Origin of the sequence: Pontibacterium sinense, from assembly GCF_015209595.1 — a bacterium.
In the GTDB taxonomy this organism is placed as follows: domain Bacteria; phylum Pseudomonadota; class Gammaproteobacteria; order Pseudomonadales; family Balneatricaceae; genus Pontibacterium; species Pontibacterium sinense.
The window spans coordinates 1-57,671 of record NZ_JADEYS010000002.1; the positions used below are offsets into that span (position 1 = coordinate 1).

The following is a 57,671-nucleotide window of genomic DNA, read 5'->3' on the forward strand; positions in this document are numbered from 1 at the left end:
GGGTACAGCCTCACCTGACCGGGGAGCTCTATCTAATCAAACAGAGCAGATGGAGAGATACAAGGTTGGGTTGAGCAGCGCGATACCCACCATCAAATCCCGGTACTAGATATTCTTCAGCACCAAGCTGGCACCAATGACGATCAGCAGGAAAAATGCAAAGCGGCGCATGTTGGTGTTGCTTAACGGCGGCGGATAACGTTTTCCGACCCAGGTGAACAGCGTCACCATCGGGATGCAGAAGACCGAGAAGATCAGCATATCCATCGTCAATCCACCTTGTGCACCGACCATACCGGTACGGGCCACAGCGCTGAGTAAAAAGATGCTCACCAAGCACAGGCGAATTGTTTTCAGGTCAAACGGCTGCCGATAAAACAGGTAGACCAGAGGCGGTCCGGCCATGCTGAACAACCCCGCCATAACACCCGCTGCTGCGCCAGACCCAGCGAACATTGCGGTTGAAGAGGGCGCTTTCAAGGGCTCCGGTTTTAGCATAATCATCAGGCCCGCCCCAATAATTGTCACGCCTAGCAGGAGTTGAAGGATGTGATTGAACTCTTCGCTCATGTAATCCAATAAAAGCAGACCCAGCATAATTGCCGGGAACATACCTGCACACGTCAGGCCGACACGCTTCAGATCCAGCGTCTTTGTGTTGCCTTTTATTGCGACAAGGCCGTTGATAAAGGTGACGGCACTAATAATGACCGAAGTGAAGGCAATCGGAACCAGATCAAAGGTGGTTACGGCTCCCATCACTATCATGCCCAGTGCGAAACCGGTCACGGTCTGCACGTAGGTGGCGAAAGCAATAATGGCTATAAAAGGCAACAGGGTCATCAGTTCCATCAGTGGGGTATCAACCTCTCTGGGCATTAAAAATAAGTATGGAAGAAAAGAAAAAGATCAGTCGGTGACGGGCTCTGGGCGGAGCTTTGACCGATGGGTCGCAAGTGTAAAGAAGCATACCATGGCTTTGATGATCCAGATTAGACCTTAGAGTGGGTCCAGGTTGGCCCCATCTGGGTGCTGGCTCCATATGTGCTAGCGGTCTGGTCGTTGTTCAGAATCGACCCTCTACTTAGCATGGGTATAGGAGCCAGAACTTCGTCAAACGCAAATGCGTTAGGCGGCAACTGGCTAATTTTCGGTTTGGTGGATGAAGTGGATGCCGGGAACGTGTCCACGGAAGCTTATTCACTTTGGAGAAGGCAATGTCTGTGACAAACACTTCAGATAATAAAAATGAAGCAGACCTAAAAAGTTCGACCGCAGCACCCAAACGGCAGCTGCCGATGAAACAGCTCGTCGCCGGTGGTGTGTTTCTGGCGCTTGCGTTGCTGATCAGCCAGATGGTGCCAAGTATTGAAATTGCTTGGGTCAGCGCTATTTTGCTACTGACTATTTATCTTTTTGCCTTCGAAATCGTGGGTGTTGATGTCGCTGCGGCGACCATTATGGTGCTGCTGGGCCTGACAGGACTGTTCGCACCCATAATGGGGTTAAGCGAAGGGCTGGTGCCAAATTCTGAACTGTTTAACGGCTTCTCCAGTAACGCGGTGATTTCGATCATCGCGGTGATGATCATCGGTGCCGGTCTGGATAAGACGGGATTGATGGGCAAAGTCGCTAACTGGATTCTGAAAGTGGGTGGTACAACAGAAACTCGTATTATTCCAATTATCTCCAGTACCGTTGGTTTTATCTCCTGCTTCATGCAGAACGTAGGTGCTGCGGCGCTGTTTTTACCGGTGGTGAGTCGTATATCTGGCCGTACCGGTTTGCCTTTATCGCGTTTGCTGATGCCAATGGGCTTCTGCGCGATTCTGGGTGGCACGATGACTATGATCGGGTCCAGCCCGCTGATCTTGCTGAATGACCTTATTCTAACCTCGAATCAGACATTGCCTGCAGACCAGCAGATGGATACCTGGTCTCTGTTCTCTGTGACGCCGGTGGGTATCTGTTTGGTGATCACGGGTATTTTGTATTTCGTGATTGCGGGTCGATTTGTACTGCCTACTACGAAGGGTGAAGATACCAGTACGAATACCATGGACTACTTCAAAGAGATCTACGGTCTCGACTGTGACGTGATGGAAGTGATGGTATCGCCTGACTCCTCGCTGGTGGGTCAGACACTGGAAGACTTTGAAACCGAAAACAGTGTACGTGTCACCGCTGTGCAGCTGGCCAACGGTAAGCAGCGTATCGGTAACGGTGGTTTAGCGCGTACCGTCGCGGTGGAAGAAAACTCTGTGCTGGCGGTGATCGGTGAAGCCGGTGCACTGGAGTCTTTTGCTAATAGATATGATTTGCAGCGCCGCCCGGATATGGAAACCTTTTCGGAAGCGTTGTCGTCGGGTAAGTCTGGTATTGCCGAATTGGTTGTTCCGCCGGGTTCTCAGCTGATCGGTAAGTCTGCATTAGAACTGCGTTTACGCAATGTCTATGGTTTAACGCTGATGGCGTTGCACCGTTCAGGTGAAACATCCCATGCCGGACAGGGCGTCCGTGCTATCGAGTTTGAGCCGGGTGATACCCTGGTGTGCCACACCTCATGGGAATCTCTGGCGCGCCTGGAACGTGATCGTAACCTGGTCGTGATGACGCAGAGTTACCCGAAAGAAGAATTACGTCCGCACAAAGTTAACTGGGCGTTGGGTTTCTTTGTAATCGCGTTGACTATGGTGTTGTTCACGGATATTCGTCTGTCTGTTGCTCTGATGACCGGGGCAATGGGTATGATTCTGAGTGGTGTGCTAAGCATTGATGAAGCCTACGAGGCGGTCAGCTGGAAGACTGTGTTCCTGCTGGCGAGCTTGATCCCGCTGGGTATGGCCGTTGAAAGTACAGGCACAGCGGCGTGGATTGCGGATCAAACTCTGAGTTTGCTCGAGGGTATGCCGATCTGGGGTATTCAGGCGGCAGTAGCGGTTTTGGCGACGTTCTTTACCTTAGTGATGTCCAATGTTGGCGCAACAGTATTGTTGGTACCTTTGGCGGTGAATATTGCCATTGGGGCGGGCGCTGATCCTGCTGTGTTTGCACTGACTGTCGCGTTGGCAACATCTAACTCCTTCCTGATCCCAACTCATCAGGTAAACGCTTTGATCATGGGGCCTGCGGGTTACCGGGTGCCAGACTTCATCCGTGCGGGTGGCATCATGACCATTCTGTTCCTGGTTGTATTAATCGTGATGATGAATCTGGTCTTCTGATAACCGGATTCAGTATTCAAGCCCTGTAGCGGCGTTGCTGTTACAGGGTTCTTCGCTTTCCTTCCTCGCTGTTTCTTTTCAAGCAATATACGCCTGCAAAATAATTTTCTCCTTTTCAGACTCATTTCAGCTGTGTGGCTTAAGTTTTTAGTAGAGGCACCGTAAACACGGTGATTCAAGGGCCTGGAAGAGGTATGTGTCATGGATACTCAGCTGCAATCAAACCGTTTAGTACGGGAAAATGGCCAGTTCTCAGGAACTGGGGGCGTGAGTGAGCAAAATCAGCATCAGGGTTTTATCCCCGCGTTTATGGATAAGTTGAGCGGCGATATCGTACTGTCCCGTTTTAGAAATGGGATGCTGGCACCTATTCACACACTTGATGGATTACCTGAGTGTTGGGTGACAGCCCGCGATGTATCTGGACACGTCACTGAGATTAAAAGCTCAGTGATCTCGGGGTTCTTTCGTTTAGGGCGTTTCTTTACCCGTGAAGAAGCGGCGGCGTTGGTTCGTATTTGATCACTCGCATCAGCTTTCCTCTTTGACAGTGCTTTCCAGCAATCAGCGTGTTGGAACGATCACCCTATAGCAACATTGGTTCATCACCGGGGCACAAAACACCTAAAACTGATCCTTGTCATGAAGGTGTCTTGTGGACCTAGCACATCTACGAACGGGCACTTAGGCTTAAATAATAAGTCTGAATAAATAGGCCGGGTAGGGTGATTCATGGTGATGCAAAAAACCAGCGAACTGATATGGCAGGATGCACAACATCAGCAACTGTTTCGTCTGATTGATCAGATAAAAGAAAGCCGTGTGGATAACAGTGTGTTTAAGAAACTAAACGATTACGCTGAGTATCATTTCATGCTGGAAGAGCAATATATGCTCGAATTGGATTATCCTGATCGGGATGCTCATAAGGACGCGCACAACAAGTTTCGTCGTGAGCTGGCCACAATGCTGGAAGAGCATCAAAGTTATGATGAAGATCTGCGCAAAAGCCTGTCGCTGTTTCTGCGTGAATGGCTCATGCGTCACGTGTTAGGCACAGACAAAAAGCTTGAACGCTTCATCATGGAATCGAACAGTAAATAGCGTTTGTTCTTATGTCAGCTATAGAGTTGAGTAAATGCCCGCCACAATATGGCCATGCTGGAGCCGAGTGAGAGCAGAGCAATCAACGGTTTCAGGTAGCTGCTTTTAAAACGACTATCCAACAGAATCGATACCAGAAAACCAAGCACCACGCCCGGTATCATCTGGAGTGTGAGCGTGACTTGCTCTGCTGTAAAGTGACCTGACCACGCGAGCACACTCAGCGACATCAACGTCCCGATCAAGAAATACAATCCAAGTTCCGCGCGTGCCTGTTGGGGTTCACTGTTTTGATAGACCAGTGCAATGGGTGGTCCGCCAACGGATGTTGTTGTGCCCATCACGCCGGAGAAGAATCCTGCAACCATCAGGTTGCGTGGGGATTGATGTAGTTTGATATGACGATAGGTCAGTCCTACCGACAGCATAATCAGCAGTGCGAAACCAATCATCAGTAACGACTGAGGCAGCAATGTCAGTAGGGTAATGCCGATGAGCACACCGGGAAGGCGTCCATATAAGGCTAGACGGGTGTTGCCGAATTGCAGCTTCTGGCGATAGCGGAAAGTGTTCAGCACACAGAGTGTACAACCCAGCGAGAGAATCGGAGCGGGTAAAAATGTACTGTCGATCAGGACCAAAACGGGTGCTGCGATAACTGCGATGCCGATCCCCGTTAAGCTTTGCAAGATAGCGCCGAGTGTGACTGCTATAAGTGCCGTGGTAAATAAAATCGGGTCAGAAATCATCATGCAAGGCGCGTGTAGGGAGAGGGGGCGGCATTATCATAAACCCTTGTTACCCCGCCAAGTAAGTAATTCTCATAACGCTATGAGGAATATTTATCCTGCCAGTAAAGTGATCACGACCAGGTCGTTATTTTCTTGTCCAATCGCGACATATTTTTCGTGAAATTTGACTATTTTGGCCCTTCTTTTTAGAGAAAAATACCGCCCAAAAAAGATTTTTAAAATGGATTGCTTTCAGCCTTGATCTAAAATAGCATCGCTTGAAATTGATGACTTGATCCAACCGGGCGTGAACGAATGAACTAATAGCCTGGACAAGAGCACCATACATTTAGACTAGCCGATACGCTTCTGCCGAATGCTTCCCGAGGGAACTGATCGGTTGTCGCCGTCGGCTTTTGTCGTTCTTGGAGCACCGAGAAATGGCTAAAAGCCATCCGGTGGACTTAACTAAATTACCAGTCTGGCTATATCTTAAGCGCTTTAACTCACTCAGCCTTGAGAATCCGACGTCTTAACCCATAGAGTTTGCCGCCGTGACCGCGACGTTCTTTTCACTCATTTCATTGTTTGTCAGTTGCTTTATTCTCCTTCTGGGGAACGGGCTGATGAACGTGCTGTTACCCGTGCGCATGGGGCTGGACGGGGTCAGCACGGATTGGATCGGTCTGGTGCAGTCGCTCTACTACGTTGGCCTGTTGTTAGGGGCGATTTACAGTAAAAACCTGATTATGCGTGCGGGTCATATTCGTATGTTCGCGGGCTGCGTGTCGCTGGGTGGCGTCAGCATGCTGATCTGCAGTTTGTTTGCAGATGCTGCGGTATGGGGCGGGATGCGTTTTGTGCTTGGCTTCTGCAACGCGTGTGCCTTTACGGCCATGGAAAGCTGGCTGAGTGACGCGTCAACGAAAGATACGCGTGGCAAGGTTCTCGCTGTATACAATGCGGTCGTTTTAGCAGGTCTGTTTATCGGGCAGTTCTTTATGAACATAGCATCGCCTGAGACCACAACGTTATTTGTCTTTGCCGGGGTTTTGCTGAGTTTGTCGGTTATCCCCGTTGTGATGAGCCGTCACAAAGGACCTGTTGTCGAAGATGCCAGTTCGATGTCTCTGCGGGCACTCTTTAAGATCTCACCGCTGGGCGTAGTGAGTTGTCTGATCTCCGGCCTGATCTACTCGGCGGCGTTTAACCTGTTACCCGTGTTTGCGAAAGAGTACGACATCGTTGATTTCCAGCTTTCACTGTATATGGGGGCGGCAATTCTTGGGGCGTTCCTGCTGCAATTCCCGGTAGGGTATCTTTCGGATCGTTTCGACCGTCGAACGGTGTTGTTATGTCTGTTGGCATTGTCCGCCGCGAGTTGTATCGCGGTGAACGTGTTGGCGCTGATGGGGATGACCTGGGCTGTCTTTCTGGCGACAGCGATCACCTGTGGCATCATCGCCTGTACCTATCCGATCAGTATCTCAGAGGCGTTTGATAAGTTGCGTCAGAATGAGATGGTGGCCGCAATGGGCAGTATGATTCTGGCGTTTTCTGTCGGCGGAGTACTCGGGCCTTATACCGCTTCATTGGCGATGCAGGCGTTCGGCAATAACGCATTGTTCTATTTCCTGGCGGTGATTCAGGCTCTTTTGGCGATGTTTGTGTTGTATCGCATGCAGGTGCGAGAAGCATTGCCGGTGGAAGATCAGGAGAACTTCGTCATGCAGGGGGCGGGTATGTCTGCTGCCGTCGATCTTGATCCACGTACTAAATATATTGAGTCTGAAACACCGTTGAGTGCTGAAGCAGAAACAGTGATCAGTGTTGCACTGCATAACCCTGCTGCGGCTGTGAAAATGGCACAGGCGATTACCTTGAGTGATCCTTCTAAGGGTGTCGAGTTGGCGGGAGTCGTTGCGGAGGTCGAGGGTGTTGATGTCTTTGACCTGTATGAAGTCATGAAACAGGTGATCCCATCTCAGATCCTGAATGTGACCAATGCCATTGTCACTACGCGCCCTGAGCTGGCCACTGAGTTGGTGGCGAAATTGGCTGAGTGGTATCCCGATCAGGTGGTGAGCATTGCGCAGGAAATTGGTCGCACCTTCCCTGAGCGTCGTATGGAGATGGCACGTGCAGCGGCAGAAGCGGCCCCGGAAACGGCGATTGAGGTTGCTGAGTACTATGCTCAGGTGTTTGCGGATGAACGTGAAGCTCTGCGTCCGGCAGATCGTGCCGATGATACCAGTGAAGAAGATGCGGTGAATGTCGTATCTGAGCTATGGGATGTAGCACCTGATCAGGCGCTGGATATGGCGGCTACCATGGTCGATGCGGTGCCAGAAACAGCGGTATCGGTTGCCGAAGAGTATATGGCTAGTGACCTGATTGAGGCCGCATTGGAAGTCAGTCATAACGCTGAAAAATCTTCGGGTAGTTCTTTGGAGCAGTTGGAAAATGCCTATCAGCAACAGGTGGATCTGGTATCGCGACTGGCTGAGGTAGCACCCGAACAGGCGGTTGATGTTGCTGTTGCGGTGGTAGAAGCAGAACCGGAAAGTGCATCTGAAGTGGCGGCTGAATTGGCGGGTAGTATCTCTGCATCCGAAGATGAAGTCGCCGCGGAAGAAGCGGAACAGACTGATGCAGAGCCGGAATACGAAGAGATGGTGGAGCTGGCGTCGCGGTTGGCAGAAGCTGCGCCAGAGCAGGCGGTTGATGTTGCTGTTGCGGTGGTAGAAGCAGAGCCAGAAAGTGCAGCAGCTGTCGCAGCAGAGATTGCCAGTGGCTTTGGGGATTCAGAACAAGAGAGTGAAGACATTGACGTTGCTGATAAGGCATCGGATGTGACGGCGAGTGAGATGGATGATTCAGACGTTGCCAGTTATGAATCGTCCGTTGAGCTGGTGTCCCGTTTGGTTGAGGTGGCACCGGAGCAAGCGATGGATGTTGCTGTTGCGGTGGTCGAAGCTGATCCTGACAGTGCTGCTGACGTTGCTGCGGAGATGGCGGGTAACATTGCAGAGTCTGAATATGACACTGCTGAGGAAACCGATACTCACGTCGAAACAGATTTGGATGTGGCCTCCGATACAGTAGACGATACGCCAGAGCATGAAGCGGCGGTCGAACTGGTTCAGCGATTGTCTGAGGCAGCACCAGACAACGCTATGGATGTTGCGGTGGCGGTTGTTGAAAGCATTCCTGAAGCGGCATCTGATGTAGTTGATGCCATCAGCGCAGGGGATGAGGCAAAAGATGAGGAGTGGATGAACTCAGTGGACAACAAGCCTGAATCTTGAAGTGGTACCTGTGTAGCGGCATCGCCGTATTGACGTGAAAGAACAATCTGGTCTAACCCATGGGTTAGGGCCGGCGAGCCAGGATAATGGGAAGAGGGTAACGCTTGAACACGGATTACATGAAGGGCTTTTTACTCACCGCATTGGGTGTATTAGTACTGAGCTTTGATGCGTTACTGATTCGGCTGATCAATTCTGAATCGTTTGATCTGCTATTCTGGCGAGGGTTGTTGCTCAGTGTCGCCGTATTTTTCTGGTGCCGCTATCGCAAGCCTGAACAAGCACTCTTCAGTTGGGATGTTGCGTTTATTCGCTCCGCCTTATTGTTCGCAGTGAGTGCTATCTGTTTTGTCTCGGCGATTACGCTGACATCTGTGGCAAATGTGCTGGTGATCATCAGTGCGCAACCCTTATTTGCTGCGGTAATGGCCAGGATCTTTCTGCGTGAAAAATCTTCGCTGGTGACATGGATCGCGATTATCATCTCTATGCTGGGAATCAGCTGGGTGCTGGCGGGATCATGGCAAAGTCCCAATTTGGCAGGTGATTTGATTGCGCTGGTGTGTGGTTTGGCGCTGTCAGCTAAGTTTGTGAATGATCGTGCAAACTCAAAACGTGATATGACACCGGCGCTCATCCTCTCTGGTCTGATCATCGCAATCATCAGCGCAACCTTTGGTTCACCATTTAGCCTGCAAGGTCCAGAATGGGGGTGGATGTTGTTGCTGTGTCTCGGCATCGTGCCGCTGGCGTTTATTCTGATTACCCTAGGCCCGATGAGAATCCCCGCCGCAGAGGTGAGTATGCTGATGTTACTGGAAACAGCGATGGGCCCACTATGGACATGGCTTTGGTTGGATGAAGTACCTGGCGTTCAGGCGTTGCAGGGGGGAGCGGTGGTTATTGGTACGTTGCTGGTGCATGGCTTTATTCAGTGGCGTCGGAATCAGCGAAAATTTCCAACCGTATAGTTGAAGAGCGGTGTTTGTGATCATGAACACTCTGGTTATATCTACGGTCAGCGAGGGCTAACCGCTTACTGATAATAATAAGGATGAACGATATTTCACCCAATGATGCAGATCCTGTCGGCATTCCCGTAGTCCAAGCAAAACGAATGCGTTGGTTGTTGATTCTGGCAACGGGGTTGTTTTTGGTGGGGATTTGTTTGCCGATGATTACAGTCAGCAAATTTATCGTGGTGAGTAACTCCTTCTCCGTCATGTCTGGTGTGCTTGAGCTTCTCAGCAATGGTCACATATTACTATTCTCCGTCGTTGCAGCTTTTAGCATTGTGCTGCCGATTCTGAAAATAGGCGTATTGTTTAAGCTACTGGGTGCTGAATCATTCCAAACTCCGAAGATAAAACGTTATCTGCATCTGATGCATGAATACGGACGCTGGGCGATGTTAGACGTTATGGTTGTCGCCGTGTTGATCGTGACGGTCAAGCTCGATGCCATCGCTAGTATTGAAGTACATGGCGGGCTGTATGTCTTTGGTGCTTCTGTCTTACTGATTATGTTGATCACCAACAAGATCGTGCGGCTGACTAGCCACGAGGGTGTTTAGGGCTCTTTAAATTAAGGGCGTTATGCGTGCTGATAGTTGCCTATGCTCTGTTTTGGGTATTCATCAGATCTTAGATGCAACCCACATAACTAAACATACGGTCTATTGCTAAGGAAACCACAATGATCTTGGAAGTCGCTATTCTCGATGTGAAGGCAGGGGATGAGGCTGCGTTTGAAGTGGCATTTTCGAATGCACAGGCGATCATCGCCAGTATGCCGGGTTATGTCTCCCATGACTTGAAGCGCTGTCTCGAAAAACCGAACCGCTATATTTTGTTGGTTAACTGGCTAACGTTGGAGGACCATACGGAAGGTTTTCGTGGTTCTCCGGAATATCTTGAGTGGCGAGCACTTCTGCATCACTTTTATGATCCGTTTCCAGATGTTGAACATTATGAAATTGTGGACAGTCTTGCGGTATAGTAGCCCCCATTCTTATTGCTGAGCTTAGTTAGGCCTTTGGACTGCTTTATGTTTCTTCTCCGATTGATGTTTGTCGCTTCTCTGTTTCCGTTATACGCATCGGCGGGTTCACTCTCGGGTGTGAATGCGGGAGTGACACCTTATGCTTGCACGGACACAGGGGCGCAATATCTGTTGGCATATGACTCGCATCCGAAGCGACAGGGCTGGGGTGCGTTTGGTGGTGGACCGAAAGGAGATGAAACAGCCAGGCAAACCGCGTTGCGTGAGCTGTATGAAGAAACGAACTGTGTGTTTGATAAGGAAACGCTACGAACACTTAAGCTGAAAGGGCCAAGTAAGTCCGGACGTTTTTACAGCTACGTTGCGGAAGTCCCGTTCTTCCTGCTGACAGATATTTCTGCCCCACGTACCTGCCGTGATGTCGAACGGTCACAGTGGATATGGATCCCTCATGAATCTTTGATTGAGGGCCTGAACCGTGCCGATTCGAGTCCCGTTATCGTCATCCCGGGCCAACAGGAATTTCGATTTCCGCTTTGGCGTGGCGCGGCAAAATCGCTACGTAATTCGCTGGCTGATGGTTTCCTGACGGTTGGTGATCCGTGTCCAAGATCGGATTTCTGACCCCTTCGTCTGCTGATTAAACGGTTTATCTAATGGGACAAGCTCGGCGGAAAGTCTGTGGTTTGAGGACGGGTTTATCAGTGTGAATTACTCAGGATCGCGTTGATTAGAGCGATCCTGAGAAAGATCTGGCCGAATTTTTGGTTCAGCCTCAGGTTCAGGTTAAGCAGAAAAATCCGATTAAGCTGAACCTGATAGAGGGCATCAGGCCGCGACAACGGCGTGTTGGCTGCTACGACTGAAGGCAGTCAGTACCGCCTGCAGCGTGGCAGCTGAGGTATCGGCTGCAACCGCAACGGCGAAGTGTTGTTCGCCGTCGAGTTTGACGCCCACACAAGCCCGCGCTTTGGCATCGGTGCCTTTGGAAACGGCAAACTCATCAAAGTGGGTGACTTCAATCTGACAATCAAATTGACCCGTCAGCGCTGTGCAGAGTGCCCCAACAGCACCGGAGCAGGTACCTTGCAGTTTATGACCTGCTACGCGGACTTCTGCCTGAATCTGGTCGCCTTCATTGTGCAGGTCATAACCATCCAATACCCACGTATCCGCTACCGTTTCAAAGTTGTCTTCGTACAGCGCCTTGATCTCAGCAGGTGAGATTTCACGGCCGGTCACTTCGGTGGCTTTTTGTACTACTTTACTCAGCTCAGCGTGCATCCATTTTGGCAGTTCGATGCCATAGTCTCGTTCCAGAACCAGCGCTACACCGCCTTTACCACTCTGGCTATTGATACGGACCACTGCGTCGTATTCCCGGCCAATATCCAATGGATCGATTGGCAGGTACGCCACGTCCCAGTGCTGAAGCTCATGGGTATCGTGGTACGCCATCGATTTGCGGATCGCGTCCTGATGGCTGCCAGAGAATGCGGTGTATACCAATTCACCAGCCCAGGGGTGACGTGCAGGTACCGGCAGTTCACTGCAATACTCAACGGTCTCGATGATCTCTGAGATGTTAGAGAAATCCAGTTTAGGGTCGACACCTTGAGAGTAAAGGTTCATCCCCATGGTGATGATATCCATATTACCGGTACGTTCACCGTTACCCATCAATGTACCTTCAACCCGGTCAGCGCCGGCCATCACCGCCAGCTCTGCGGCAGCGACTGCGCAGCCACGGTCGTTGTGGGTGTGCAGGCTGATACGCACATGTTCACGTTGTTTCAGGTTACGGCAGAAGTACTCGACCTGATCAGCAAAGATGTTCGGCGTGGACATCTCGACGGTTGATGGCAGGTTAATCACCACCTTCTGGCCGTTTTCTGGCTGCCATTCGGCGATCACTTTGTCACAGACTTCCACGGCATAATCCATCTCGGTGCCGGTGAAACTCTCCGGTGAATACTGGAAACTCCAGTCGGTATCCGGGTGCTGCGACGCATACTGTTTTAACCATTTTGCACCTTGCACCGCGATATTGGAGATGCCGTCGCGGTCTAAACCAAACACCTGATCACGCTGAACGGTGGAGGTGGAGTTGTAGACGTGAACAATCGCCTGCTTTACACCTTTCAGAGATTCAAAGGTACGCTGGATCAACTCCTCACGTGCCTGAACCAATACCTGAATCGTGACATCGTCAGGGATCATCTCCTCGTCGATCAACTTACGCATGAATTCGTAATCGGGCAATGAGGCCGAAGGGAAACCTACTTCGATCTCTTTAAAACCCAATTTCACCAGCAACTGGAACAAGCGGGCTTTTTTCTCAACCGACATCGGGTTGATCAGCGCCTGATTGCCATCGCGTAGATCAACGCTGCACCAGTCGGGAGCCTGAGTGATCTGCTTGTCCGGCCAAGTGCGGTCTGTCAGACGAAGCGCTGGAAAGGGACTGTATTTACGATGGTCAAACATAAAACTATTCCTGAGTTTAGGTGTTGCTGGGATGTTAAATATATCGGTGGTTCATGCCATAAAGCCCCGCATTTTGGCAGAAACGGGGCTTCAGGTTTTCAGTGCACTTTTGGCGCTTGGGCTTGGTTCGATAAACCTGGAAAGTGACGGGTGATACCAGCTTGTGGCTGTTAAACCGCCGGTGACCGATAAGCCGCCGGGTATCTTCTTTCCGTGTAATGCTGGTGTTTCTGTCGAAGCAGCCAACGAGAGATAGTTTAGGCAAAGTGCTGCGCAATTAATCCGCTAAATTCAATGAATTAACGCTATTTGCGCAATAAGTTTAAAGCTATTAATATTTTATATCTAATATTATTGCGTAAAGATAAAAAATCATGAAATCTAATGTCGATTTGGATCGTTTTGATATCAAAATATTGCACGAATTACAGCGTGATGGTGGTGTATCGAACCAAGACTTGGCAGAGAGAGTAGGACTGACCGCCGCGCCGTGTTCAAGGCGGGTCAAACAGCTTGAAGAGAGCGGTGTGATTGGCGAGCGGGTGGTCAGGATCAACGAGCGGGCAGTCAACCTCAACCTGATTGCTATCTTGCATATCAGCATGGATAAACATATCCCGGAGCGCTTTGAAGAGTTTGAGCGTGAGATTAGTAACATGCCAGAAGTGATGGAATGTTTGCTGATCACCGGTCATGAGGCGGACTACCAGCTTAAGATTGCTGTGCCGGATATGGACAGCTATCACAACGTGTTGTTGGGAACGATCACGCGTATTAAGGGTGTGTCCGGCGTAAAGTCGTCATTTGTTATGCGTAAGATCGTCGATAGTTGTGCCGTACCGCTGAAATACATTACCCGCAGGTAATTCCTGGCGAACGGTTGGTGTAGATCAGGCCTTCACATCCTTGTGCTTGGGCTGTGTTTGCAGAGGTAATATGGGACTGAATATCTGCGTGTGGGTTACTGGGTAAAACGTGCCTCCCGAACACCAGCACTTTCAAAGAACAGGCTGGACAGTGTGAGCTGGTACATATGCATGGCGGTCACCAATGACTGCACATCGTCGATGGTAATCGCATTGTAAAGGCTGGCGCGTAAGCCTGTGCCGCGAGGATGTAATTCAATGGTGTTGATACCACGTCCTTTACAGTACATGGCAAAGGCTTCGTCGCTGATGCTGTTCCCCGTGCTGAAGACTACATTCATGAGCGAGCGATCTGACTCATTGACATGGGTGCGAAACAGACGGGAGTCGTCAATCGCGTCATAGATTAGTTTGGCTTTCTGTCGATTGATCTCTTCCATGCTACTCAAACCGCCGATCTGTTCTTCAAGCCATTTCAGCATCAGGTTGGTCACGTAGATCGAGAAAAGGGGAGGCGTGTGATAGCTGGAACCCGCTGTGATATGAGACATATAGTCCAGATAAGCCGGTAAGTTGTTGTTGAGAATCGCACGTTTACGTACGGCCACAACCGTGACTCCCGCTAAACCAATATTCTTCTGCGCATGAGCGTAGAGGCAGTTCACATTTTCCAAAGGAATGTCGCGGCTGAGGAAGTCAGATGATGCATCCAGTAGCAACGGCGTAGGGGAATCAGGCAGCTGATGCCACTGGGTACCCATAACGGTGTTGTTGGTACACAGGTGCAGGTAGCGTGCATCGGCGCGGCTGTTAAGGGTGTCTATCGACGGCAGTGCTTGGTAATGCTGGTTTTCACCGCTAGCGATGATGCTGACGTTACGCGCACAATGGCGAGCTTCACTGATCGCTTGTTGTGACCAGTAACCGCTGTCGACGTAATCAACTTTGTCGAACTCTTTTGAAAGATTCAGCGGAGCCATGACGAATTGCTGTGAAGCGCCACCTTGCAGTAAGAGCAGATCCCAGGCGTCATCTAACCGAAGGGACTTGCGTAACCGTTCGACCGTATCATCAATCAGATCTCTGGCGAGGATACTCTTATGGCTTAGCTCCATAATGCTTTTGCCACTGTTGCTGTAGTTGAACATCTCGTCCTGAATCTGGTTCAGTACCGCTGTGGGCAATGGGCCCTGTCCGTCGGAATAGCTGTGAGTAGGGGTCATGGCGAATTCCTTTTTATTCTTATGACTTCACGCTGATGGATCTGAACGAATGCAAAGCAGATCGTGTGTAGAGTTTGATTTACAGACTAAAAACTAAATGTGAGGTAAATGTGAGGTTGCTCAAGTCAGGCTATTTCTGGCGGGAATCAGGCGGTATATTGGCCTTCGTTGAAACGGAAATAAGGTAGATGCAGTCGATGAAACAAGGTGTGTTGCTGCGGCAGTTTTTTGTTTGGATCTTATTGGCGAACCTGCTGAGTATTGGCTTTATGACTGTTGTGGGTAAACATGCACTTGATCGCAGTGCGCGTGAGACAGTAGGTGACAGTCAGGTCGACAGGCTGGCATCTCTTGCGCGGGTGCTGGCGCGCCATTATGTGTACGCTGACAGTTGGCAACCTGTCATCGATAATCGTCGCCTTTGGCGGACTCTGGCTTCGCCATTAGCGCTACTTCCGAATCCCGATGGCAGCTTGCCCGATGACCGTGATATGCGTCGCAATCACAGCTACCTCCATCCTATGCTCACATCTGAAAGTTATGGTGGCCGCCCGTCACTGATTGAAAAAGACCGGGTTGTTGATCCGTCAGCGGATGCGGAGCGTCAGAATATTTTGCCGCCTCCGCGTCGGCGTTTACCTTCACTGGATGAGTTAGCGGGTTCGTTATTACTCTACGATACCGAAGGTAACTTACTACGCGGAAATCCCAAGCATGAACGCATCACCTCGGTAGAAATACCTATTCGGGTGAGGGGTGAAATCGTGGGGGTTTTGAAGCGTCCGCGTCCGCTCAGAGAGATCCAGAAGATCAAGTTCAGTGTTTGGAATAGCGCGACTGAAACACTGGCTTGGGGATTCTTTATCACGGTCATTTTCTCTCTGATGTTTGCCTATATTGTGAGCAAAAACCTGACGCGGCCCTTAATACAAATATCGTCGGCGTTACGCAAACTGGCATCGGGTGATTTTACCGCTCGGGTTCCTGCCTTAAAAAACATGGCCTACAAACCGGTCAGTGATGATGTGAATTTTCTGGGTCATGCATTGGGTGAAAGTAAGGAAACCCGTCAACGCTGGATCAGTGATATATCGCATGAGCTGCGTACACCTGTAAGCATATTGAACGCTGAGATAGAGTCAGCAGAAGCGGGAATTCAAGGATCATCGGAAGATATGCTGGAATCGATGCGTGAAGAGATTACACAGCTCAATACTCTGATTTGTGATCTGAAAACCTTGAGTCACTCGGATTTAGGTGGCCTGAATTTTGACCGTAAAGAGATCAATGTGAATCGCTGGCTGCAGCAGTACGCAGGCAAAGTACGGAGTGCGACTGATAAACATCATCTGCAGCTTGAGAGTGCCTGTGCTGAATTTTCACAGAATGTGACTTTGTTTGCAGACGAAAATCGCTTACGTCAGGTGTTTGATAACCTGCTACAGAACTCGCTGCGCTATACCGATGCGGGTGGTCACGTCAGGTTAAGCGTGCGCCATATTGACCGCTCTCTGATCATTGTATGGGAGGACTCCGAACCTGCGGTACCGGAAGCGTCTTTGCCGAAATTGTTTGATCGTTTGTATCGGGTAGAACAGTCCCGGAGTCGGGCAACCGGAGGCTCTGGATTAGGTTTGTCGATCTGTAAGAGTATTATCGATGCTCAGGAAGGTACAATAGTTGCGCGCCATTCCGATTTGGGGGGGCTGGCGATTGAGATCACGCTCCCGCTTGATCAGGTGAAATAAAACGGAACATGACGTATGACGGATAATACGCCCACGATATTGATCGCAGAGGATGAACACAAACTGGCTAGGCTGTTGACCAACTATCTGCACGCTAAAGGCTACCGGTGTCACCACGTTGATCGCGGTGATCTCGTAGAGCCCTGGTTGCAAGACAATCATGCGGATCTGTTGCTGTTGGACATTATGATGCCTGGTAAAGAGGGGTTTGATGTGTGCCGGGATCTACGCAAAATCTCTTCCATTCCGATTATCATACTGACGGCGCGCGTAGAGCAGGTTGATGAGTTGCAGGGGCTTGATCTTGGGGCGGATGATTACATCTGCAAGCCGTTTGAAATGGCCAGTGTTGTGGCACGTATTCGCGCCACCTTACGCCGTAGCCAGCAGTTAACACCTACTCAAATGAGTCAGGAGTTTATCGAACTGGTAAGTGATTCTGCGAAACTTAGAATCAACAACCACGAGATTCAGCTGACCGCAGCCGAGTTTCGCTTGCTGGACGTTTTGCATAGCAACACAGGGCGTATCTTTAGCCGTGATCAGCTGTTGGATCGAATCCATGATGATCACCGAGTCGTTTCTGATCGAACCATCGATACGTTAGTTAAATCAGTCCGTAAGAAAATCAACGCAGTCTACTCCGAGCAGGTATTGATCCATTCCGTTTACGCGATGGGGTATAAGTTTGATTTCTGAAGAGGTTAAGTGCCTGGAAAGGAGTGGAGACGGTCTTTATTGAGTAACCTGAGGGGCGTGGCTGAGGTTTTCCATTCGATATACTTTCTGGCAGTAGCAAAGACACTCAAATCGCGGCACTCTGGATTGATAACGGTGCATTCAGTTACATTACCGCCTGCAAAAACAATGGATTGAGATTCTTGATGACTTTATCCTGACGCTATTTGCGACATCGAAACCAGAATTTTGGACCGCGCTATAAATGAGATCAATCCTCTACCTGTTAGGTGCGTTAGCATCATTTTCTACTGTTGAAGCTGCTCACGAGCGCGACTCGGACTGTACCAGTAACGTGTATCTCGTTGATAAAAGAGAACACAAATCGGACACCTGGACGCGCTTTGAGAAAACGCCGGACAGTGTGCCGGCTGTGATGGCGCAGATCTTTAAGGAAATTGGCACCGTCCCCATTGATGCTTCCGATGCGTATATCAGCAGTTTCTTTACCGCTGCGCCAGAGATTCAGGCCACGGATGAGAAGAAAAAAACGTTTGTTTGGCATCAGAGTGCGGGTAAGAACGAAGTGCACCTGAATCTGACCAAGGAGAACGGCTGTATAAAGCAGTTTGTTCTGTCCTACCGCAATCCAGCCTCTAAAAGCCGGAAGACAATCGAAAGCCTCATTCAAAACAACCTGATTCCCGAGCCGGGATTAGCGGCCTTTGCAAAGGATGATGAGCGCATTTGTCAGCTTCAACAGATTAAACATCAGCGTATTACTTACAGCGTTAATGGAAAGCCACGCTATATCACAGAAGAAAAACTGCCTGCATTTGCTGCGTTCACATTGCGAAGTTTTTTACATACCAGCCTGCATGGGGCTCAGAGAACGTTATATGAGTTAGGAGCGCCAGAACGGGTGAGACGAAATCTTGTGTGGAATGTCAAAGACGGTCACGGAAAACCCTATTTCATAGAGGTCGCTCAGGAGCAATCTTGTGACAAAACGATGAGCATCAATTGGAAAAACCACTATGGCGTCAAGTATCGTTTAGAGCGAGAGAATACCTTCGTAAATCCAGAGCCCTAATGAAATAAATGATTCCATCGGGTCGGGGTTAAGCGAATCAGTTGTTTTAAGTCCGACCATTTTATCGTCACATTGTTTTCTTCTCTTCAATTTTAGCCTCCAAATTTCCTTAAAAATCAGACGCTCGACAATGTATCGTTGCTTTCTTCATAGAAAGCTGGTCTGTAACCCTTTCTATCAACTATGTTTAAATCAGGTATTTTTTATCTTGGCATTTAGGTTGTATGGGGCGCTTGGTTTGGGTGGGCGTTTCTGTCACTTGAAGTGCAAGCTGGATTGAAAAATTAGGCTGCAATCAATGGATGAGATTGTCTATGGAGTATTCCGACGATTTTTTACGAGCTGTTCTGGATAGTGTGGATGTCGGTGTTGCTGTCATTGAGGGTGACGGGACGATTTTTTTCGTGAACGATCGATGGATTACTTTTGGTCAACGGAATGGTGTACCGGATACGGTGCAATGGCTAGGTGTTAACTACCTTACGGTTTGCGAAGAAGCAGCTGAAACGGGAGACTGCCTGGCGTTGGAGGCTGTACAGGGCATAAAACAAGTACTGAATTCTGGGCGACACTCATTTTCCTTAGAGTATCCTTGCCATAGTGACGAAGAGAAACGCTGGTTTATGATGCGTGTGTCATGTCTCGTGAGTGATGGAAAACGCTTTTGTGTTTTGTCACACCAGAACATCACAGAGCGTAAACTTGCTGAAGAGAAGGTTCTGAACTTATCCCGGCAAGATGGGCTAACCGGTTTGTATAACCGGCGGTACTTTGATGAATTTTATAAGCAAGAGTGGAATCGTTGTTTACGCCAATCCTTACCCATTACGCTGGTGTTGTTGGATATTGACCACTTTAAATCAGTGAATGACATCTACGGACACCAAATGGGTGATCAACATCTTCGGTCAGTTGCGCAGTGTGCAAATAGTTTTGCTAAAAGGTCGAGTGATATTTGTGCCCGTTACGGGGGGGAAGAGTTCGCCTTGGTATTGGGAAATACAACCGCGGAAGAAGCTGCTGTGTTGGCTACCAGGCTGGTTTTAGCGGTAGAGACTTTGGATATTCCCAATGAAACATCGCCAGTTAGTCCGGTCTTAACCATCAGTGCAGGGGTGGTGACCAGAGTACCTGACACATCAATACAAAAAGAAAGCTTGATTGAAGAGGCGGACAGGCTGCTGTATTTGGCTAAGAAAAAAGGCCGTAATCAGCTCTGCACCGCCAACATCGGATCAGTTCAGCGGAAGGCCGAAGAGACCCTTATTTAAAGTTCAATAGTTCGACATCAAAAATGAGCGTTGACCCCGGTGTAATGACGCCAGCAGAGCCATTGCCGTAAGCCAGTTCGCTAGGGATGTACAGTCGGGTTTTCTCACCTACAACCATCAACTGTAAGCCTTCAGTCCAGCCTTTAATGACCTGATTCAGGCCGAACTCAATCGGCTCACCACGTTCAACTGAGCTATCAAAGACGGTGCCGTCAATCAGCGTGCCGTGATAGTGCACTTTAACCTTTGAGGATGCTACTGGGTGTTCGCTGCCGGTGCCTTCCTGAAGTACCTTGTATTGCAATCCTGATGCGGTGGTTTTTACGTCGGGATCATTTTTATTGTCCGCTAGAAATTTTTCTCCGCTTGCTTTGTTTTCCGCCGAATGACGTTTGTTCGTTTGGCTGGTTTTGTACACAAAAAACACGATCACGATAAGTAGGAGAGGAAGAATAATCTCTAACATAACAGCGCCTTAGGTTGAATGAACGAAGCATCTAATAATGCGCGTAGGTCGGCTGCCTTGCAATGGTGGATCGTACGTTCGCATGGAATTAGTTCGCTGATTAGTGAGCGTTACTGGCTCTGAATTTTCATATTTGAAAAACAATTCAAAAAAGATGCAATCGAATCGAACATCCAAACGTCTCTTTTATTGAGTGGCCTGAATCCACTTCAACAATAATGCTTTGAGGAGAGACCCAACAATGAATAGCAAAACGTTGATTACCGCGACGATCATTAGCCTGAGTGCCGTTGCCACTTCCGCATATGCTGTGCCTGATGCGCCTAAGAACTGGGAAAAATGTGCGGGTATTGCAAAAGCGGGTATGAATGATTGTGGTGCGCTGGACGGTTCCCACGGTTGTGCAAGTCAGGCTAAAGCCGACAACATGGAGAATGAATGGGTATACGTACCTGAAGGCACCTGTAAGAAAATTACCGGTGGTGTTGTTGCTAAAATTAAGCCTGCTAAATAATCAGGCGGCGACAATATGACCGACAGAGGTTGTAGTGGCGCAGGCTTAGGCCTGCGTTCGCCCCATCTGCGTGAAGTGTTGCGGGATACGCCCGATGTTCCTTGGTTTGAGGTGCATATTTGCAACTATCTGGGAGGAGGGTTGAGTCGAGCTTTACTCCATCAGATCAATGAACGGTATCCGCTGAGCTTTCACGGTGTCAATCTGAGTTTGGCCGGGGTTGAACCTTTGGATGCGGAATACCTGAAACGTCTTAGGGTCGCAGTGGATGAGTTCAATCCTGCGCTGGTATCTGAGCATGCGTGTTTTACGACTCACGCGGGGCAGTACTTCCATGACCTGATGCCTGTGCCGTTTACGGATGAAGCTGTCCGGCATCTGGCTGGGCGGGTACGTGAGGTTCAGGACCGTTTGGGTCGACAAATTCTGATCGAAAATCTTTCGCGTTATTACAGTTACGATGAAAGCCATCTCAGCGAAGGTCAGTTTATGGCCGCGGTGTGTGACGAAGCAGATTGCGGATTACTGCTGGACCTGAACAACGCCTACGTCAACCAGTGTAATCTGGGTGAGGATATGACGCGTTTTATCTCTGAACTGCCATTAGCGCGGGTTGGAGAGATCCATCTGGCCGGGTTTACTGAACAGGATGGAATGCTGATTGATACGCACGGCGCTCCGGTATGTGATGCGGTGTGGCAATCCTATGCGGATTTCTGTGAACTGAGAGCTGATGTTCCCTGTCTGATTGAATGGGATGCCAATCTACCGTCGTTTGAGGTGTTGCTGGAGCAGCGAGAGATGGCGCAAAACATTCAGGACCAAGCTCAGACCGTAGGAGCAGAGCGCGCGTGAATGAAGCAGACAAACCGTCGAACGGCAGCAGCTATCGCGAATCGTTAACCGCGTTTGCCGATGCTGTACTGGAAGGCCAGTCGAACGTATCCGCGTATACCAACAACTACATGGGTGTGCATGCTTTAGCCCTGCATAATATTTTTCTGTGTGTGCGTTCACAGCTGGGCGAAACGCCGTTTGCGGCGCTGTCTAATGTCTATGTGCAGCACTTTCCGGCAAGCCAGTGGGATATCAATCGCTACGGTGACCAGTTCGCCGAGTTGTTGGCGGCTCAGGTGCATGGGGCGAGAGCCGATGCATTTGACTGGCCTGCGCTGGCGGCGTTGGCGGCGGTTGAGTACGCGATTACGGCTCAATATTATGCGGATGACGATGTAGGCCACGGGGGCGAACCGATCTTGGTTGATGCCGCGAGTGAGGTGAGTCTGGACCGGAGCTGGGTGCATCAGCTTGCTGAGTTACACCCTTACGCGGATATTGCTGTACGGATCTCTTTTGAATCGCCGGTTGCTATCTGGCGTGATGGGTTACGCATCAAAGTGATGCCTTCCGAGCAGGTGTTCAATGCAAGTGGGGACTGATGCATGAGCGATAAGATGCTCGATGAAACCCAACTTCAGACCTTATATCAATATGCCATGGTACTGAGCCAGCATCGAGATGATGCCTATGACCTCCTGCAGTCGGCCGTTGAATCGTATCTGATCAAGGTGAAGCGCGGGGCTCAGGTGATAGAATGCCCCGTCGCTTATGTGCGCACGCTGATCCGCAATCGTTACATAGACCACTACCGTTACCGACAGCGATGGCAAAGTGAATCCTTTGAAGAGCTGGCCCTTTACGATATTTCTCCGGTTGATCTGGAACAGGTGGTGATTGATTCGGATGAACTACAAGGTATCTGGACTCAGCTTAGTGTGGAGGATCGTGATATTTTGTATCACTGGGCTGTGCTTGGATACAGTACAGATGAAGCCTGTGCTTTATTAGATATGCCGCGAGGCACTTTTTTGTCGCGCATCCATCGACTGCGAAAACGCTGTCAGGCGATGAGCAATTCGTTATCTCGATCACAGGAGTAGGGTATGAAGCAGGATGAAACTGTCCATGCAAAACTGCCCTTGAAAGACGCAATCCGTCATCAGGCTGCGTCTGAGCAGTTGAGTGTTGGTCAACTAGATGAACTGCTGGCTATGCAGCGGGATGTACTTGTTGAGGCGCCGGTCAAGAGATCAAAGCTACCCGTATGGTTGGGTGCTGTTGCAGCCTGTTGCGTCTTGGTGGTGAGTCTATTTATCTGGCAGAACTCGACACAACAATACAGCCGGGATATTGCCTTGGAAGTGGCAGGTAACCATCTTCAGCTTAAGCCTATGGACGTAGAAACACAGTCTATGACCGAGATTCGCCGCTACTTTACGCAGCTGGACTTCTCGCCTGTGCGCTCAAGCTTATTGGAAACACAGTTTGATCTGCCGGAAAATCTGATGATTGGTGGACGCTATTGTTCAGTAAAAGGTGTTACGGCCACTCAGATCCGCTATCGGGGTACCGACAGTGAGCTGAGAACTTTCTATGAAGTAGGGTATGACGAAGAACGCTACGGGCATATTCCTGACATCGACAAGGGCGAAACACCACAGGAACTGATGGTGAAGGGTGTCAAAGTCACATTATGGGTCGAAAAAGGCCTGTTGATGGCGTTAGTTGCTGATATGTAACTGACGCTAAAGCGATCAAACCTAGGGTTAAAGCGGCTGAAAGGCCGCTTTTTTTGTCTTCTTGTCAGGTGTTTGGATCTATTGCGTGATGGCTCAGAAACATTTTTACGCTGTCGTCGATGATATACGTGCATTGCTCCTCCGTTGGTAATGGTAGATTCATCAAGAGCTGAGGCCAGAACAAACTGGCTTTCAATACGCCAATAAACTGATTGGCCGCGTAACTGGCATCGACGGGTTTAAGTCGCCCATCAGCAATAGCGTCTGCCACCCAGTTATCTAGCCCTTTCTCTTGTTGTTCGAAACGGGTCCGGGTTTCCTCCGCTAATTCAGGGGAGTGCACACACTCGACGAGTAGCACTTTGGCCAGATCCTGAAAGCGGGTGGATTGAAAAAGCGTTAGCTCTGAATGTGCAAATCGGGTGAGCTGATCAGCTAATGTCTGTTCGGAGGAGTAACCCACAACAGTATGGTCGCTGACGAAGTCGAACATCTGTTGTACCAGTTCCTGGAACAGTGCCTCTTTACTTGGAAAGTGGTTATAGACAGTGCGCTTAGATACCCCAGCACGTGCTGAGAGTGCATCCATACTGGTGGCTTGAAAGCCTTTCTCTCTGAACTCTCGTAACGCGGCGTCGACGATAGCCGCGCGTTTACGTTCACTAAGGGTAAGGTGTGTATTCACGAAATGCCCAAATTCCCGGATTCAAAAGTTTTGTAAAGTATACACTGATCAGTTTACTTTTATAAAATCCATAATTACACTGCACGGTGTAGTTTACATGTGGGTTGAACATTTAATTAGCCATAGAGTGTCCAAGATGAAGCGAAAGGGCGTATGGATTTTGGGAGGTGCATTGATCATGACAGCATGCAGCTGGAGCTTAAAACCGGACGTAATGTCGTTTGATGAGTCATCAAATTTTCGTGATGGCACTTTCCAGAATGCCCAGTCCTTCGAAGTCTCGGAAGGCGGCACGATGGCTAAGATATTGTGGCGGTATATGACTGAGGAGCGTATCGATGCCATGCCGGTCGATCCTGTACCCGTGCACGCAATGAATCCGGCAACGTTGGTTGAGGAGAATCAGGCGGGTGTTGCGATCTACCGTCTGGGGCATTCTAGTCTGCTGCTTGCCGTGGAGGGCACATTCTGGCTGATAGATCCGGTGTTCTCTGAGCGAGCGTCGCCATTTAGCTGGATTGGACCTAAGCGGTTTCATAAAACCCCGCTCGAACTGGCGCAGCTACCGGAGATAACCGGTGTGCTTATTTCGCATGACCACTACGACCATCTTGATAAAGACACTATTCGGCAGTTAAGTCAGCGTGTTGAACACTTTGTGGTTCCACTTGGCGTCGGCAATCATCTGCGGGAGTGGGGTGTTGAGAATGAGCGCATCCACGAACTTGATTGGTGGCAGAATGTGTCTGTTGGAGAGGTGGAGTTGACGGCGACCCCGTCTCAACACTTTTCGGGGCGGGGATTGCGTGATCGTAATACAACGTTGTGGGCATCGTGGGTGATCAAGGCATCAGATAAGATGGTCTATTTTAGCGGTGATACAGGTTATTTTGATGGCTTTAAAGAGATTGGTGAACGTTTAGGGCCGTTTGATCTGACGATTATGGAGAACGGCGCTTATGATCAAAACTGGTCGCAGGTACATATGACACCGGAAGAGACGTTACAGGCTCATCTGGATCTTAAAGGTGATGTGATGCTGCCGGTACACAACGGCACTTTTGATCTGGCGATGCATCCCTGGTATGAACCACTTGAACGACTGGATGCGTTGGCTGTGGATGCTCAAGTCACGTTGGTAACCCCTGAAATGGGCCAGAGACTTGCGTTGACGGAGCTATCTACCGCAAGTACTCAACGCTGGTGGCGGACCGGTTCGATAGCGCAGAGGTCGATAGGAAATGCCGACGAGCTGAAGCACTCTATGTGATACCTGATGCACGAAAATCGGGTTACCCGCAGGCCGGGTAGCCCGATATATCGGGGGCTATCAGTTGCCTTGATAGTAGCCCGGACGTTTTTCAATAAATGCGTTGATCGCTTCCATATGGTCGTTTGTGTTGTGACACATGCCCTGGAATACGGCACACAGTTCAAGGAAGTCTTTTAGCTCATGGCGTTGTGCTGATTTCAGCAGTCGTTTGGTCATGCGCAGTGCCTGTGGTGGCTTCGATGCCATCTGGCGAGCCATTTTCATCGCAGCGGGCAGCAGTTCTTCTGGTTCGACAACATCCAGCACAATGCCTAGCTCTTTGGCTTCATCCGCTTTGATTACACGTCCGGTTAACGTCAGTTCGGCGGCGCGTTGATAGCCAATCAGACGCTGCAGGAACCAGGCACCGCCATCTCCAGGGATGATCCCCAGATTGACAAAGGTTTCACCAAACATCGCTTTGCTGGATGCAATGCGGATGTCGCACATGCATGTCAGGTCAAAACCTGCGCCAATGGCGGGTCCGTTGACGGCAGCAATCACCGGGATTTCCGCTTCAGACATCGCCAGTGGGATGCGCTGGATGCCCGCGCGATATTTTTCCTGCACTTCATACACATCGCCGCCGAACGCGGCATCTTTATGCTCAGTGTCCCGTAGCTGCATCTCTTTGATATTACCGCCCGATGAGAACGCGCTGCCTGCACCGGTCAACACCAGAACCGACACGTCCGGGTTACGGTTCGCCCACGCGACCGTGTTGCAGATATCGTCGATCAGGTTACAACCGGTTAGTGCGTTACGCAGGTCATCGCGGTTGAAGGTGAGTAGCGCGACGCGATCTTCGAGTGTCAGTGTTGCATCTGAAAGAGAGGGATATGCCGGGATGCTGGCCATAAAAACATTTCCTTGGTTTTTGTTTTTCTCAGGTGCACAGCATAAGTGATTATGTAGCAGGGGTCTAAGGGAAAGTACTTATTGTTGGTGTGGTGATGTGTTCCAAATCGTTGCAATAGTCGTGGCGTTGCCTTCACCAATTGATCAATTTTGATGCACTTTTGCTGATTTATGAGGCTGACCGTTGGTATGGAAAAAATAATAGCCTATAGGTTTGAAGGAGTTGGAGCGCTTTTCAACAGAGTGGCATAGCTGATGCCTTATCTTAACTAGAACGCTAGGTAATGGGCGCTGCGATAAGAGACCGTAAAACAATAATACGCAGGCCTGGAGACGAATAAACAGTTCACAGTGGGTGATGGCTATGCCAGTTGCAAGAATAGATCTGCTGGAAGTATGCAGCGAAGAACAGAAAGCACGACTCGTGCGTGATGTGGAGCAGGCGATCAGCGATGCGATTACAGTGCCTGTAGATCGGGTAAAGATCGTCCTGATTGATCAGACCCTGATAGGGACGGCGGGTATTGATGATCATCGCCATTGAGGTACGTTATAAAAAACGCCGCGACACAGCGCGGCGTTTTCTAGATGGGAAGCGGTCTTAGTATTTGTAACCCACGCCAACCATGTATACCCAAGGGTCGAGCGCAACGGTACCGATGTCCGCACCGTTCAGACTCGCATCGGAATCGATGTCGATGTACCAAACCGCAGCGTTCAGTACCACGTTATCAGACACTGCGTAATCAACCCCGGCCTGAGCTGCCAAGCCCCAGGAATCATCCAGTTTCAGATTTCCCAGTGTACTTTCTTCAGAGAAGAACGTGGTGTAGTTCACACCCACGCCAACATACGGCTGTACGGCAGATTGATTGTCCATTGGGTAATACTGCAGAGACAGCGTTGGTGGCAGGTGTTTTGTTTCACCAATTTTGGCGCCGTTTGAGGTGATGTCATGTTTAAACGGTGTCGCTGCCAACAGTTCCAGACCTAGCTTATCGGTCAACATATAAGACGCAGTGATACCCAGCTGTTCGTTGTTGCCTAGGCCCCCATTCAGAGTATCCAGCGTGCTTCCCGCTTCCATCGTTTCATTCGGCTGCACAGACGCGATACCCGCACGAACAATGATGTCACCCGCTTCATATGCGGATGCTGCGGAAGAGGCTGCCAATACAACGGCACCGATTAGGGTAGATACGGCTGTTTTTTTCATGAGTGCGCTCCATAGCGGTAATGCTCAATTCAAGTTGGGGGCATTTAACCACTGGACGCGCGGGGTTTTATTGATCTGGATTCGAGGTTTTTAGCTGTATCTTCCACACAAGTGCGGTTCTTGTCATATGTCAAGAAAGGCGATTTGATGACTCTAAAAATCATTTTTAAATCATAATCTTAGCTTATATCAATGAACGCTGATATAGCGTGTTCATCACAGCAGTTTGGGCGAATCTGTCATGTGGATTGGCGTGAATGTTGAGGGGTATTTATTACAGTTAGTAACCGTAATTAGGGGTGAACTGTCCGTGTTAGGGCTGAATATTGGCAGTTCTTACCGTTGGTGCACATTCTAGCGTATGCCAAGGCACAAAAAAGACACTATCACGACGTGGATTAGCTGAGCATGAACCAGCGCATGGGTCGGATCGTCGCGATAGCGTGGGCCAACAATGGCCAGGTTGGTGGTATTGCGTCTTTAGCCAAATCCCCGGTGTATTCATTTGAATACACCGGGCTGTCTCGATTAAACCTTGTGATAGATTTCAGCACCTGATTCTTTAAATTCTGCGGACTTCGCCTGCATCCCTTCATCCGCTTTTGCGTTGATGGCTGCTACCTGCTCGGCATCCAGATCACGTACTTCCTGCGAGATCTTCATGGAACAGAACTTCGGTCCGCACATGGAGCAGAAGTGCGCCACTTTTGCAGAATCCTTTGGCAGTGTTTCATCGTGATACGCACGCGCAGTATCCGGGTCCAGGCCGATGTTGAACTGATCTTCCCAACGGAATTCAAAGCGCGCTTTAGACATCGCATTATCGCGAATCTGTGCACCCGGATGACCTTTCGCCAGATCCGCTGCGTGCGCTGCGATCTTGTAGGTGATGATGCCTTCTTTTACATCCGCTTTGTTCGGCAGGCCCAGATGTTCTTTCGGTGTCACGTAACACAACATGGCACAACCGTACCAGCCGATCATGGCCGCACCGATACCGGATGTGATGTGGTCGTAACCTGGTGCGATGTCAGTGGTCAATGGGCCAAGCGTGTAGAACGGTGCTTCATGGCATTCGGTCAGCTGCTTGTCCATGTTCTCTTTGATCATGTGCATTGGCACATGTCCCGGACCTTCGATCATCACCTGTACGTCGTATTCCCATGCGATCTTGGTCAGCTCGCCCAGTGTTTCCAGCTCGGCAAACTGCGCTTCATCGTTAGCATCGTAAACAGAGCCCGGACGTAAGCCGTCACCCAGAGAGAACGACACATCGTAAGCTGCACAGATCTCACAGATCTCACGGAAGTGGGTGTAGAGGAAGTTCTCTTCGTGGTGGGCAAGACACCATTTCGCCATGATGGAACCACCGCGGGATACGATACCTGTCATGCGTTTCGCGGTCATTGGCACGTAGCGCAACAGAACACCGGCGTGAATGGTGAAGTAATCAACACCTTGTTCTGCCTGCTCGATCAGCGTATCGCGGAACACTTCCCAGTTCAGGTCTTCAGCAACACCGCTGACTTTTTCCAATGCCTGGTAGATCGGTACAGTACCGATAGGAACCGGAGAGTTACGCAGAATCCATTCACGGGTTTCGTGAATGTTCTTACCGGTGGACAGGTCCATGATGGTGTCCGCACCCCAGCGCGTACCCCAGGTCATTTTGTCCACTTCTTCGTCGATAGAGGAGGTGACAGCAGAGTTGCCGATGTTGCCGTTGATCTTCACCAGGAAGTTGCGGCCGATGATCATTGGCTCCACTTCAGGGTGGTTGATGTTCAGAGGGATAATTGCACGGCCTTCCGCGACCTCTTTGCGTACAAACTCCGGAGTGATCTCTTCCGGCAGCTGCGCGCCAAAGCTGTGGCCCGGATGCTGTTCTGCAACCACGTTACCTTCCGCTTTGGATTTTGCCAGTTTCATGTTTTCACGGATGGCGATGTATTCCATCTCCGGCGTCACAATGCCCTGACGTGCGTAGTGCAGCTGTGTGACATTTTTACCCGGCTTAGCACGCAGTGGCTTACGGGTCAGCTGGAAGCGTAGTTCATCCAGACGCAGGTCCGCAGCACGGACACGACCGTACTCAGAGGTCAGCGCATCTAGCTGTTCGGTATCGTTACGTTCCTGAATCCAGTTGGCGCGCAGGGGTTCAAGACCTTTGTGCAGATCGATCTTTGCTGCCGGGTCGGTGTAAGGCCCGGAGGTATCGTACACGTACAGTGGATCGTTCTTTTCGCCGCCGAAATCGGTGGGCGTATCATCCAGAGTGATTTCACGCATCGGCACCTGAATGTCAGGACGGCTGCCTTCTACGTATACCTTGCGGGACTTTGGAAAGGGCTGAACAGAGTCGTTCGCAACCTTGGATACTTCACCCTGTACCTGTTTATCTGACATAGAACTACCACCTTATCTTTATGCTGTTGTTATTGTCGGGCGAGCTGATTACAGAGGATATTCCGCCCGTTAGCGTGGGATTTACTATAGCGAGGGCAAATCTTGCTTGGTTAGGTCCAGAATCTGGTCCCCCTCAGGGCCAGAGTCATACGTCTTTACTAGGTTATTGGCGCACGAGGGATGGGGCCAGTCCTGAAGCCCAGGTGAGACCAGACCCCTAAAATATGGGGTTTTCGTTGTCAGTATTCGACAAATTGCTTAGTTTCAGAAGGATGTCAAAACGACGGAGATGTGGACGATGCAGTTGAAGGTATCCCATAAAATTACCTTAGGTTTTTCCTTTTTAGTGTTTTCGATCATGTTGGTCGGAGGTGGTGGATTATGGGGTGCGGGTACGATCAGTCGTGGTCTGGATCAGGTCACTAACCAATCCTTACCTACCGTATCGGGCAGTTTGAAGCAGATGATTACACTGCAACAGGCAAATCTCGCTCTGTTGTCGGTGATGTCAGACGACAAAGATAAAACGTTTCGAGCGACCCAACAAAAGCAGTTTAACGAGCAGATAAAAGTCTTTCAGACCCGTCTGACCGAGTTGGCAGAGCAATACGATCTCTCTTTGGAACAGAAACAGCAGTTAAAAGTCGCATCCGAGACTGAAGCAAAGTTTTCAAAAGCCGCACTGCAGGCGATGGCACTGCATGAGCAACGCCTGATGCTGTCTGAGCGTGTGCGTCAGAAAGAGAGTAGCTTTCAGCGTAAAACCGATACGCTCAATACCTGGGGACAAAAATACATCAACCAAAACACTGAGAGTGAACGGTTGGTGCGAATCCGTAGCTTCATGCGCGCAGCGAATGCGCATCGTACTCAGCTGATCAATTTCCGTCAGCATCGGGATATGCCTCGTTTTGATAAAGAACTGAAGGGTAGCGAGGGTGAGTTAACGAAAACACTGGCGTCACTGAGCAGTATTGATCCAAAAGCCAAGCGGATCGGACGTTTGGTGGATGACCTGGTGACCGATCTGTACGGTGAGAAAGGCATGGTGGCTCTGTACCGTGAGTCGTACCAGAAAGATAAGCAACTGACTCAGCAGCTGGCGGACGTTCACCAATTGCAGTCGCAAGCGCAAGGTGTCGTAGACGGATTTATCACAACCTCATTGGATCAGGCTGCTAATCGCAAAGCTGAAGCGGATAACAGCTCTGAGATCACTCAGACCCTGATTGTGGGTTTGCTGGTTGGCAACCTGGTGTTGGCTGTACTCATCGCGATGCTGACCGTACGCAGCATTCATCAGCCCCTGTTAGCAACGGTAAAAAGCCTGCGCTTGCTGGCTGAAGGGGATATGCGGACCACATTTGACGCAACCCGGAAGGACGAGTTTGGTGATCTGGGCCGGGCGTTGAATGAAGTGGTTGCCAACCTGCATGATATCTTGCAAGAGATCACCAATGGCTCAGAGCAGTTAAGTACGGTTGCCGAGAGCAATGCAGTGACCAGTCGTCAGACACATCGTGCGATGGGACAGCAGAGTGAACAGCTTACAATTACCGCTTCAGCTTCTGAAGAGATGGAGTTGATGGTGCAGGAGGTAAGCCAGTTTGCGCGCACGACATTGGATGCGGTGCATAACTGCGAACAGCTGAGTGTGGATGCGGATCAGCACGTGCAGCATACCGTTAGCAGCATTCAGCAGCAGGCGCAGGATATCTCCCAAGCGGTGAATCTGAGTGACCAGTTGAGCCAGTACAGTAATCAGATCGGAACCATTCTGGATACCATCGGTGATATTGCCCAGCAAACTAACTTGCTGGCTCTCAACGCTGCGATTGAAGCCGCGCGTGCCGGAGAGCAGGGCAGAGGTTTTGCGGTTGTGGCGGATGAGGTCCGTGAACTGGCCCGCCGTACACAGAACTCCACGCAGGAAATTCAGGAGATGGTGGAGAACATGCAGGGCAGTATTGGCAAGGTTGTGTCTGTCATGCAGCAAAGTGTGGGGCAGAGTGAATCCTGTGTGAACTATGCTCACAGTTCTCAGCAAGCGCTACTGGATATGAAAGATGCGATCAGCAATATTCGCAGTATGAGCACGCAGATTACCGAAGCCACCGGTCAGCAAAATGAGGCGGTCGAGGAGATGGCACGCACGTTGGAACAGATCAATGCAGCAGCGAGTGAAACGGCTGATGGCGCAGAGAAGGTCTCCACTCACAGTGATGATCTGTTACAAATCTCCCAGCAACAGAAAGAGCTGATCGGTCGCTTTATCGTCTGATCACCGCCTTTCCAATCTCAGTTATGTTTCCCTCACCAGTCACTTAGGTTTATTCCCTAAGTGACTGGTACTAAAGGTTTAGTAAACCTGTGCCTAATCTATTCTCTGGCATAACCATATACTCGATTGATTCACGTATACTTTTATCCGTTTTTGCTGCATTGCACCTTGTGTAAACACAGTAGAATCGAATCAATCCGGAGCACCTCATGGCAACATCGCAGCAAGGTACTTTTTTCGACAGAATGGCCGCACGGGAATGGTTATCGACCATTATGCCGGGGCTGATGCTGTGTTTTGTGGTGGGTATGGCCGCAAAGTTTGTATCCGAACACTACGGCGGTCCGACGATCCTCTATGCATTGCTGATGGGTATGTCTCTGAACTATCTGTCCGAAGAGGGGCGTTGTGCGCCTGGTATTCAGTTTGCCGCTAAATCGGTCCTGCGTTTTGGTATTGCACTACTGGGTGCGCGTATTACCTTTGAGCAGTTGCTGGGCTTGGGCGTAACGCCCATCGCAATTGTGGTGGTGGGTGTCCCTGCGACGATTATCTTCGGTGTGCTCTGTGGCCGCTGGCTGGGTATGAGTAAAAACCAGAGTATCTTGTCTGGTGCAGCCGTAGGTATCTGTGGTGCTTCTGCGGCCTTGGCGGTCTCTGCGGTATTGCCCCAGAACAAAGAGTCCGAAAAGAATCTGATCTTTACGGTGATCGGTGTAACAGCGCTGAGTACGGTGGCGATGATTGCCTACCCATTGGTGGTGACAGGTTTAGATCTGAATCCTGCGGAAAGTGGTATTTTCCTTGGGGCGACGATCCATGATGTTGCTCAGGTTGTTGGTGCCGGTTACATGATGTCCGACGATATCGGCGACGTTGCTACGTTTACCAAACTGTTACGTGTGGCTGCGCTGGTACCGGTCGTGGTGGTGATCTCTTTGCTGGTGGCCCGGAAATCAGCCGGTGGTGGAGAGTCTGGAAAATCATCTTTGCCACTGCCAGGGTTCTTGATTGCGTTTATCATTATTGTAACGCTGAACAGCACCTTGCCGATCCCTGAAGTGGTGACTGCAGGGATGACTGAATTGTCCCGCTGGTGTCTGATTATCGCTATGGTGGGTCTGGGTATGAAGGCATCGTTCAAAGAGTTGGCGACGATGGGTTGGCAGCCGATCATCTTGCTGGTTTCTGAAACGATCTTCCTCGCTGCACTGGTTGCAATTTGGTTGTACTGCGTTCGCTAATTTGAATGGAGCCTGTGTACGGGGATATTGTTGAACCGTACGCAGGCTAATCTCTATACCTCGCTCCTGATCACCTTTCACTTCTCACCTCCTATCTGATTCGAACTACACTGTATGCTAAACTCGCCGTTATGGGTTCAGTGCGTCAGTAAGGAATGGAGCAGTAGAAGGGATGAATAAACGCGTTTTATTAGTTGATGACGAGCCTGCCATTGTCGCTGCACTAAGCCGCACTCTGAGGAATCGAGGTTACGATGTGGTCGGCGCTCATTGTAGCTCCGAAGCATTTCACTTAATGGACGTTTCGCCAGCGGCTGTTGTGATATCTGATTACCAAATGCCCTGTATGCGAGGCACTGAGTTACTGGGGCGTATCGAAGCACGTTGGCCGGAAACAGTACGCATGATTCTGAGCGGATACGCCGATTACAATACGGTGATGGAAGCGATTGAAAGCGGTGTCGTGCATAAGTTTCTTGCGAAACCCTGGGACAATAACGAGCTGCTTGAGCAGCTAGAAGAAGCGTTTACATTTTATGACGGTCTATCAGTCGATGTAGCCGATACACCTGCATCCGCCCCCTCAATAAAACGCCCGATATCTGATCAGGTACCGGTATCCAACACCATTGTCACAGATCGGCTCACGCCGGAAGCTGTTCAGCTGAAAACCATGCTGGATACCGTCGTGGATGGCATCGCTACGGTTGATAATCACGGGGTGATGTTATCTGTTAACAAAGCAGTTGATCGTATCTTTGGATACAACACAGATGAGTTAGTTGGTAATCATCTGGCTATGTTGGTACCCAGTCGACCAGAAGACAAATCTAACTGCGTAAAGTCAGACCTACTCAGCGATATTACAGGTGTTCCCAGGAACATTGCGGGACTGCGTAAGAACGGTGAAGCGTTTCCGATGGAGTTGTCTGTGACCCCTATGCAGATTATGGGACAAAAACGCTTTCTCGCGGTGATCACGGATACCAGCCGACGGATGGCGGCAGAGCGTCAGAATCAGCTTTTGTTAAAAAGTCTCGACAGCTGTCAGGACGGATACGCCTTATTTGGGCCCGGTGATCGCTTGCTGTACTGCAATCAGCAGTTTCGCCAGCTCTACCAATCGTGTGCGACAGGTCCTGTCAAAGGCGTGACGTACGAAGATTTTTTTACAGATTGCATCAACAGCGGGCTCTACCCAGCCGCCGAAGACCAAAAGTACTGGTTGAACCAGTTGCTGGAAGCACATGCCACGCTGCCGATGGTTCGTGTGGAGGAGATCAGTCCTGGTCGTTGGATACAGATCCATGAAACACGAGCGGATAACGGCAGTTTGATCGTTTTCCATATCGATATTAGTCAGCTAAAAATAGCGGAAAACTCATTACGTGACGCGGTTGGCAGAGCGGTTGATGCCAATGAAGCGAAAAGCCGTTTCCTGGCGATGATGAGTCATGAAATTCGTACACCGCTAAACGGTGTGTTGGGGCTTCTTCAGCTGCTTCAGGAAGAAAATTTATCGGGTGAGCAGCAGGAATATATTGAGACAGCACTGGTCTCGGGACGCAGTTTGCTGACGATTATTTCCGATATTCTGGATTTCTCTAAGATGGAGGCGGGGAAGATGGAGCTTCATCCAGTATCTTGTCATCTGTCATCTTTGACCAAAGAGCTAAGACAGTTGCTGAGTCCGCGTGTGGAAGAGAAATCGATCCGTTTGGTTGTCCGTATTGATCCGGCAGTGCCTGAGTATGTTCGGGTTGATCATCAACGCTTACGTCAGGTGCTACTAAATCTGCTTGGGAATGCGATTAAATTCACCGATTACGGTGAAGTGAGTCTGAGTGTTGTGCGTCAGCAAGATGGACGGATCCGCTTTGCGGTGGATGATACGGGTATTGGTATTCCTGATGATCAGCAAGATCGTGTGTTTGGGGAGTTTAATAGCGGTTTATCTCCAGTGGATAACAAGGTGCATGAAGGCACGGGACTCGGGTTGGCCATCAGCCGCCATCTGATTAATTTGATGGACGGTGAACTTCAGTTTTCAAGTCAGGATCAGCAAGGCAGCCATTTTTGGTTTTCATTGCAGCTTGAAACAGTGTGTGAACCCGCAGTGCAACATTCCAAATCACAGAGTGGAGAGCCTGTTCTTAGGGGATCTGTTCTGTTGGTTGAAGACAGCGCGACGAACCGGCTGGTGGCGAAAACCATGCTGGAAAAGGGCGGATTAACTGTAACTTGTGCAGAAGACGGTTATAGGGCACTGGAGCTTTGTCAGGTTCAGCGTTTTGATCTTGTGTTGATGGATATATCTATGCCAGGCATTGATGGGTTGGAAACTACCGCCCGGATCCTGCAGTTACCGGATTGGAATCTGGCGCCGATTGTCGCGCTGACTGCCTACGCCATGCCCGGAGACCGGGAATGTTTTTTGAAGCAGGGCATGAGTGATTATGTTGAAAAACCGATCGATAAACAGCGCTTGCTCAAGGTGATTGGGCGGTATCTGCAAACGGATGAGGTGATTGAGCCGGAACAGCGCGATCCTAATTCGGACAGCCTCATGGAGCCAGAGCGGCTGAAAAGGTTAGCGGAGGATACGTCTTATGAGATGGTACCCGAGCTGGCCCAGGTTTTTCTGGATGACAGTGGAGAGCGTTTACAGAGCCTATCTGAAATGACGCGACCATTTCTGCCCGAGAATCACGCTGAGATTGAGCGTCATATGCATACATTAGGGAGCAGCGCGGCGTTGTACGGTCTGACAGTGTTCCATGATCAGTCACGTTGCCTGGAACATGCATGTCAGGCCGGTGACTATGCTCTGGTTGAGAAAGGCCTGACTGAGTTTATCGAGCTGGGGCAACAGAGTCGTCATACGTTGGCAGAGGTTATCAAAGGATGGTCAGCCTCGCGGGTGTAAGGTACCGGCGAGGCGAGTAATACAGGATGAATAACTCAGCGTTCCTTCCAGCTATTACGTTTCCGATAAATGGTCGCGGCGCTGATTTGAAGGTAATGTGCGGCCGTTGGAATATTCCCACCACACAGATCGATGGCCCTTTCAATGGCTTCACGTTCAAGCTCAGCGATGGGGCGGATCAGTGTTTCTAGTCTATCCGTATCTTCCTGTGGCTGCGTGTTTGTAAACGACGCCTGGTGCACTTGATCGCCTGTTGGCGGGGTCGCCAATGGCGGAGTGTAGGTCGGTTCGACATATGCAGCAGGTTGAACCGGTGTGTTGTACTGCGCGGGGGCAGGTGGTGATAGGTTCCGATTCAGAGGCTGAGTGCTATAGCTATCTAATGGCGCGGGCAACATGCAAGACGTGACGGTTTCACCTTTGTTCAGCACGACAATATTACGCACCACATTTTGTAACTGCCTTACGTTGCCGGGCCAGTTGTAATTACTGAGAACTAGCTCCGTTTCGGGATCAAAGCATTTAAAGCCTTTTTTCTCTTCGTTTGCATACTGTTCTAAGAAATTACGTGCGATCTCCACGACATCGTTGTCACGCTCACGCAGCGGTGGAAGGTGGATGGGTAATACGTGCAGACGGTAATACAGGTCTTCCCGGAAATGACCGGCCTGTACCTCTGCCATCGGGTCTTTGTTGCTTGCGCAGAGAATTCTGACATCCACTTTTTCAGTTCGGTCGCTACCCACTTTCTGCAGCGTTCCTGTTTGCAGAAACCGCAGGAGCTTCGATTGAAGTGACAGCTCCATCTCACAGATCTCATCAAGGAACAGTGTGCCTCCCTGAGCAGCCCGAGCCGCACCATCGCGATCACTGACGGCACCAGTAAACGCACCTTTTACATGACCAAAGATTTCACTTTCAATCAGATCCTTGGGAATTGCACCGCAGTTGAGTGCTATGAAAGGGGCTTTGGCACGTTCACTACGCTGATGGATTGCCTCAGCGCAGACCTCTTTACCTGTTCCGCTTTCGCCCGTGATAAACACAGTCGCTTGCGACGATGCAGCGCTGTCGATCACCTGATATACCCGCTGCATGGCTAGGGATGAGCCTATGAAACCGCAGAATTGATGGCGGTCGATCTCTTCCCGGTAGGTTTCGACAATCCGTTGCAGGCTCTGGCTTTCAAAGCAGTTTTTCAGAGTCGTGAGCAAACGATCTTTGTTAAAGGGTTTGACCAGATAATCGCGGGCACCGAGTCGCATCGCTTCAATGGCGGTATTCATAGAGCAATCGCCGGTGGTGACGATCACCTCCAGAGGCAGCTCTTCATCGCTGACACGTTTCAGAATATCCAGACCATTCATGTCCGGTAGAGTCAGATCCAGCAAGATGCCATCAAAGCCGCCCCGATCCAGTGCTTGTAGCGCATCGTTACCGGTTTCCACATGTTGAACGTTGTAATCGAGACCCGTCAGGTAGCCACGATAGACGGCGGCCATAGAACGATCATCTTCAACGATCAAAATCTCTGTATTTGCAGGCATCAGCTTCCCTCTAGAGCCAGTAAACAGGCTATAGTATAGTCTAAGTTAGGGTTCACTGAAGCAGTAAATGTGTCTGATTTTTAGATAGTTACAAGGAGGAACAGGGATGAAGACCTTGTTGGCAGAGTGGCACGGTAAGCCTCAGTTTGAGGACGCCCGACGAATTCGTGAAGCCTTGGTTGATGTGCTGTCGAAACATGGGGTGGAGCAGGTAAATGATTTCCTGTTGGCCGCTTCGGAGCTGATTGTAAATTTAACCCGCTATCCCAACCCCAAACCCAATCAGCTCTGTCTGCGGTTTAGCCGCGATGAATATTTCTGGTGGCTGGAATTATTGGACGATGGCCCGAGCTTTAGCAATTTTAGCCAGCAGATCAATCACCCTGATTTACTGGAAGCTGCCGAGAGTGGAATGGGCCTGAAACTGCTGGCCAGTCATTTTGATGATATCTCCTACGTTCCCGCCTGTTACCGTGAAGATGGTATGAACGTCATGCTGTTGCGACAGCCGATAGGCAAAGGGCCGCAGCTTAAGCGCGTACTGATTGTGGACGATGATCCTGTATGGCGGGCGGTCCTTTCAGGCTATCTGGAGGGGCATTATCAAGTGATCGTCGCCGATTCAGCGACACAGGCGTTTCAACTGATTCTTCAGGATAAGCCCGATCTGGTGATCTGTGATCTGAAGATGCCGGAGCACGATGGATCGGTACTCTTTGATTGGATATCTCATATCCCTCAAGTTGCGACGACGGCCTTCATTTACCTGTCAGGATGTGACGATGCCACGCTGATTGAAAATGCGGTCAGCCGTCCCATTGATGATTTTCTGCACAAACCCGTGAATAAAGCGGAGTTATTACAAACTCTGGCGCGTGTTTTACTGCGTCGTCAGCATCTGACTGATCAGATTCAGCGTGAGGTTGATCAGAAAATTACGCTGGGTTTGCACCCGTCGTTACCCGATAGCATAGGTCCGTTTAGCTGTGCTCTGCGTACGATTGCGCCTGAATCTGGCGGCGGAGATCTGGTGCTATTGCGAAATTCATTGCTGATTTTTGCTGATCTGATGGGTCATGGTGTACAGGCGAAGGGGTTTGTGTTCGCGTTGGCCGGATATTTACGTGGGTTGTGTGCCGCGACAGCGCGGCAACAGCCCGATGTCGCTGAATTGCTCGCGCAAGTTGCCCTCGGGTTTGATGATGATCCTGTGCTTCAGGAAACACTGGCGACGATCACGGCGCTTGAGCTGGGTGCGGGAGGGACAGTCCGAATTGCCAACGCCGGACAGCCGCAACCGGTTCTGATACGTGATGGGGAGATCACCCGGATTCCGGTGGATGGGCCATTACCCGGACTGCTGGTGGATTCCTACCAAGCGATGGAGCTGGAACTGTTGCCAGGAGATCGACTGGTTTTATTTTCGGACGGCTATCTAGATGCTGCCGAGTGCATGCCTGACATGATGATCAAGCAACTGCAATACTCAGCGACCTTGCCGTTAGGCGCTGCAGCCGATTTTCTGATGCAGGAGACCTTGAACCGGTCGATGCCTCAGGACGACCTAACGTTGATACTGTTGGAGAAAGCTGAACATTAGAGTTCCTGATTCAGTAGGAGAGCGGTGTTGAGCCGTTCACGCAGGCGCGGCATCCACTTTGGAAACCAGCGATCGAAACGGTAGGTTTCCCTGATTAACTCCTGACGCAGGCACGGTGTATGGCAATCGTTCATCACCACCGCAGCGAGTATGGCGCCGCACTGCTTGAGTGTTTCATTGGCTTCATCGACCTGACTTTCAGTGGTAACCCCGCTGAGTATATTGAGCAACGTGCTATCGCTGGCGGCGCAGATGATATCGGCTGGAATATTGTCTTCACGGGGCTGCAGTAGGGCGGGCGTATCACAGATCACCAGTGCATATTGTTGGCGACACTCCGCAAAGAACTGACTCAGTGTGTCCGGGTTATGAAACTCAATGCTTTGACCGGAGATTGCCGGACAGGTCAGCAGGTGGAGGTTAGGGGTATCAGCATGATCATAGGGTTGCACTGCACTTTGCCACTGACCGGACAGCGGTAGCCATTCCGGACGATCACACCCTGCAATCGTATGCAGAGAGGGGGCATAAAGATTGAACTCTATTAATAATACCGATTGCCCCGCCAGCGCCGCCCGTTGAGCGAGCACCCACGCAAGGGTTGAGGTACCGCTACCCTCTGTGGGGCTGCAAACCGCAATCTGTTTCAGGTTCATGCGTTGCATGCGTGTGTAGACGGTTTCCACCGCGGGTGTTTTTTCCAGTGTACACATCGTATATCTCCTTGTTTTTCCGCTTAGGCAACCTGCTTAGAATCCCACGAGACGGGCAAATGAGAAGATCGTGATCGATTCCTGCAGCGTACTGACGACACGATACCAAGTGCTTTGCTCCTTCCCGGGCACATACAAGGTATCACCGGAACGGATCACCGGGAGTTGGCTGTAGTCGCCGGATTTAGCAAAATCAACCAGATCAAACAGGCGGGAATGTGCTTCCCCATCCACCCGATTGACCACCATAATCCGGTCCTGCAGGGCAGAGTTGAGCGGTCCACCTGCTTCCGCTAAAAGGTCCAGAATGGTCATATCATTATCAAAACTGTAGCGGCCGGGACGCGCTACGGCACCTAATACGCGTACCACGGTTTCCTTGGGCTTTTCCAACCAGGCACGTCCACGTTCAGGTACGAAAATCACATCTTCATTGCGTACGTTGGGTAACAGGTTTTCGTCACCGGTTTGGAAGTAGGTATGAAGATTGAGGTGGGTGACCTCTTGTCCCTTCTGACCGCGATGAGTAATACGTACATTGGCCAGATCAGCATGAGCGGTAGGACCTTGTGCGGCCGACAGAATATCCAGAAAATTCAGCTCTTCGTTAAAGGCATACCGCCCGGGTGCGCCGACCTGACCGAAGATATAAATGGAGCGGTCGCTGGACTGACGAATCCATTGGGAGCGGTTGTCGTTTGGATCTTTGGGCAACTCAGGCACGACCACCGTATCGCCGGCACGAACGGCTGGGATCGTCCGAATATCACCGCCTTTATCTAGAAAGCGCTTCAGGTCAAAGCTGATGGATTGAGCCTGACCACCCGGTGCCGCTGTCAATATCTGCAAGTGGGCAGTATCGGCTTGTGCAACCGGTCCACCGGCATGGGCAATCAGATCCAGTAGTGACATCTCATCGGACCATTCGTAGCGACCGGGACGATTGACCGCACCGATAATCCGGATAGCACGGTTCGGATGAACTTTGAGCCAGCTCTTTTCATTCATGTCCGTCTTTTCCGGTATTAGAATCGCATCGCCCGGTTCGATCACGGGCATGGACTGACTGCGGTCGCCATCCATATAGGCTTGCAGGTCGAAGGATTTAACGCTGCCGTCTGCACGCAGGACTCGGATCATACGGGTTTCTGCAAAACGTGTGGGGCCTCCGGCAGTTGCCAGCAGATCATAAAAGCTGGTCTCCTCTTTCATCTCCATCGCGCCGGGTTTGAACACCTCACCCATCACATACACCGTACGGGAACCGCTCTGGACCTGATCAGACGCCTGAGGGATAAAAATCACATCGCCCTGACGAATATCTGGCATCAGTGCCGGGTCCCCGGTATCCAGGTATTCACGCATGTTAAATGGGAACGGGTTACCGTCGTGAATAACGCGGATCTGTTCAATACCCGCGTAACGGGTTACGCCACCGGCACGCATGATCATATCGACAACGGACGCGTGCTTCTTGAACGCAAACGTGCCCGGACGGTGAACCTCGCCAAATACTTTGATCGCTTCACCTTCACGGCCTGCATCTCCGGACGCGGTCAGGGTGCGTGCATCAAACTCAACCTGAACATTACCGATCAGCGGAGAGGCAGGGATGAAAATCTCATCCATCGGTTCCAGCACCGGTAGGCTAGAAGGGTTACCACTGTCCAGATAATGTTTGTAGTCAAATACAATCAGGCCCGACTGTCGACGAATTTGAAGCTTATCCAACTGCGCCCCTTGTGCCAGTCCTCCGGCACTGTTGATGGCCAGTTGCACGTTGGAGTTCAGAGGCAGGTCAACCGGCCCCGGCTTTTTGACATAACCCAGGACCGTCACCGAGAGACGGCGCTCCTGCAAAATAACGTCAAATTTGGTCAGATCTTTGTACACCGCGCTTAATTTTCCGACCAAGATCTGCCGCGCCTCTTGAAGGTTTTTGTCCGCGAGCTTGATTCTGCCGATTTCTGGCATCAATACCTGACCCTCGTGATCGATCTGAAAGCTATCATTGAACGCACCTTCACCGGGAAACTTAACTTTTAGCAGGTCTCCAGGCCTGAGTGTCGTGGCGCTAGCGGGCAGGCTCAGTAAGACACTAAGCAGCATACAGGTGATGAGTTGTAGGCATTTCATATGCAAAGCTCCTGTCCGTTCGGTGCACTACACGATGGCTGCAGCTGGACAAGCTGGTGACGATACGTCTGGTTCATCGCCCGCAGCATGCGCTCAGCCTGTTGTAGCTGGAACAACGAATGTTCGTAGTATCTGGCGCTATACAGGCGCTGGCTCTGTATCATCCGGTGTTCGATCTCGGAGTAGGTTGCAGGATGAAGACGGTCGACTCCCTGATCCAGATGTCGCAGATAGACCTCCAGACAGTGGGCAAGCCGTTCATCATAGTTTTTTTGATGTTCCGGTATTGGGAAGCGTTCAGCGACACCGCCGTTGCCTTCTTCAACCAGATAGAAACATCCGCTATTGATGCTGACCGCCAGTGCCAGCGCAGTGAACAGTCCGGCTTTCATGATCAATGCTCCTGTACGTTGATCGATTGTTCGATTCGCAAATAACGCAATAACTCCAGAGGTTGACCGTGCACACCCGCCAAACTGAGTGATCGATCATTGCTGCGCAGACGTTTGAACAGAAAAACGATGGCGCCGATGCCGGACGAATCAATAAAATCGATCTGGGTCATATCGAGGGTCACGTCATATTTATCTTGTACCAGGCTGTCAAAACGTGGACGCAAAATTTCGACTGCAAGCGCATCCAGTGAACCTTCAAGGCGGAGGGATAGATCATTTGAGGTGTGGGAATGAATTTGCATGGGATGTACTCCTTATCTACGTGTAACTAGATAGGAGCAAATCATATGCCAGCAATTTAACGTGTTGATTTAAAAGGGATGGGGTGAATGTTTCGCAAAATGAAAACAGCAGACAGAGAAGGCTGTTCGCATTTTGCGAAACAAAATAAGATGGGTTATTGGCCGCGACCTCCAACCATGACCCAAAGTGTGCGTACCGCAATTGATAGATCACTGCGTAGCCATGAAAAGAAACCACTCAGGCTTAATGCGTAGGCATGATCCCAAGCCACTTTATTACGCACGTCTTCGATATTTTCATCGTAACCCTGATTGACCTGGGCCAGCCCCGTAATCCCTGGTTTCAGTCCCCAGGTACGTTCAGCAAAGAAAGGGATCGCCGTTTCCAGTTTTTGATAGAAGCCGGGACGTTCCGGACGGGGACCGATCAGAGACATATCTCCGCGCAATACGTTGTAGAGCTGTGGCAATTCATCCAGGCGTGTCTTCCGCAGGAAGCGACCAATAGGCGTGATGCGTGGGTCTTGTTTGGTCGCCCAAACGGCCCCGGTGTGCGCTTCAGCATCCACGCGCATGGTACGAAATTTATACATCCAGAATATTTCCGTGTGGTCCGTGTCCGCGTGACCGATCCGCATCTGTCGAAACAATATAGGACCCGGAGAGCTGATACAGGTGGCCAAAGCGATGAGGGGGAACAGCAAGCCGCAGATCAGCAGCCCCACCAATGCGACAATGACATCCATCGTACGTTTGGCGTGTTGAACCGCAGGTGGAATATATTGAGTATTCATGAGGAGATCTCCTGTGTGGAAACGGGTTTCCAATGGCCCCGTTCTAAACCTGCGATATAGCGCAGGCAGCCGATCAGGCCACAACGGTAGCCGTTGATCAGATAAAAGAGTGTGGTTGTCATATTGGGTAACTGAATGCCGGGGACGCGTGGCAGACTGTAGGCAGCGGTCACCATGACGATTTGAAAGGCACTGATGACCATGAGACTGTCATAGGACAATGCCAGCCAGCCGCACAGTAGCAGTTGCATGAGTAGCAGCATCGGCATTAACGCGCGCAACGCTTTGCCGGAAAAGAAGGCAAAGGCGATGCCACCCAAACGCGGGTTCAGGAGTTCAGGCAAGCGTAGCAATTGCTGCAAATTGCCTGCGGATATCCGCACACGTCGACGCTGATCCATGCTGTCGCTGGCTTTTTCGAGTTCAAGCGCGATGATGTCGGTTTCGTAAACCGCTTGATGGCCCTTAGCCACAATGGACATGGGCAAGACAAAGTCGTCATTGATCGTGTCTGCGGCCAATCGATTGAACAGACGGCGTCGAAAGAAATAAAGCGCACCGTGCACCCCAATCGGACTGCCTAAGCGGGCTTCCGCCTCCAGAATTCGGGTTTGATACTGCCAATATTTTGATTCTCCTGTGCTACCGGGGGTCAGTAGACGGTATGTTGCCGCCACGACGCCCACAGGTGCATGGTTGAAATGCCTTGCTGCGATCTGTAAACCGTCGATGGAAAGCAGTGCTGAGGTATCACTGAGAGCAATCAGCTCCTGATCGATCCGGCTGACCATGTCGTTGAGTACCGCCACTTTTCCCCGATTACGTTTGAACTCAATCACCTCGATATTTAGTTCCCGATTTTCCGGTTCCATTGCGGTAACACGAGCAATGCTGGCGGTTTCGTCAGTACAGCCATCACAAGCGATGATGAGTGTGAAATGAGTAGAAGGATAATCAAGACAGGCCGTATTACGGACTTTGTCGGCAATGACCTCTGCTTCATTGTACGCTGGAACCAGCATGACTATATGGGGGAGCGCTTGAGCCTCTTCCGCCTGGTGTGCAGAGCGTATTGTCGGACGACTCAAATACGTGATGAGCAAGGGATAGCCCACGTGGTGATAAACCACCAATGCCCATAGTAGTAAAAGCAGGCAGAGCAACCAGGTAGCCATTTCAACACTCCTCTGCGACAGGTGGATGGAGCAGGTTAAAATACGCCCGTGCGGTTTTTTCGAGATTACCGGTGCGCAGTACAAATTGGCGCGGGGTGGGTGCTTGATTAGCGTATTGAAAACAGAGTATTGATTGGCGCAGAGCTTCACTGTCGGCGGGTGGGGTCAGACATCCTGAACGGGGGCAGACAATACTGCGGCAGCCGCCTACATCGGTGATGATGACCGGGACTCCGCAGGACTGGGCCTCTAGTGGCGACAGCGGCAATCCCTCGTTTAGGGATGGTAAACAGAATAGATCCAGTGACTGATAGAACGGTACGACATCATCCATAGCGCCCAAAAAATGCACCCGATGAGCAATCCCCAACTTCGTCGCTAACTTCTGTAAGCTCGGGCGTAAGCTACCGTCGCCTGCCAACGCCAATATAGTGTCGTCAGTTTTACTGATCGCATGAAGCAGGTACTTGTGGCCTTTGACCGTTTCAAGGCGTGCGGCGCAGCCGATGATGAGCCCTTCGATAGGCAGGTTTAAGCGTTCACGTTGTTCACGTTTTTTGGCCTCACTCACGGGGACAAAGCGGTTGGTATCGATACCGTTGAGAATGATAGCCGGGTTGCTTTGAGGAAAGTGAAACAATAAGTCTTCAGCAACCGCATCACAGTCAGCGACCAGTGTTGGACGTAAAGTGCGGATCAACCAGCGTTCAAGTCGCGCATTGTCATTGGTATTCAGGTGCCAGGCATCGTGTTCAGTGTGTACATGGCTCTCGACCTGAGCCAGCTTGGCCGCAAAGCCACCATAAAATAACGGTCCGATGTGGTGACTGTGAACAGACGTTGCGTTTAACTCACGCATTTTTAGGTGGAGTCGCCAGATCAACTGAGGGTTTATTCCGGGCGCTTTGTCGAAAAAATGCAGATTGTCTTTTTTAGCGTCCAGACGTGGCCAGTGGGCAATCGCGTTACTGGCCGTTCCTTCCAGACTGAGTATATGAACGTCTGCCCGATCACTCAGCTCATGCATCAGATCTAACGCCATAGTTTCTATTCCGCCGGGTTGCAGGTGTTGTACAACCTGCACAATGACCTTTTTATTCATGATGAGGTATCTCCGGTATGTAACGAAGGGTGAGAAGGGATGCGTGCCAATACCGGCACATTCAATATCTGTTTCAGGGTGTCTTTGCGACGGATGCTGGTATCCAGCAGTTCATTGATGCACGCGAGCCCAAGGCCCAGTCCGAGACCTGCAAGACATCCTGCGATGACAAATACAAACAGCGGTAAATTGATGGGAGCCAGTGGTTCGTAGGGTGGATCAATCAATTTCACCCGTTCACTTTCCTCCGTTTTTCCCAGAGATCCGGTGACGCGCGCCAGTTCATGGCGCTCAGACAGATCCTGATAGATCTTCTGTCGTACCTGAATATCGCGTTTAAGCTCATTCAGACGGCGCTCGTGCTGACCGTACCCGTTAACACGCTGCTGGAGTTTCTCAATCTCTTTGGCAAACGAGCTGACTTCTTTCGTCAGACGTTCGATATGATCATCGGCTTGTTGTAAACGCTCGAGCTGTGAAATCAGCAAGGGATGGCTGTTGGTGCTCTGTTCGGAGGTTTGGCGCGAGCTAGTGGCAATTGCCCACAAACGCTCCAATTGTTCCCGGTCCAGATTGGTGTGGTCGATCGACTGCATGTTTTGCAGTACCCGGCTACGTTCTCGTTCTAATGCCTGCAGTCGGGCCAGAACATTCTGTACGCTGCTGTGCTGATCGGTATAACGCGCCCGCAACTCGGTGAGTTCTGCCATCACGGTCACGATGGATTCTTCAATTTTCCCAATAACCGGGTCCGTTTGTGACAGGCGAATAGCCAGGCTGTATTGCGCGGCCTTAGCTCCGTCGAGTTCAATGCGTCTCTCCGCCAGCACGGACTGCAGTTCTGCCAGCCGTGATACGTTGGCGCTGTGTAGCGTGGGTAATTCGCTGGCGTGTCGGTTTTTGTACTCGGCGAGTGCTGTTTCTGCTGCGAGCAGGTCGGTGCTGCGTTGTTTAAGTTCTTTAGCGAGAAAGTTCTCTGATTGCAGGATAGATGAACGTTGTGGTGCCAGTACCCGTTCGACAAACCGCATACTGATCATCGACAGGGTTTCGACCATGCGTCCGCGTTCCGGCGCACGGTAGGTAATCTGAATCAGATTGTCCCCTACGAGACGCGCTTTTAGAGAACGGGATAACTCGCTGATGATGGTGAGTTTATCTTTTTCATCCATATCATCGTTGATCAGTTCCATCTTCCAGGCCACACCGGCTAACACATGACGGCTATGTAGCAGGGCGGTTAAGGCGTCCATCCGGGCCTTCAGGTTGGTTGCGATGGAGAGGTCTTCCAGAAACGGATTGTGTTGTGATGCTTCCTGAAACAGGATGGTGGTTGAGGTTTCGTATTGTTTTGGCGACAGCACGCCGACCGCGAGACCGATGAATGGCATCAAGAGGGCTGGGATCGCTATCATGTATCTGCGACGCCAGCCTGCCCATAGCAGAGAGGCTAGATTACGGACCAGTGTGCTGCGGATCATGATCGTATCCTACTCAGACTCTGAGACGCGGATCTGGTCCGGCTCGAGTGTGGGTTGCAGGGAAATAGCGGTTGTATGCGTACGTTTTTCCAGAAAGCGACTCACTTTTATGCATCGCGAAACTGCGACTGATGCTGCAGTGACAGGGTCAGAAGTGGCCGAGGGCGCGCAATCAACCTGCAATGTTTGACTGGGTCGTGTATTGGCGTAGCGATTCAGGGCATCTTGTTGGCTGGCTGTGAGTTCAAGGCTGCGGCTGGTGAAGCGAAGTTCCAACGTCTTTTCGGTTTGTCCATTGGGCTGCGCAGACTGGCCCCGAGCACGCGACAGCATTTCAGATATGCTAATGGCTCCGGCTTGGCTGGATTGCTCGGCGTCTGCAGCCTGACGGGTGATCAGGTTGAGATCCGGAGTTTGTAAGGTGGTTGCACAGCCGGATGCCAGAGCAACGGTGCTGGTAAGTGCTGCGAATCGGATAGCTCTGATCAGGGCGGACATCATTATCTTTCTCCGTAGTAAGCCTGCATACGTGCAGCGATTGGAAAAGAGATCGCAAAGTCCGGGCCAGAATCGAATTTAGATGTTGTTCAATATGCGAGAACCCTTATAAAACGGGCACTTCAGGATAGTTTGTAAACTTGAGGTAAGTGTCTTTGTTAGGGTTGAAAGCGGATGAATGGTGCTAGATGACGTCTGATGTTCGATGAGCCTCTCAATTCGTTTCGCATTTTGCGAATAGCGGGGCGAGTTGCAGATTGAATGCTTAGCAGAATAAAAAACAGCCTGTATCAGACCCGGAATGTCCGATACAGGCTGAAAGGCCTGACCATAGATAGGGTGTTGCTCAGCCTCAGGCTGGGAGTGTTGAAAGTATGTGTTGCAGGTCTGTTGCGCGTTGAAACCAACTTTCCTGGGCAACGCGTGCTTTGCGTGCCGCCCGTTCACGTGCACGAAATTCCGGGCTGTGTCGATACTGTTGCTCGATCATTGCGGCAAAAACGTCGGCTCGGTTACTGATATGTATGAGGTCACGATAACCGTCGAGTGCAGGAAAGTCGGTTGTGATCACTGGGCTGCCAGCAGCCAGATATTCCCGAAGCTTGAGAGGATTGCAGGCGTCAATTTGTGCGTTGCGCTTAAAGGGGAGTAGTCCTGCGTCCCAGTGTTGGCAATAACCGGGCAGTTCGTGATGGGGTTTGGCGCCCAGCCAGCGGACGTTGGGTTCTGCCAGCAGCATACTGATGTCGGTTTTTGCAGGGCCAATCAGGACAAAGGTCCAATTTGGCAAGCGTCGGGCAACGGCAGTAAAAAGCGACTGATCAAACCAGCCGGCGAGCGATCCGTAGAATCCGGCAACGGGTCCTGCAGGTAGATCGTTGGCGCGGGGTTTACGTTTCCCGAAGAGTTCCGTATCAACTCCGTGGGGTAACACTCTGGTTTTGTGACTCGGAAATTTGTTTGCCAGAGTGTTGCTGGCTGTGATGATCAGGTCACATTTGTCTGCTAATTCCTGCTCCATGGCCATGACCGGAGTATGGTCAACGCCGTCTAGAGCAGAAAAATCATCGCCACAATAGTAGATCGCTGCACGTTCGCCGAGCTTTCCTACCACATCCACGGCGGAGGGGAGGGATGTCCAGAGTAGCGGCTGACGATCACTTTGCTCAATCAGTGGGCGCAGTTTACGTACCAATAATGTTTGGTTGATCCGTCTGGCTGTATGGCTGCCTGGCCATGAGAGTGCGCGTGGCTGAATAATATGGGGCGGATGAGGTGCATTGCCTGCCGGTTTATTCATCGTGTGCTGGGTTAGCATCGCACGTGCTTTTTGGACTGCGCGTTTTAGATCCTGACGGTTGAACCGTGGGCGACGTAACCCTAGTGAATTGACCCAAACGATCTCCTGTTCAGTCATCAAGTGGTGGATCAGGTGCTGAGTGCTGCTTGGATGACGCCCCCAATCCTCGCCGAAAACCAGCATATCGATATTCATGCTGCACCTTTCCTTAGCTGCTCTGCGCCGCCGGTGGTGTCTGATTCTGCTGTGAGTGTCTTGATCACTTTGGCCGGTACGCCAGCGGCCAGAACATAGGCAGGCAGGTCACGCGTTACCACGCTACCGGCAGCAACAATCGTTCCTTCGCCAATCGTGACACCTTTCATAACGGTAACGTTTGAGCCCAGCCACACGTCCCGTTCCAGGATGATATCGCCGACCTGATCATCGGTGTCCGGTAATCCTTTTGCCCGGGCAATCGGGTCGACAGGGTGGCCTGGGTAGCCCGCAAGAAAACCACGTCCGGCAATGCGCACATTGTCACCGATAACCACTTTTGTACCTACGGCGATGGTGGTTTGCCAGCCAATCCCAACGTTCTTTCCGATCTTCAGGATGGGGGTCTCACGGCTGCTCCAGCGCCCGGAAAAGGTCGTATGGCCGGAGATTCTGCAGTCGTCGCTGATCTCAAGAGCAAGGCTGCCCTGGATCAATGGCATGCCGCCGTAAAGATAAAGTCGGCGACACGGTGCACTGAGACGGGTTTTGAACATCGGCGTCCAGTATGTGAACTGAATGAACGTGCTGAACAGGTTGCAAATCAGTTGGTGTGTGATCCTTAGCGGTGTGTAGATGAGTGGGATACTGGGCATCTCAACCTGACGCAGGTTGCCGTGCAGGCCTTTAATCGTCAGGGCGAGAGGGTGATCTGCGGTTTTGACCCATTGTTTGAGTGTCTGCAAATTATTCATATTCGGTCACCGGTTTAGCCAGGTTAAGAGGAAGGTCCATATCTGCACTTTTTGCACGAGCTGTGTGATAGGCAATGAGCTGCAATGCGGCAGCGTGCAGAATGGGACTGATAAGGGAGGGGATATCTGGGAGTTCTATCTTCTCGACGTGTGATTGCTTTACCGCGTCTAAGCTGACCTTGTCTGCGAGTAAGATAGGCTTGATCTCGGGCGCGCAAACACTGAGTGTATCTGTCAGTGTCTTGAGTGTGCGTTCATCCTGTGATGCCAGTGCCATGATGGGCATGTTGGTTTCAAGCAGGCTGATAGCACCGTGTTTCAGTTCGCCTGTGGCGATACCTTCAGCGTGGAGATGGCAGATCTCTTTGAACTTTAATGCACCCTCCAGCGCTAAAGGATGGCTACACCCATAGCCTGTTAAAATGAGATGGCTATATGCGGCGAGTTGCTGACCTATACGTTGATAATGGGTTTCATCTGCGATCACCTGTTCGAGCATGGCCGGAAGGGTGAAAAGTAATTGATGTAACCGGGTTGCCGCTGATAGCTCCAGTAACTGGCGTTGCAGTGAGGCTTTGATGACCAAGTTGGCGAGCGCAGCCAGTTGGCAGCAGAACGCCTTGGTGGCAACCGTGCAGAGCTCTGGGCCTGCCTGAGTCGTAATGCTGTAATCTGCTTCGTGGCTGATACTGCTGTTCTGTGTGTTTACCACCGCGAGTACGTGCTGTTTCTGCTCACGGGCGAAGCGAAGCGATTGCAGCGTGTCACTCGTTTCTCCGGACTGTGAAAGAATGATCGTGACGCCATTGGGTTTGAGTAGTGGGGGGCTGTATCGAAACTCTGATGCGATCAGCGCATCTACCGGGAGTGCGGCATAGGTTTCAAACCAGCTTTTTGCGATCAGTGCTGCGTGATAAGAGCTGCCGCTAGCAATGATTGTTAGGCGCTCAGCATCGAAAAGCGATAGCGGCAATGTTTGTAGCTGACGCTGTGTTGCGTTTAACGTACGCGAGATCGCTTCAGGTTGCTCATGAATTTCGCGATGATAAAACACCTGATTTGTTTGGTTATGCAAACGGGTGCTTTGAATTCGTTCCTGTATATGCCGGCGCACCTTCCGTCCGCTTTTTTCTCGTATGCTGAGCCGATCAGTACTGATCCGGACCTGATCGCCATCTTTCAGATACAGAATGCGATTAAACTGATCGCCTAAAGCGCGCTCATCTGATGAAAGTCCAGAGCTCTGTCGTCCAATGCCCAGAACCAGAGGGCACCCACGTTGGGCGGCATAAAGATGGGAAGGGTCTGATCGGAACATAACCGCGACTGAAAACGTGCCATATGCCCGCTCAACCGCCCGGTTGAGCGCTTGTTCAGGATCATATCCGCGTCGCAGAAAGAGGCTGATCAGTTGAGGGAGGATTTCAATGCTGGGTGTATCTGAAAACGTGATACCTTCCGTTTCCAACCAGAACTGCAGGCTGCACAGATTATCGATCGAACCATGTTGGACGAGTGTCACATCTGCATTGATACCAGCGGTCGTTGCAAAAGACTCGGTATGTTTCTCCATATCCCAACGCCCGTGGCCGATGCCGGATACACCGGTGAGGCTGCTCTCAACGATTTGATCACCTAACAGCGCCAAATCATCACCGTGTTTCAGAATCCGAATCCCGGAGGGTGTCGTGATAGCGACGGCAACAGAATTGAAATCGGTATCCTGAATCTGGCTCAGACTGCTGAGCATTTCGGGCATTACATTCTGATGACCTATAAAGCCTAAAATTCCACACATCCTAAGTCTCCTTTTGTGTTGTAAGTAAGATGTTGCAGAAGCCATGCCAGAATTTAACTGATTGATTATTAAGTGTTTTATTGTTTTTTGTTATGTGGTTTCTCATTTTGAGACGCGTGCTGAGAATGCTTGCTACTGAATTGCGAAAGGGCGACTGCTAAAGCCAGTAGGATGTAGATGGGCCATGTGAAGCCCATTGTTAGAAAGGTACCCGATACGCAGAACCCGACGAGTCCCGCTTGTACGGACTGAGCACATGCATACAGACAGGGGCGATAGTAAGTCGCGCAGGAAGGAGAGAAGCTACGGGTGGTCTTAAGTCCGATACGGGCGATCAGAATGATCATCGTGACAAACATGCCTATTCCCAGCAGGCCGGTTTCAGCCATGACACCAAACCATGTGCTGTGTACTGCATGGTTTTTCCCATCCCAATGGGGGCTGTAGTCAAAGTAGTTGGATATAAAGTTATTAATTCCAACGCCGGTTAGTGGATGATGTATCGCCATACCCATAGCGGCTTGCCAGGCATAGATACGCCCCATGGCAGATTCGTCGATGCCTTCCTCATGAGCGCCACCCGATGCACGGTCGCTCACTCCCGCCAGGACAAATAACAACCCTAGCGCGGCTCCGCCCACGCTGATGAGTAATGCTTTGTTTTCTATACGACGCCAGGCGAATACACCGCTGACGGCACAGATGCCGAGTAATCCACCACGGCTTTGGGTGGCCACGATGGCACAGATAACAATGATAAATGTGATCAAGCCCAGTAATTTCCAGAGGCGACCGAGTTCAGGTGTTAAAAGCATGGCGAGTGCAAAACTGGCGGGGAACAACAGGACCAGGGAAAGATCATTTGGGTCACCTAGCATGGAGCCTATACTTCGCCCAATCGTCACACGGGTACCTTCTACCAACTCCAGTCCATTACTTTTGTTGTGCAATGCGACTAACCCGACAGCGATACCGCTTACTGCCATGGCGGCGAGTACTGCGCGAAATTGTGACTCTTTTTGTAGTAGCCAACTGATGGCAAACACCATCGCCGCGATTTTGACGTAAGTGCCTGTCAGGCTGCTCATCGCAGCACTTCTGTTAGTAGCAAGCAACGCACCGATAACAACCAACAGAAAGAACACACTAAAAACCGCCAGTTCGCGACTCCAGAATACGGTTATACGCCGTGTGGCCAGATTGACGAATAGCGAGCCCAGCGTGCCAATCGCCAACAGTTGAGGAATGCGCAGCGGGTAAAGTTGTGGAAATACTTCATGCAGACGGAAGAACGAAAACGCAATAAAGGCCAAACAGAGTAGAAAGGGCATCTGCAGGCCTGCCACCAGCAGCAGTGGTAAAAAGGCCACTGCTGCGACAGCTGGATGTGGCAGAAACCACCAGACCAGCGCGAGTAACAGTGTTAGTCCGGTTGAGACGCTGGCCTGTGACATTCTTCCGTTGGGTGAAGGGGCAATCACGGGGTGTTACCCCTGTAGCACAGTGCTATGGCGTTTCAGTGGGATCAGGCCCAGCATCACTGATGTGATTGCAAAACTGAGCAGCGCTCCCAGAGAAATGACGCCATTAAGCCAGGATAATGGCGATGACGGGATGACGATCAGTGCGATAAGACACAATAACAGCAGCAGCGTTAGACGACGGATGGGATACGGAAGCGATAACGTGCGTTGGCTGATGCGGTACATCATGATAAACCGCAGGGACAGCGCCAACGTGGTTGCCGCGATGGCCCCCCACGCATGGTATTCGGGAATCAGTATCAGATAAGCCACTAAGGCTACGGCTGCCGCGACACCATCGATCACGGCTGGACGAACGGTGTTGCTTTCACTCATCGCGCCAAATCCGAGTGTCGATGTGGCGTTGTGTAGCGCCGCCAGAGCCGCAAGCCACGGAATATACTGGATCGATTGATGGTATGCTTCCGGTGTTAATACACGCACTAATGTTGGACCTGTGGCTGCGATGATCAGACAGGAGAACATGGCGATTACGACTCCAATCGACGCAAACTGCGCGCAACGCTGTGGACCGTTGGCCTCTTGTAGGCAGCTGAATCGGCGAGCGTGCCACCATAGGTCAAATGGCTGGATAAATACCGCAGTGATCAGGCCAAACTTGGCTGCCAGCGCATACTGTGCCATCTCTGCTGTTCCTACCGCGTCCGCCAGAATCCAGCGATCAAAGCTACCTAATACGAATCCGGCCATACCTACGAAAATAAGTGGACCGCCATAGGCTGAATACATACGAAAACGCGTAAATTCAAAACGGATTCCGGTATCCTGAAGTTGTTTCCAGATCAGCCAGGCACTGAGGCATAACGCGGAAAGCAGGGTGCCTGTTAAAACCCCGATTACCCCAAAGCCCATCATCAGTAGCGGAACCGCGATAGCCACCTGCAGTGCGACGCGACCTGCAGTCCCTAACAAATAAAGCCATGGATTTCCCTGCATTCTCAACCAGGCAAGTGGTACCAGAATAGTGCCGACTAATGCCAGGCTGGCAAGGATCAGTCGGGTTTCAATGATGGCGATCTCGCCGGGTAGCAGTCGACTGATCTGTGAGGCAGCCAATTGCCCGATGATCAGCGCGAGCGCGCCCAGTGACAGTGCCATGCCAAAGATATTCGCGGTGGCTCGTCGACGTTCTACGGAGTCTTCTTCGCTGCCGGCAAACCGAAACAGTGTTTCGGCCAGGCCCATACCGATGACAATACTGAGCAGGTCGGCGAGTGTCTGTAGTACATCCAAACGACCGTAGTCAGCAGGTGTGAGGTAGTGGGTGGCTATGGGCACCATAATGAGCGCAAAGCCCTTGGACAGTGCTAGCGCGGCAGCATAGACAAGACTGTGCTGTAGGGCGCGGGGTAACTTGGTCAGTCGCGTAAGCATGGCTCCATCTCCTTAATCCTGACGATAAATGGATCATTGCGAAAAACAGGCCATGCATTTAAATCTACATGAAAACAATAAGTTATAGTGTTTTGTGGAAGTGGATTGTTAGGTTGGTTCTGGCGAGCGTTGAGGGATTCGCATTTTGCGAAACAGTTTGCGACTAGCGTGGTGTAAACAATTGCAATGAAAGCGGGTGCATTGAGAGAGTATTGAATAGGAAATAACTAAAAGGGGCCGGCAGAATGCTGCATACCGGCCCTGGTTTTCGATGGGTGATTAGGACTTACGCTTTCTTACCCGGTTTGCGACGACGGTACATCACCATCATGCCAAACGCCATCAGCGCCATTCCTGACATACTTTTCCCCATTGCCGGTGCGGGAGCGGCTTGCATATTTATGACGGTTTGAGTGGTCGGAACAAAGGCATACATGGCATCTACTGGATCGGTACGAATACGGAACACTGCATCATTGAAGTCATTGTCGCCATAGGGACGGACCAGATCTTCAAACCCTATAATGATATCGTTGTCGGCTGATAGCGAGTTCATCATCGCAACGTGGCGTGCATTTATGTCCGTATTGTCTGAGGTGGCACTGGCACTGTTCTCGGGGTTAAGAAAGTCTACTGTGTACATCGCCAGTGTATTCTTGTTGTTGTCCCAGCTATTTACCTTCTTACCTGACCAGGCATTTTGTAATACGAAGAAACCCATATTGGTTCCGTCGGAAAACGTTGTACCTCCTGTCATGTCGAAGTCGGTTCCATTTACATTGGTGATATTAGCTCCGCCCAACACTACTGTATCGCCAGCATTCAGGCTGCCGCCGCCGCCCGTTTCTGACACATTGTTAAAGATCATGCCTGCAGTGATACCGCTGACTGATGTCAGCTCTTTAATTGCCACGTGGCCATCGTTATTGGTATCAATATCGCCAAAACTTAAGCTGTCGAAGGTATCGTCGGCAAAGGTGAAATACCCCAGCGAGTTTCGATAGCCTGCACCCTCGTCAAGAAATGTGATCCCCACATGGGCATCCGACTGGAACGTAATATTGGGGTTATAGTCTGTGTTCAGATACTCCTGATTTACATTGGCGCTTTCAGGTAGCGCGTTTTGAACCTCTTGTACAAGGCCTGTGGGCAGGTCAATGTTGACCAGTGTGTCGGTTGCGTCGTCAGCGGCGTGAGCGCTGGTTACAAAACCACTGCTCAACAGTGCCGCCAAAGCGCTTCGTTTCAGATGTAATGTGTTCATTGGAATCTCCTTTTATAGAGTCAGTACTGAATACGATGTTGCTACTCCTTAGGTTTAAGGTTGGTATGAGAGGAAACCGCGGCCGAAAGCGGCTCCGCCTAATCTGTCAGATCTCTCTTAGCCTGAGTGCAGCGTGCTCAGCTAACGCGCAGTCACCTTGTTCTGCGAATGCATAAGGTTGTTTCTTTTCACCGCCAAAGGGTAGTCCCTGAAAGGCGCGCTCTTGAAATATGGTGAGTGTGTAGAGCAGCTGGGGGAACTCGGCATATATCCCACCCGAAAAAATGATTCCGTAACGCAGCTCCGGGTTATCAAATAGCCGAGTAAGTACTGCGCTCCCCTCAGCATTGCGATAGAGCGGTAGCAGGGCAATCGTTCCGCGACAGTGTGGGTGTCGAAAACTGGTTACGCGATAAGGTCCCTGGTTGGCTGCTGCAAAGCTGCCGACCTGATTCAGCCCCGGAACGTTAAACGTTACCGGGGTTACGACAGTGTGCGGTCTCTGACTCGCTTTATAGATGCGAGTCGCGGGTGCCAGTGTTAGAGCGGGAAACAGAATTATGAGCAGTAGGCTGAATGTAAGCTGAGGTGTCTTCATGACGCGTTCTCCATCGAACACAGAGCAAAGTACTGATCAGGCCCAATCCTTCATATATGCCGGCTCCCATGCCTTGATGGAGTAATTCATACCATTCCGGATCGAGCGCCATTAACGCTAAACGTAGGGCGTTCAAAGCGACTACCAGCATGGCGATCAGAATGATGCGCGTGAGATCGGTGTAGCGTACGTGTTGATGCACCATCTGGGTTAATGCGAGCCAAAGAAGAAGTGAGAGCGACAAGTTACCGAATGCAGAGCATCCCGTTAGGATGAGCAAGCTATAGCCATTTGGCTGAACAATCAGATTGTTGTTTACGACAAATTCCTGGTTAAACATCTGCAGCATGAGAGCGGCAATACTGGCATCAAAGCTGAGTATTTCGGATGAAAAGAGAGTCAGGCATACACGGCTGACAGGCTCTCTCAATGCGACTGCACAGACCAGAATGGTTACCGCGCGGCTGTAGTGGTCATGCCGAAAGGCTGAACGCCACAACAGGACGAGAACAGCGGCGATACACCAGCTGAGCGTTGCCAGTGGTATCGCTAGCATCAGGCTTAAAAGCAGGCACAACAGTAAAACGATATTGGGCGGCGTCGTACGATCAATATCACTGCGGTTATATAACCAAACCGCGATCGCAAGGCTTAGCCAGATAACAAAGCTCTGGCCGAAACCCTGCAGCAATGCATCGACAAATCCTGATACGCGAATATGTTCTATCGTCGCAGGCAGGATGGCGTTGAAGATGGCCAACGCTATTAGCAATGGCAATAACGGTGGCACTTTCAGGTCGCTGCTCTGGCACCCAATCAGTGTACGGATCATAGATGCCCCTTGTCTGGACTGATCCGAAAGTTGGACTGTGGGTGAAG

The 57,671-nt window shown here is 50.7% G+C and carries 52 protein-coding genes (1 of these 52 running past the window's edge); 24 read left to right on the forward strand and 28 right to left on the reverse strand.

All coding sequences use genetic code 11. From position 1 onward, the window contains the following. Positions 1-105 precede the first annotated feature (105 nt). Entirely contained in the window at positions 106-852 is a 747-nt protein-coding gene (locus tag IOQ59_RS02260; protein WP_193951638.1) for a sulfite exporter TauE/SafE family protein, read from the reverse strand. Between the two features lie 365 nt (positions 853-1,217). Between IOQ59_RS02260 and IOQ59_RS02265 the strand changes: the two genes are divergently transcribed. From IOQ59_RS02265 to IOQ59_RS02275, 3 genes are all read left to right on the forward strand, one after another. After that, complete coding sequence (locus tag IOQ59_RS02265) at positions 1,218-3,224, forward strand: SLC13 family permease (RefSeq protein ID WP_228050636.1); 2,007 nt, start codon at positions 1,218-1,220, stop codon at positions 3,222-3,224. 201 nt (positions 3,225-3,425) lie between these two features. Further along, complete coding sequence (locus IOQ59_RS02270) at positions 3,426-3,746, forward strand: hypothetical protein (protein ID WP_193951639.1); 321 nt, start codon at positions 3,426-3,428, stop codon at positions 3,744-3,746. 210 nt (positions 3,747-3,956) lie between these two features. Then, positions 3,957-4,328, forward strand: coding sequence for a bacteriohemerythrin (locus tag IOQ59_RS02275; RefSeq protein ID WP_193951640.1), 372 nt, complete (start codon positions 3,957-3,959; stop codon positions 4,326-4,328). Positions 4,329-4,342: 14 nt separating this feature from the next. Here IOQ59_RS02275 and IOQ59_RS02280 read toward each other — a convergent pair whose 3' ends face one another. Then, a complete protein-coding gene (locus tag IOQ59_RS02280; RefSeq protein WP_228050637.1) occupies positions 4,343-5,080 on the reverse strand; it encodes a sulfite exporter TauE/SafE family protein in 738 nt (245 codons plus the stop codon). Between the two features lie 533 nt (positions 5,081-5,613). Between IOQ59_RS02280 and IOQ59_RS02285 the strand changes: the two genes are divergently transcribed. From IOQ59_RS02285 to IOQ59_RS02305, 5 genes are all read left to right on the forward strand, one after another. After that, entirely contained in the window at positions 5,614-8,367 is a 2,754-nt protein-coding gene (locus IOQ59_RS02285; protein ID WP_193951641.1) for an MFS transporter, read from the forward strand. 104 nt (positions 8,368-8,471) lie between these two features. After that, positions 8,472-9,338 carry a DMT family transporter gene (locus tag IOQ59_RS02290; protein ID WP_193951642.1) on the forward strand — a complete coding sequence of 289 codons (867 nt, stop codon included), beginning with the start codon at positions 8,472-8,474 and terminating at the stop codon, positions 9,336-9,338. 83 nt (positions 9,339-9,421) lie between these two features. Continuing rightward, positions 9,422-9,940: a paraquat-inducible protein A gene (locus IOQ59_RS02295; RefSeq protein WP_193951643.1), complete on the forward strand. Its 519-nt coding sequence runs from the start codon at positions 9,422-9,424 to the stop codon at positions 9,938-9,940. Between the two features lie 122 nt (positions 9,941-10,062). Then, the gene (locus IOQ59_RS02300; RefSeq protein WP_193951644.1) at positions 10,063-10,365 is read left to right on the forward strand and encodes an antibiotic biosynthesis monooxygenase family protein; all 303 of its coding nucleotides are present in this window, start codon (positions 10,063-10,065) and stop codon (positions 10,363-10,365) included. A gap of 48 nt (positions 10,366-10,413) precedes the next feature. Continuing rightward, positions 10,414-10,992 (forward strand): NUDIX hydrolase, encoded by a 579-nt coding sequence (locus tag IOQ59_RS02305; protein WP_193951645.1) that lies wholly within the window; start codon positions 10,414-10,416, stop codon positions 10,990-10,992. 204 nt (positions 10,993-11,196) lie between these two features. Here the strand turns inward: IOQ59_RS02305 and IOQ59_RS02310 are convergent, their stop codons facing one another. After that, a complete protein-coding gene (locus IOQ59_RS02310) occupies positions 11,197-12,855 on the reverse strand; it encodes a 2-isopropylmalate synthase (RefSeq protein WP_193951646.1) in 1,659 nt (552 codons plus the stop codon). A 374-nt stretch (positions 12,856-13,229) separates the two neighbouring features. Between IOQ59_RS02310 and IOQ59_RS02315 the strand changes: the two genes are divergently transcribed. Further along, positions 13,230-13,721, forward strand: a complete 492-nt coding sequence (locus tag IOQ59_RS02315) for an Lrp/AsnC family transcriptional regulator (RefSeq protein WP_193951647.1) — start codon at positions 13,230-13,232, stop codon at positions 13,719-13,721. 95 nt (positions 13,722-13,816) lie between these two features. On the opposite strand, the gene serC is transcribed toward IOQ59_RS02315, so the two are convergent. After that, positions 13,817-14,944 carry a 3-phosphoserine/phosphohydroxythreonine transaminase gene (gene serC / locus IOQ59_RS02320; RefSeq protein ID WP_193951648.1) on the reverse strand — a complete coding sequence of 376 codons (1,128 nt, stop codon included), beginning with the start codon at positions 14,942-14,944 and terminating at the stop codon, positions 13,817-13,819. 188 nt (positions 14,945-15,132) lie between these two features. On the opposite strand from serC, the gene IOQ59_RS02325 reads away from it, so the two are divergent. The 4 genes from IOQ59_RS02325 to IOQ59_RS02340 all read left to right on the forward strand — a co-directional run bounded on the left by IOQ59_RS02325 (position 15,133) and on the right by IOQ59_RS02340 (position 19,734). Continuing rightward, complete coding sequence (locus IOQ59_RS02325; protein WP_193951649.1) at positions 15,133-16,692, forward strand: ATP-binding protein; 1,560 nt, start codon at positions 15,133-15,135, stop codon at positions 16,690-16,692. Positions 16,693-16,707: 15 nt separating this feature from the next. Further along, a complete protein-coding gene (locus IOQ59_RS02330; RefSeq protein ID WP_193951650.1) occupies positions 16,708-17,391 on the forward strand; it encodes a response regulator in 684 nt (227 codons plus the stop codon). Between the two features lie 244 nt (positions 17,392-17,635). Then, entirely contained in the window at positions 17,636-18,463 is an 828-nt protein-coding gene (locus IOQ59_RS02335; RefSeq protein ID WP_193951651.1) for a hypothetical protein, read from the forward strand. 314 nt (positions 18,464-18,777) lie between these two features. Beyond that, positions 18,778-19,734, forward strand: a complete 957-nt coding sequence (locus IOQ59_RS02340; protein ID WP_193951652.1) for a sensor domain-containing diguanylate cyclase — start codon at positions 18,778-18,780, stop codon at positions 19,732-19,734. Here IOQ59_RS02340 and bamJ read toward each other — a convergent pair. Then, positions 19,727-20,200 (reverse strand): BamJ family beta-barrel-assembly machinery protein, encoded by a 474-nt coding sequence (bamJ, locus tag IOQ59_RS02345; RefSeq protein WP_193951653.1) that lies wholly within the window; start codon positions 20,198-20,200, stop codon positions 19,727-19,729. The genes IOQ59_RS02340 and bamJ overlap by 8 nt on opposite strands. A gap of 241 nt (positions 20,201-20,441) precedes the next feature. Here bamJ and IOQ59_RS02350 point away from each other — a divergent pair, with 241 nt between their 5' ends. Genes IOQ59_RS02350 through IOQ59_RS02370 form a run of 5 tightly spaced genes read left to right on the forward strand, consistent with a single transcriptional unit; the run spans position 20,442 to position 23,293 of the window. Continuing rightward, positions 20,442-20,714, forward strand: coding sequence for a BufA1 family periplasmic bufferin-type metallophore (locus tag IOQ59_RS02350; RefSeq protein WP_193951654.1), 273 nt, complete (start codon positions 20,442-20,444; stop codon positions 20,712-20,714). 15 nt (positions 20,715-20,729) lie between these two features. Next, complete coding sequence (gene bufB, locus IOQ59_RS02355) at positions 20,730-21,569, forward strand: MNIO family bufferin maturase (protein ID WP_193951655.1); 840 nt, start codon at positions 20,730-20,732, stop codon at positions 21,567-21,569. Then, positions 21,566-22,153, forward strand: a complete 588-nt coding sequence (locus IOQ59_RS02360) for an HvfC/BufC family peptide modification chaperone (protein ID WP_193951656.1) — start codon at positions 21,566-21,568, stop codon at positions 22,151-22,153. Before bufB ends, IOQ59_RS02360 begins: the two co-directional genes overlap by 4 nt. A gap of 3 nt (positions 22,154-22,156) precedes the next feature. Further along, complete coding sequence (locus tag IOQ59_RS02365) at positions 22,157-22,654, forward strand: RNA polymerase sigma factor (protein WP_193951657.1); 498 nt, start codon at positions 22,157-22,159, stop codon at positions 22,652-22,654. Between the two features lie 3 nt (positions 22,655-22,657). After that, the gene (locus IOQ59_RS02370; protein WP_193951658.1) at positions 22,658-23,293 is read left to right on the forward strand and encodes a hypothetical protein; all 636 of its coding nucleotides are present in this window, start codon (positions 22,658-22,660) and stop codon (positions 23,291-23,293) included. A gap of 64 nt (positions 23,294-23,357) precedes the next feature. Here IOQ59_RS02370 and IOQ59_RS02375 read toward each other — a convergent pair whose 3' ends face one another. Continuing rightward, on the reverse strand, positions 23,358-23,978 hold the full coding sequence (locus IOQ59_RS02375) for a TetR/AcrR family transcriptional regulator (RefSeq protein ID WP_193951659.1): 621 nt from the start codon (positions 23,976-23,978) through the stop codon (positions 23,358-23,360). A gap of 136 nt (positions 23,979-24,114) precedes the next feature. On the opposite strand from IOQ59_RS02375, the gene IOQ59_RS02380 reads away from it, so the two are divergent. Further along, complete coding sequence (locus IOQ59_RS02380; protein WP_193951660.1) at positions 24,115-25,248, forward strand: MBL fold metallo-hydrolase; 1,134 nt, start codon at positions 24,115-24,117, stop codon at positions 25,246-25,248. 60 nt (positions 25,249-25,308) lie between these two features. On the opposite strand, the gene IOQ59_RS02385 is transcribed toward IOQ59_RS02380, so the two are convergent. Next, the gene (locus tag IOQ59_RS02385) at positions 25,309-26,148 is read right to left on the reverse strand and encodes an enoyl-CoA hydratase-related protein (RefSeq protein WP_193951661.1); all 840 of its coding nucleotides are present in this window, start codon (positions 26,146-26,148) and stop codon (positions 25,309-25,311) included. 364 nt (positions 26,149-26,512) lie between these two features. On the opposite strand from IOQ59_RS02385, the gene IOQ59_RS02390 reads away from it, so the two are divergent. Then, the gene (locus IOQ59_RS02390) at positions 26,513-26,692 is read left to right on the forward strand and encodes a tautomerase family protein (protein WP_193951662.1); all 180 of its coding nucleotides are present in this window, start codon (positions 26,513-26,515) and stop codon (positions 26,690-26,692) included. 57 nt (positions 26,693-26,749) lie between these two features. Here IOQ59_RS02390 and IOQ59_RS02395 read toward each other — a convergent pair whose 3' ends face one another. Further along, positions 26,750-27,364, reverse strand: coding sequence for an OmpW family outer membrane protein (locus tag IOQ59_RS02395; protein WP_193951663.1), 615 nt, complete (start codon positions 27,362-27,364; stop codon positions 26,750-26,752). Positions 27,365-27,892: 528 nt separating this feature from the next. Beyond that, positions 27,893-29,770 carry a phosphomethylpyrimidine synthase ThiC gene (gene thiC, locus IOQ59_RS02400; protein WP_193951664.1) on the reverse strand — a complete coding sequence of 626 codons (1,878 nt, stop codon included), beginning with the start codon at positions 29,768-29,770 and terminating at the stop codon, positions 27,893-27,895. A gap of 298 nt (positions 29,771-30,068) precedes the next feature. On the opposite strand from thiC, the gene IOQ59_RS02405 reads away from it, so the two are divergent. From IOQ59_RS02405 to IOQ59_RS02415, 3 genes are all read left to right on the forward strand, one after another. Continuing rightward, positions 30,069-32,051, forward strand: coding sequence for a methyl-accepting chemotaxis protein (locus IOQ59_RS02405; protein WP_193951665.1), 1,983 nt, complete (start codon positions 30,069-30,071; stop codon positions 32,049-32,051). Between the two features lie 209 nt (positions 32,052-32,260). Further along, positions 32,261-33,295, forward strand: coding sequence for a YeiH family protein (locus tag IOQ59_RS02410; RefSeq protein WP_193951666.1), 1,035 nt, complete (start codon positions 32,261-32,263; stop codon positions 33,293-33,295). Between the two features lie 172 nt (positions 33,296-33,467). After that, entirely contained in the window at positions 33,468-36,221 is a 2,754-nt protein-coding gene (locus IOQ59_RS02415; protein WP_193951667.1) for a response regulator, read from the forward strand. 35 nt (positions 36,222-36,256) lie between these two features. On the opposite strand, the gene IOQ59_RS02420 is transcribed toward IOQ59_RS02415, so the two are convergent. Further along, positions 36,257-37,768 carry a sigma-54-dependent transcriptional regulator gene (locus IOQ59_RS02420; RefSeq protein ID WP_193951668.1) on the reverse strand — a complete coding sequence of 504 codons (1,512 nt, stop codon included), beginning with the start codon at positions 37,766-37,768 and terminating at the stop codon, positions 36,257-36,259. A 106-nt stretch (positions 37,769-37,874) separates the two neighbouring features. Here IOQ59_RS02420 and IOQ59_RS02425 point away from each other — a divergent pair, with 106 nt between their 5' ends. Next, positions 37,875-39,368, forward strand: a complete 1,494-nt coding sequence (locus IOQ59_RS02425; RefSeq protein ID WP_193951669.1) for a SpoIIE family protein phosphatase — start codon at positions 37,875-37,877, stop codon at positions 39,366-39,368. On the opposite strand, the gene IOQ59_RS02430 is transcribed toward IOQ59_RS02425, so the two are convergent. The 18 genes from IOQ59_RS02430 to IOQ59_RS02515 form a co-directional block, all read right to left on the reverse strand. Further along, complete coding sequence (locus IOQ59_RS02430; RefSeq protein ID WP_193951670.1) at positions 39,365-40,081, reverse strand: P-loop NTPase family protein; 717 nt, start codon at positions 40,079-40,081, stop codon at positions 39,365-39,367. The two genes, IOQ59_RS02425 and IOQ59_RS02430, sit on opposite strands and share 4 nt — an antisense overlap. 36 nt (positions 40,082-40,117) lie before the next feature. Then, positions 40,118-42,217 (reverse strand): SLBB domain-containing protein, encoded by a 2,100-nt coding sequence (locus IOQ59_RS02435; RefSeq protein ID WP_193951671.1) that lies wholly within the window; start codon positions 42,215-42,217, stop codon positions 40,118-40,120. Beyond that, a complete protein-coding gene (locus IOQ59_RS02440; RefSeq protein ID WP_193951672.1) occupies positions 42,214-42,609 on the reverse strand; it encodes a hypothetical protein in 396 nt (131 codons plus the stop codon). Before IOQ59_RS02440 ends, IOQ59_RS02435 begins: the two co-directional genes overlap by 4 nt. A gap of 2 nt (positions 42,610-42,611) precedes the next feature. Further along, on the reverse strand, positions 42,612-42,914 hold the full coding sequence (locus tag IOQ59_RS02445) for an STAS domain-containing protein (RefSeq protein ID WP_193951673.1): 303 nt from the start codon (positions 42,912-42,914) through the stop codon (positions 42,612-42,614). A gap of 155 nt (positions 42,915-43,069) precedes the next feature. After that, positions 43,070-43,708, reverse strand: a complete 639-nt coding sequence (locus tag IOQ59_RS02450) for a sugar transferase (protein ID WP_193951674.1) — start codon at positions 43,706-43,708, stop codon at positions 43,070-43,072. Further along, positions 43,705-44,883, reverse strand: coding sequence for a glycosyltransferase family 2 protein (locus IOQ59_RS02455; protein ID WP_193951675.1), 1,179 nt, complete (start codon positions 44,881-44,883; stop codon positions 43,705-43,707). The genes IOQ59_RS02450 and IOQ59_RS02455 overlap by 4 nt, the downstream gene beginning before the upstream one ends. Before the next feature lies 1 nt (position 44,884). Beyond that, positions 44,885-45,985, reverse strand: a complete 1,101-nt coding sequence (locus IOQ59_RS02460; protein WP_193951676.1) for a glycosyltransferase — start codon at positions 45,983-45,985, stop codon at positions 44,885-44,887. After that, entirely contained in the window at positions 45,982-47,466 is a 1,485-nt protein-coding gene (locus IOQ59_RS02465) for a GumC family protein (protein WP_193951677.1), read from the reverse strand. Before IOQ59_RS02465 ends, IOQ59_RS02460 begins: the two co-directional genes overlap by 4 nt. A 9-nt stretch (positions 47,467-47,475) precedes the next feature. Continuing rightward, entirely contained in the window at positions 47,476-47,967 is a 492-nt protein-coding gene (locus tag IOQ59_RS02470) for a hypothetical protein (RefSeq protein WP_228050638.1), read from the reverse strand. A gap of 349 nt (positions 47,968-48,316) precedes the next feature. Continuing rightward, a complete protein-coding gene (locus IOQ59_RS02475; protein ID WP_193951679.1) occupies positions 48,317-49,459 on the reverse strand; it encodes a glycosyltransferase in 1,143 nt (380 codons plus the stop codon). After that, complete coding sequence (locus IOQ59_RS02480) at positions 49,456-50,214, reverse strand: acyltransferase (RefSeq protein WP_193951680.1); 759 nt, start codon at positions 50,212-50,214, stop codon at positions 49,456-49,458. Before IOQ59_RS02480 ends, IOQ59_RS02475 begins: the two co-directional genes overlap by 4 nt. Next, a complete protein-coding gene (glmS, locus tag IOQ59_RS02485; RefSeq protein ID WP_193951681.1) occupies positions 50,207-52,012 on the reverse strand; it encodes a glutamine--fructose-6-phosphate transaminase (isomerizing) in 1,806 nt (601 codons plus the stop codon). The genes IOQ59_RS02480 and glmS overlap by 8 nt, the downstream gene beginning before the upstream one ends. Before the next feature lie 77 nt (positions 52,013-52,089). Further along, the gene (locus IOQ59_RS02490) at positions 52,090-53,466 is read right to left on the reverse strand and encodes an O-antigen ligase family protein (protein WP_193951892.1); all 1,377 of its coding nucleotides are present in this window, start codon (positions 53,464-53,466) and stop codon (positions 52,090-52,092) included. A 33-nt stretch (positions 53,467-53,499) separates the two neighbouring features. Beyond that, entirely contained in the window at positions 53,500-54,930 is a 1,431-nt protein-coding gene (locus IOQ59_RS02495; RefSeq protein ID WP_193951682.1) for a lipopolysaccharide biosynthesis protein, read from the reverse strand. A gap of 286 nt (positions 54,931-55,216) precedes the next feature. Beyond that, positions 55,217-56,194 (reverse strand): DUF4114 domain-containing protein, encoded by a 978-nt coding sequence (locus IOQ59_RS02500; RefSeq protein WP_193951683.1) that lies wholly within the window; start codon positions 56,192-56,194, stop codon positions 55,217-55,219. Between the two features lie 106 nt (positions 56,195-56,300). After that, the gene (locus tag IOQ59_RS02505; protein WP_193951684.1) at positions 56,301-56,792 is read right to left on the reverse strand and encodes a hypothetical protein; all 492 of its coding nucleotides are present in this window, start codon (positions 56,790-56,792) and stop codon (positions 56,301-56,303) included. Continuing rightward, entirely contained in the window at positions 56,707-57,624 is a 918-nt protein-coding gene (locus tag IOQ59_RS02510) for an archaeosortase/exosortase family protein (protein WP_193951685.1), read from the reverse strand. The genes IOQ59_RS02505 and IOQ59_RS02510 overlap by 86 nt, the downstream gene beginning before the upstream one ends. Continuing rightward, positions 57,621-57,671, reverse strand: the end of a protein-coding gene (locus IOQ59_RS02515; protein WP_193951686.1) for a glycosyltransferase family 4 protein. The gene runs 1,002 nt beyond the window's last position; the window shows 51 of its 1,053 coding nt (coding positions 1,003-1,053); its start codon lies beyond the right edge, outside the window; it ends in the stop codon at positions 57,621-57,623. The genes IOQ59_RS02510 and IOQ59_RS02515 overlap by 4 nt, the downstream gene beginning before the upstream one ends.

Coding starts and splice junctions, on each gene's coding strand:
- IOQ59_RS02440 (WP_193951672.1), bottom strand. CDS start 42,609: ATGAAAGCCGGACTGTTCACTGCGCTGGCACTGGCGGTCAGCATCAAT.
- IOQ59_RS02510 (WP_193951685.1), bottom strand. CDS start 57,624: ATGATCCGTACACTGATTGGGTGCCAGAGCAGCGACCTGAAAGTGCCA.
- IOQ59_RS02430 (WP_193951670.1), bottom strand. CDS start 40,081: ATGTGTACACTGGAAAAAACACCCGCGGTGGAAACCGTCTACACACGC.
- IOQ59_RS02310 (WP_193951646.1), bottom strand. CDS start 12,855: ATGTTTGACCATCGTAAATACAGTCCCTTTCCAGCGCTTCGTCTGACA.
- IOQ59_RS02450 (WP_193951674.1), bottom strand. CDS start 43,708: ATGAATACTCAATATATTCCACCTGCGGTTCAACACGCCAAACGTACG.
- IOQ59_RS02315 (WP_193951647.1), top strand. CDS start 13,230: ATGAAATCTAATGTCGATTTGGATCGTTTTGATATCAAAATATTGCAC.
- IOQ59_RS02500 (WP_193951683.1), bottom strand. CDS start 56,194: ATGAACACATTACATCTGAAACGAAGCGCTTTGGCGGCACTGTTGAGC.
- IOQ59_RS02265 (WP_228050636.1), top strand. CDS start 1,218: ATGTCTGTGACAAACACTTCAGATAATAAAAATGAAGCAGACCTAAAA.
- IOQ59_RS02455 (WP_193951675.1), bottom strand. CDS start 44,883: ATGGCTACCTGGTTGCTCTGCCTGCTTTTACTACTATGGGCATTGGTG.
- IOQ59_RS02350 (WP_193951654.1), top strand. CDS start 20,442: ATGAATAGCAAAACGTTGATTACCGCGACGATCATTAGCCTGAGTGCC.
- IOQ59_RS02330 (WP_193951650.1), top strand. CDS start 16,708: ATGACGGATAATACGCCCACGATATTGATCGCAGAGGATGAACACAAA.
- IOQ59_RS02495 (WP_193951682.1), bottom strand. CDS start 54,930: ATGCTTACGCGACTGACCAAGTTACCCCGCGCCCTACAGCACAGTCTT.
- IOQ59_RS02295 (WP_193951643.1), top strand. CDS start 9,422: ATGAACGATATTTCACCCAATGATGCAGATCCTGTCGGCATTCCCGTA.
- IOQ59_RS02480 (WP_193951680.1), bottom strand. CDS start 50,214: ATGAATAATTTGCAGACACTCAAACAATGGGTCAAAACCGCAGATCAC.
- IOQ59_RS02460 (WP_193951676.1), bottom strand. CDS start 45,985: ATGAATAAAAAGGTCATTGTGCAGGTTGTACAACACCTGCAACCCGGC.
- IOQ59_RS02370 (WP_193951658.1), top strand. CDS start 22,658: ATGAAGCAGGATGAAACTGTCCATGCAAAACTGCCCTTGAAAGACGCA.
- IOQ59_RS02435 (WP_193951671.1), bottom strand. CDS start 42,217: ATGAAATGCCTACAACTCATCACCTGTATGCTGCTTAGTGTCTTACTG.
- IOQ59_RS02405 (WP_193951665.1), top strand. CDS start 30,069: ATGCAGTTGAAGGTATCCCATAAAATTACCTTAGGTTTTTCCTTTTTA.
- IOQ59_RS02365 (WP_193951657.1), top strand. CDS start 22,157: ATGAGCGATAAGATGCTCGATGAAACCCAACTTCAGACCTTATATCAA.
- IOQ59_RS02340 (WP_193951652.1), top strand. CDS start 18,778: ATGGAGTATTCCGACGATTTTTTACGAGCTGTTCTGGATAGTGTGGAT.
- IOQ59_RS02305 (WP_193951645.1), top strand. CDS start 10,414: ATGTTTCTTCTCCGATTGATGTTTGTCGCTTCTCTGTTTCCGTTATAC.
- IOQ59_RS02490 (WP_193951892.1), bottom strand. CDS start 53,466: ATGTCACAGGCCAGCGTCTCAACCGGACTAACACTGTTACTCGCGCTG.
- IOQ59_RS02335 (WP_193951651.1), top strand. CDS start 17,636: ATGAGATCAATCCTCTACCTGTTAGGTGCGTTAGCATCATTTTCTACT.
- IOQ59_RS02445 (WP_193951673.1), bottom strand. CDS start 42,914: ATGCAAATTCATTCCCACACCTCAAATGATCTATCCCTCCGCCTTGAA.
- serC (WP_193951648.1), bottom strand. CDS start 14,944: ATGACCCCTACTCACAGCTATTCCGACGGACAGGGCCCATTGCCCACA.
- IOQ59_RS02470 (WP_228050638.1), bottom strand. CDS start 47,967: ATGATGTCCGCCCTGATCAGAGCTATCCGATTCGCAGCACTTACCAGC.
- IOQ59_RS02505 (WP_193951684.1), bottom strand. CDS start 56,792: ATGAAGACACCTCAGCTTACATTCAGCCTACTGCTCATAATTCTGTTT.
- IOQ59_RS02385 (WP_193951661.1), bottom strand. CDS start 26,148: ATGGCCAGCATCCCGGCATATCCCTCTCTTTCAGATGCAACACTGACA.
- IOQ59_RS02465 (WP_193951677.1), bottom strand. CDS start 47,466: ATGATCCGCAGCACACTGGTCCGTAATCTAGCCTCTCTGCTATGGGCA.
- thiC (WP_193951664.1), bottom strand. CDS start 29,770: ATGTCAGATAAACAGGTACAGGGTGAAGTATCCAAGGTTGCGAACGAC.
- bamJ (WP_193951653.1), bottom strand. CDS start 20,200: ATGTTAGAGATTATTCTTCCTCTCCTACTTATCGTGATCGTGTTTTTT.
- IOQ59_RS02410 (WP_193951666.1), top strand. CDS start 32,261: ATGGCAACATCGCAGCAAGGTACTTTTTTCGACAGAATGGCCGCACGG.
- bufB (WP_193951655.1), top strand. CDS start 20,730: ATGACCGACAGAGGTTGTAGTGGCGCAGGCTTAGGCCTGCGTTCGCCC.
- IOQ59_RS02300 (WP_193951644.1), top strand. CDS start 10,063: ATGATCTTGGAAGTCGCTATTCTCGATGTGAAGGCAGGGGATGAGGCT.
- IOQ59_RS02260 (WP_193951638.1), bottom strand. CDS start 852: ATGGAACTGATGACCCTGTTGCCTTTTATAGCCATTATTGCTTTCGCC.
- IOQ59_RS02475 (WP_193951679.1), bottom strand. CDS start 49,459: ATGAATATCGATATGCTGGTTTTCGGCGAGGATTGGGGGCGTCATCCA.
- IOQ59_RS02325 (WP_193951649.1), top strand. CDS start 15,133: ATGCAGTCGATGAAACAAGGTGTGTTGCTGCGGCAGTTTTTTGTTTGG.
- IOQ59_RS02270 (WP_193951639.1), top strand. CDS start 3,426: ATGGATACTCAGCTGCAATCAAACCGTTTAGTACGGGAAAATGGCCAG.
- IOQ59_RS02380 (WP_193951660.1), top strand. CDS start 24,115: ATGAAGCGAAAGGGCGTATGGATTTTGGGAGGTGCATTGATCATGACA.
- IOQ59_RS02415 (WP_193951667.1), top strand. CDS start 33,468: ATGAATAAACGCGTTTTATTAGTTGATGACGAGCCTGCCATTGTCGCT.
- IOQ59_RS02280 (WP_228050637.1), bottom strand. CDS start 5,080: ATGATGATTTCTGACCCGATTTTATTTACCACGGCACTTATAGCAGTC.
- glmS (WP_193951681.1), bottom strand. CDS start 52,012: ATGTGTGGAATTTTAGGCTTTATAGGTCATCAGAATGTAATGCCCGAA.
- IOQ59_RS02420 (WP_193951668.1), bottom strand. CDS start 37,768: ATGCCTGCAAATACAGAGATTTTGATCGTTGAAGATGATCGTTCTATG.
- IOQ59_RS02425 (WP_193951669.1), top strand. CDS start 37,875: ATGAAGACCTTGTTGGCAGAGTGGCACGGTAAGCCTCAGTTTGAGGAC.
- IOQ59_RS02275 (WP_193951640.1), top strand. CDS start 3,957: ATGGTGATGCAAAAAACCAGCGAACTGATATGGCAGGATGCACAACAT.
- IOQ59_RS02395 (WP_193951663.1), bottom strand. CDS start 27,364: ATGAAAAAAACAGCCGTATCTACCCTAATCGGTGCCGTTGTATTGGCA.
- IOQ59_RS02390 (WP_193951662.1), top strand. CDS start 26,513: ATGCCAGTTGCAAGAATAGATCTGCTGGAAGTATGCAGCGAAGAACAG.